52 protein-coding genes are annotated in these 54578 nt (G+C 68.9%); 30 read left to right on the top strand and 22 right to left on the bottom strand.

Going from position 1 to position 54578, the window contains the following annotated elements:
* Positions 1 to 158: 158 nt before the first annotated feature.
* Positions 159 to 1637 carry a sensor histidine kinase gene (locus tag AB0E69_RS40025; RefSeq protein WP_360159335.1) on the top strand — a complete coding sequence of 493 codons (1479 nt, stop codon included), beginning with the start codon at positions 159 to 161 and terminating at the stop codon, positions 1635 to 1637.
* 923 nt (positions 1638 to 2560) lie between these two features.
* Here the strand turns inward: AB0E69_RS40025 and AB0E69_RS40030 are convergent.
* Positions 2561 to 2812, bottom strand: coding sequence for a WhiB family transcriptional regulator (locus AB0E69_RS40030; protein WP_130383822.1), 252 nt, complete (start codon positions 2810 to 2812; stop codon positions 2561 to 2563).
* Positions 2813 to 3329: 517 nt separating this feature from the next.
* On the opposite strand from AB0E69_RS40030, the gene AB0E69_RS40035 reads away from it, so the two are divergent.
* Positions 3330 to 3665 carry a hypothetical protein gene (locus AB0E69_RS40035; protein WP_360159338.1) on the top strand — a complete coding sequence of 112 codons (336 nt, stop codon included), beginning with the start codon at positions 3330 to 3332 and terminating at the stop codon, positions 3663 to 3665.
* A 3-nt stretch (positions 3666 to 3668) separates the two neighbouring features.
* On the opposite strand, the gene AB0E69_RS40040 is transcribed toward AB0E69_RS40035, so the two are convergent.
* From AB0E69_RS40040 to AB0E69_RS40075, 8 genes are all read right to left on the bottom strand, one after another.
* Positions 3669 to 4466 carry an RNA polymerase sigma factor SigF gene (locus AB0E69_RS40040; protein WP_360159341.1) on the bottom strand — a complete coding sequence of 266 codons (798 nt, stop codon included), beginning with the start codon at positions 4464 to 4466 and terminating at the stop codon, positions 3669 to 3671.
* Positions 4463 to 4855, bottom strand: a complete 393-nt coding sequence (locus tag AB0E69_RS40045; RefSeq protein WP_360159343.1) for an anti-sigma regulatory factor — start codon at positions 4853 to 4855, stop codon at positions 4463 to 4465. Before AB0E69_RS40045 ends, AB0E69_RS40040 begins: the two co-directional genes overlap by 4 nt.
* A gap of 165 nt (positions 4856 to 5020) precedes the next feature.
* Positions 5021 to 5797 carry an amino acid ABC transporter ATP-binding protein gene (locus AB0E69_RS40050; RefSeq protein ID WP_360159346.1) on the bottom strand — a complete coding sequence of 259 codons (777 nt, stop codon included), beginning with the start codon at positions 5795 to 5797 and terminating at the stop codon, positions 5021 to 5023.
* Complete coding sequence (locus AB0E69_RS40055) at positions 5798 to 6766, bottom strand: amino acid ABC transporter permease (RefSeq protein WP_360159349.1); 969 nt, start codon at positions 6764 to 6766, stop codon at positions 5798 to 5800.
* Between the two features lie 7 nt (positions 6767 to 6773).
* Positions 6774 to 7685 (bottom strand): ABC transporter substrate-binding protein, encoded by a 912-nt coding sequence (locus AB0E69_RS40060; RefSeq protein WP_360159352.1) that lies wholly within the window; start codon positions 7683 to 7685, stop codon positions 6774 to 6776.
* Between the two features lie 168 nt (positions 7686 to 7853).
* Entirely contained in the window at positions 7854 to 8606 is a 753-nt protein-coding gene (locus tag AB0E69_RS40065) for an amino acid ABC transporter ATP-binding protein (protein ID WP_360159355.1), read from the bottom strand.
* Positions 8606 to 9433 carry an amino acid ABC transporter permease gene (locus AB0E69_RS40070; RefSeq protein WP_360159358.1) on the bottom strand — a complete coding sequence of 276 codons (828 nt, stop codon included), beginning with the start codon at positions 9431 to 9433 and terminating at the stop codon, positions 8606 to 8608. The genes AB0E69_RS40065 and AB0E69_RS40070 overlap by 1 nt, the downstream gene beginning before the upstream one ends.
* A complete protein-coding gene (locus AB0E69_RS40075; RefSeq protein ID WP_360159361.1) occupies positions 9430 to 10272 on the bottom strand; it encodes an ABC transporter substrate-binding protein in 843 nt (280 codons plus the stop codon). The genes AB0E69_RS40070 and AB0E69_RS40075 overlap by 4 nt, the downstream gene beginning before the upstream one ends.
* Before the next feature lie 163 nt (positions 10273 to 10435).
* Between AB0E69_RS40075 and AB0E69_RS40080 the strand changes: the two genes are divergently transcribed.
* From AB0E69_RS40080 to AB0E69_RS40095, 4 genes are all read left to right on the top strand, one after another.
* The gene (locus tag AB0E69_RS40080; protein WP_360159364.1) at positions 10436 to 11647 is read left to right on the top strand and encodes an NADP-dependent malic enzyme; all 1212 of its coding nucleotides are present in this window, start codon (positions 10436 to 10438) and stop codon (positions 11645 to 11647) included.
* A 254-nt stretch (positions 11648 to 11901) separates the two neighbouring features.
* A complete protein-coding gene (locus AB0E69_RS40085) occupies positions 11902 to 12870 on the top strand; it encodes a zinc-binding dehydrogenase (protein ID WP_360159367.1) in 969 nt (322 codons plus the stop codon).
* Positions 12871 to 13392, top strand: a complete 522-nt coding sequence (locus tag AB0E69_RS40090; protein ID WP_360159370.1) for a GNAT family N-acetyltransferase — start codon at positions 12871 to 12873, stop codon at positions 13390 to 13392.
* 47 nt (positions 13393 to 13439) lie between these two features.
* Positions 13440 to 13733 carry a WhiB family transcriptional regulator gene (locus tag AB0E69_RS40095; protein ID WP_360159374.1) on the top strand — a complete coding sequence of 98 codons (294 nt, stop codon included), beginning with the start codon at positions 13440 to 13442 and terminating at the stop codon, positions 13731 to 13733.
* A gap of 21 nt (positions 13734 to 13754) precedes the next feature.
* Here the strand turns inward: AB0E69_RS40095 and AB0E69_RS40100 are convergent, their stop codons facing one another.
* Entirely contained in the window at positions 13755 to 14984 is a 1230-nt protein-coding gene (locus AB0E69_RS40100) for a sodium:proton exchanger (protein WP_360159377.1), read from the bottom strand.
* Between the two features lie 114 nt (positions 14985 to 15098).
* Between AB0E69_RS40100 and AB0E69_RS40105 the strand changes: the two genes are divergently transcribed.
* Both AB0E69_RS40105 and AB0E69_RS40110 read left to right on the top strand, forming a co-directional pair.
* Positions 15099 to 15449 carry a metalloregulator ArsR/SmtB family transcription factor gene (locus AB0E69_RS40105; protein WP_360159380.1) on the top strand — a complete coding sequence of 117 codons (351 nt, stop codon included), beginning with the start codon at positions 15099 to 15101 and terminating at the stop codon, positions 15447 to 15449.
* Positions 15450 to 15541: 92 nt separating this feature from the next.
* The gene (locus tag AB0E69_RS40110; RefSeq protein WP_360159383.1) at positions 15542 to 16333 is read left to right on the top strand and encodes an alpha/beta hydrolase; all 792 of its coding nucleotides are present in this window, start codon (positions 15542 to 15544) and stop codon (positions 16331 to 16333) included.
* Here AB0E69_RS40110 and AB0E69_RS40115 read toward each other — a convergent pair.
* The 4 genes from AB0E69_RS40115 to AB0E69_RS40130 form a co-directional block, all read right to left on the bottom strand.
* Complete coding sequence (locus tag AB0E69_RS40115; protein WP_360159386.1) at positions 16317 to 17045, bottom strand: AAA family ATPase; 729 nt, start codon at positions 17043 to 17045, stop codon at positions 16317 to 16319. The genes AB0E69_RS40110 and AB0E69_RS40115 overlap by 17 nt on opposite strands.
* A 9-nt stretch (positions 17046 to 17054) precedes the next feature.
* A complete protein-coding gene (locus tag AB0E69_RS40120; protein ID WP_360159389.1) occupies positions 17055 to 17231 on the bottom strand; it encodes a DUF6104 family protein in 177 nt (58 codons plus the stop codon).
* 1 nt (position 17232) lies between these two features.
* Positions 17233 to 21060: a multifunctional oxoglutarate decarboxylase/oxoglutarate dehydrogenase thiamine pyrophosphate-binding subunit/dihydrolipoyllysine-residue succinyltransferase subunit gene (locus AB0E69_RS40125; protein WP_360159392.1), complete on the bottom strand. Its 3828-nt coding sequence runs from the start codon at positions 21058 to 21060 to the stop codon at positions 17233 to 17235.
* Between the two features lie 399 nt (positions 21061 to 21459).
* Entirely contained in the window at positions 21460 to 24105 is a 2646-nt protein-coding gene (locus tag AB0E69_RS40130) for an NEW3 domain-containing protein (RefSeq protein WP_360159395.1), read from the bottom strand.
* Positions 24106 to 24361: 256 nt separating this feature from the next.
* Here AB0E69_RS40130 and AB0E69_RS40135 point away from each other — a divergent pair, with 256 nt between their 5' ends.
* From AB0E69_RS40135 to AB0E69_RS40165, 7 genes are all read left to right on the top strand, one after another.
* Positions 24362 to 25033 (top strand): FadR/GntR family transcriptional regulator, encoded by a 672-nt coding sequence (locus AB0E69_RS40135; RefSeq protein WP_360159398.1) that lies wholly within the window; start codon positions 24362 to 24364, stop codon positions 25031 to 25033.
* A 12-nt stretch (positions 25034 to 25045) separates the two neighbouring features.
* Positions 25046 to 25255, top strand: coding sequence for a DUF6343 family protein (locus AB0E69_RS40140; protein ID WP_360159401.1), 210 nt, complete (start codon positions 25046 to 25048; stop codon positions 25253 to 25255).
* 150 nt (positions 25256 to 25405) lie between these two features.
* On the top strand, positions 25406 to 26986 hold the full coding sequence (locus AB0E69_RS40145; RefSeq protein ID WP_360159404.1) for an ATP-binding cassette domain-containing protein: 1581 nt from the start codon (positions 25406 to 25408) through the stop codon (positions 26984 to 26986).
* 73 nt (positions 26987 to 27059) lie between these two features.
* Positions 27060 to 27902 (top strand): type II CAAX endopeptidase family protein, encoded by an 843-nt coding sequence (locus tag AB0E69_RS40150; protein ID WP_360159407.1) that lies wholly within the window; start codon positions 27060 to 27062, stop codon positions 27900 to 27902.
* Positions 27903 to 27911: 9 nt separating this feature from the next.
* On the top strand, positions 27912 to 29072 hold the full coding sequence (locus AB0E69_RS40155; RefSeq protein WP_360159410.1) for a sensor histidine kinase: 1161 nt from the start codon (positions 27912 to 27914) through the stop codon (positions 29070 to 29072).
* Positions 29069 to 29725: a response regulator transcription factor gene (locus AB0E69_RS40160; protein WP_360159413.1), complete on the top strand. Its 657-nt coding sequence runs from the start codon at positions 29069 to 29071 to the stop codon at positions 29723 to 29725. The genes AB0E69_RS40155 and AB0E69_RS40160 overlap by 4 nt, the downstream gene beginning before the upstream one ends.
* A gap of 47 nt (positions 29726 to 29772) precedes the next feature.
* Positions 29773 to 31920: a heavy metal translocating P-type ATPase gene (locus AB0E69_RS40165; RefSeq protein WP_360159416.1), complete on the top strand. Its 2148-nt coding sequence runs from the start codon at positions 29773 to 29775 to the stop codon at positions 31918 to 31920.
* Here AB0E69_RS40165 and AB0E69_RS40170 read toward each other — a convergent pair.
* Positions 31859 to 32428: a helix-turn-helix domain-containing protein gene (locus AB0E69_RS40170; RefSeq protein WP_360159419.1), complete on the bottom strand. Its 570-nt coding sequence runs from the start codon at positions 32426 to 32428 to the stop codon at positions 31859 to 31861. The genes AB0E69_RS40165 and AB0E69_RS40170 overlap by 62 nt on opposite strands.
* Before the next feature lie 70 nt (positions 32429 to 32498).
* Between AB0E69_RS40170 and AB0E69_RS40175 the strand changes: the two genes are divergently transcribed.
* Positions 32499 to 32798, top strand: coding sequence for a DUF2218 domain-containing protein (locus AB0E69_RS40175; protein ID WP_360159422.1), 300 nt, complete (start codon positions 32499 to 32501; stop codon positions 32796 to 32798).
* Here the strand turns inward: AB0E69_RS40175 and AB0E69_RS40180 are convergent.
* From AB0E69_RS40180 to AB0E69_RS40200, 5 genes are read right to left on the bottom strand one after another with little or no spacing between them, the layout of a single operon-like run.
* On the bottom strand, positions 32784 to 33551 hold the full coding sequence (locus AB0E69_RS40180; protein ID WP_360159425.1) for an MBL fold metallo-hydrolase: 768 nt from the start codon (positions 33549 to 33551) through the stop codon (positions 32784 to 32786). The two genes, AB0E69_RS40175 and AB0E69_RS40180, sit on opposite strands and share 15 nt — an antisense overlap.
* The gene (locus tag AB0E69_RS40185) at positions 33548 to 33817 is read right to left on the bottom strand and encodes a hypothetical protein (RefSeq protein WP_360159428.1); all 270 of its coding nucleotides are present in this window, start codon (positions 33815 to 33817) and stop codon (positions 33548 to 33550) included. Before AB0E69_RS40185 ends, AB0E69_RS40180 begins: the two co-directional genes overlap by 4 nt.
* A 30-nt stretch (positions 33818 to 33847) precedes the next feature.
* Positions 33848 to 34810, bottom strand: a complete 963-nt coding sequence (locus tag AB0E69_RS40190; RefSeq protein ID WP_360159431.1) for an aldo/keto reductase — start codon at positions 34808 to 34810, stop codon at positions 33848 to 33850.
* Positions 34810 to 35559, bottom strand: coding sequence for an SDR family oxidoreductase (locus AB0E69_RS40195; protein ID WP_360159434.1), 750 nt, complete (start codon positions 35557 to 35559; stop codon positions 34810 to 34812). The genes AB0E69_RS40190 and AB0E69_RS40195 overlap by 1 nt, the downstream gene beginning before the upstream one ends.
* A complete protein-coding gene (locus tag AB0E69_RS40200; protein WP_360159438.1) occupies positions 35556 to 36872 on the bottom strand; it encodes an enolase C-terminal domain-like protein in 1317 nt (438 codons plus the stop codon). The genes AB0E69_RS40195 and AB0E69_RS40200 overlap by 4 nt, the downstream gene beginning before the upstream one ends.
* Positions 36873 to 36980: 108 nt before the next feature.
* On the opposite strand from AB0E69_RS40200, the gene folP reads away from it, so the two are divergent.
* The 5 genes from folP to AB0E69_RS40225 all read left to right on the top strand — a co-directional run bounded on the left by folP (position 36981) and on the right by AB0E69_RS40225 (position 40977).
* Entirely contained in the window at positions 36981 to 37856 is an 876-nt protein-coding gene (folP, locus tag AB0E69_RS40205; protein WP_360159441.1) for a dihydropteroate synthase, read from the top strand.
* A complete protein-coding gene (locus AB0E69_RS40210) occupies positions 37853 to 38593 on the top strand; it encodes a pyrimidine reductase family protein (protein WP_360159444.1) in 741 nt (246 codons plus the stop codon). Before folP ends, AB0E69_RS40210 begins: the two co-directional genes overlap by 4 nt.
* A 431-nt stretch (positions 38594 to 39024) precedes the next feature.
* On the top strand, positions 39025 to 39390 hold the full coding sequence (locus AB0E69_RS40215) for a hypothetical protein (RefSeq protein ID WP_360159447.1): 366 nt from the start codon (positions 39025 to 39027) through the stop codon (positions 39388 to 39390).
* A gap of 19 nt (positions 39391 to 39409) precedes the next feature.
* Positions 39410 to 40018 (top strand): hypothetical protein, encoded by a 609-nt coding sequence (locus tag AB0E69_RS40220; RefSeq protein WP_360159450.1) that lies wholly within the window; start codon positions 39410 to 39412, stop codon positions 40016 to 40018.
* A 65-nt stretch (positions 40019 to 40083) separates the two neighbouring features.
* The gene (locus AB0E69_RS40225) at positions 40084 to 40977 is read left to right on the top strand and encodes an alpha/beta hydrolase (RefSeq protein WP_360159453.1); all 894 of its coding nucleotides are present in this window, start codon (positions 40084 to 40086) and stop codon (positions 40975 to 40977) included.
* On the opposite strand, the gene AB0E69_RS40230 is transcribed toward AB0E69_RS40225, so the two are convergent.
* Positions 40952 to 41575 (bottom strand): hypothetical protein, encoded by a 624-nt coding sequence (locus AB0E69_RS40230; RefSeq protein WP_360159455.1) that lies wholly within the window; start codon positions 41573 to 41575, stop codon positions 40952 to 40954. The genes AB0E69_RS40225 and AB0E69_RS40230 overlap by 26 nt on opposite strands.
* An 18-nt stretch (positions 41576 to 41593) precedes the next feature.
* Positions 41594 to 42562: an iron-siderophore ABC transporter substrate-binding protein gene (locus AB0E69_RS40235; RefSeq protein WP_360159458.1), complete on the bottom strand. Its 969-nt coding sequence runs from the start codon at positions 42560 to 42562 to the stop codon at positions 41594 to 41596.
* A gap of 64 nt (positions 42563 to 42626) precedes the next feature.
* Here AB0E69_RS40235 and AB0E69_RS40240 point away from each other — a divergent pair, with 64 nt between their 5' ends.
* The 9 genes from AB0E69_RS40240 to egtD all read left to right on the top strand — a co-directional run bounded on the left by AB0E69_RS40240 (position 42627) and on the right by egtD (position 54217).
* The gene (locus AB0E69_RS40240; protein WP_360159461.1) at positions 42627 to 43655 is read left to right on the top strand and encodes an iron ABC transporter permease; all 1029 of its coding nucleotides are present in this window, start codon (positions 42627 to 42629) and stop codon (positions 43653 to 43655) included.
* Entirely contained in the window at positions 43652 to 44680 is a 1029-nt protein-coding gene (locus tag AB0E69_RS40245) for an iron chelate uptake ABC transporter family permease subunit (protein ID WP_360159464.1), read from the top strand. Before AB0E69_RS40240 ends, AB0E69_RS40245 begins: the two co-directional genes overlap by 4 nt.
* A gap of 3 nt (positions 44681 to 44683) precedes the next feature.
* Positions 44684 to 45457 carry an ABC transporter ATP-binding protein gene (locus tag AB0E69_RS40250; RefSeq protein WP_360159467.1) on the top strand — a complete coding sequence of 258 codons (774 nt, stop codon included), beginning with the start codon at positions 44684 to 44686 and terminating at the stop codon, positions 45455 to 45457.
* The gene (locus AB0E69_RS40255; protein WP_360159470.1) at positions 45454 to 46113 is read left to right on the top strand and encodes a (2Fe-2S)-binding protein; all 660 of its coding nucleotides are present in this window, start codon (positions 45454 to 45456) and stop codon (positions 46111 to 46113) included. The genes AB0E69_RS40250 and AB0E69_RS40255 overlap by 4 nt, the downstream gene beginning before the upstream one ends.
* A 103-nt stretch (positions 46114 to 46216) precedes the next feature.
* The gene (locus tag AB0E69_RS40260; protein WP_360159473.1) at positions 46217 to 49813 is read left to right on the top strand and encodes a glycoside hydrolase domain-containing protein; all 3597 of its coding nucleotides are present in this window, start codon (positions 46217 to 46219) and stop codon (positions 49811 to 49813) included.
* Positions 49814 to 49954: 141 nt separating this feature from the next.
* The gene (locus AB0E69_RS40265; protein WP_360159475.1) at positions 49955 to 51181 is read left to right on the top strand and encodes a glutamate-cysteine ligase family protein; all 1227 of its coding nucleotides are present in this window, start codon (positions 49955 to 49957) and stop codon (positions 51179 to 51181) included.
* Positions 51178 to 52515 carry an ergothioneine biosynthesis protein EgtB gene (gene egtB, locus AB0E69_RS40270; protein WP_360159478.1) on the top strand — a complete coding sequence of 446 codons (1338 nt, stop codon included), beginning with the start codon at positions 51178 to 51180 and terminating at the stop codon, positions 52513 to 52515. Before AB0E69_RS40265 ends, egtB begins: the two co-directional genes overlap by 4 nt.
* Positions 52515 to 53255: an ergothioneine biosynthesis protein EgtC gene (gene egtC, locus AB0E69_RS40275; protein WP_360159481.1), complete on the top strand. Its 741-nt coding sequence runs from the start codon at positions 52515 to 52517 to the stop codon at positions 53253 to 53255. The genes egtB and egtC overlap by 1 nt, the downstream gene beginning before the upstream one ends.
* On the top strand, positions 53252 to 54217 hold the full coding sequence (gene egtD / locus AB0E69_RS40280; RefSeq protein WP_360159484.1) for an L-histidine N(alpha)-methyltransferase: 966 nt from the start codon (positions 53252 to 53254) through the stop codon (positions 54215 to 54217). The genes egtC and egtD overlap by 4 nt, the downstream gene beginning before the upstream one ends.
* Positions 54218 to 54578 lie beyond the last annotated feature (361 nt).

The raw sequence follows: 54578 nt of genomic DNA on the forward strand, positions 1-54578 counted from the left end.
TTCTTTGGCGCTTGCGGCGCCCAGGCACGCACCTCGCGGCAGCGGAGGAACGGCCACGATGGAAAAGCATCGAGGCCGCTCCTCCGCCACCGCGAGGTGCGTGCCTGGGCGCCGCAATCACTCAAACAACCTCCGACGCGGGGCACTAGCATCGGAGCGTGCCGTCTCTGAGCGATGTGGCCCGGAACCACACGACCCTCGACCAGGCTGACCTGGACCGGCTGCAGCTGCTCGTCTCTGACTGGCAGATGCTGGCCGACCTGTCCTTCGCCGACCTGGTCCTCTGGCTGCCCGACACCGAGGGGCTCGGGTTCTGGGCCGGTGCGCAGATGCGGCCGACCACCGGGCCGACGGCGTACCTCGACGACATCGTCGGGAGCTTCATCCCGCGCGGCCGGCGGCACCTGCTCGACCAGGCGTACGACGGCGGCCGGATCTGCCGCGAGGGCGACCCGGAGTGGCGCGACGACGTACCTGTGCGGGTGGAGACGATTCCGGTCCGGCGCGGATCGCGGGTGATCGCGGTGATCGCCCGGAACACCAACCTGCTCGGTGTCCGGACGCCGTCGCGGCTGGAGATCGCCTACCTGCAGAGCGCGACCGACCTCGCCCGGATGATCACCGACGGCGTCTTCCCGTACGGCGGCGAGCGGCTGCTGTCGACCACTCCGCGGGTCGGGGACGGCTGCATCCGGGTCGATCGGCACGGGATGGTGACGTTCGCGAGCCCGAACGCGTTGTCGGCGTACCGGCGGATGGGGCTTGTGACCGATCTGGTCGGTTCGCGGCTGAAGGACGTGACCGCGGACCTGCTGCACAACGGCCTGAAGGTCGACGACGTGCTGGCGTCGGTGGTGACCGGCCGCGCGGCCAAGGAGATCGAGATCGAGAACCCGCAGGCCACGCTCTTCCTGCGGGCGATCCCGCTGCGTGCGGACGGCGCCCACACGGGTGCGCTGATCCTGCTCCGCGACGTCACGGAGCTGCGCAGCCGGGAACGGGAACTGGTCACCAAGGAGGCGACCATCCGGGAGATTCATCATCGCGTCAAGAACAACTTGCAGACAGTCGCCGCGTTACTCCGGATGCAGGCCCGGCGGATCACAGTCCCCGAAGGCCAGGCGGCGCTGGCCGAAGCCGTACGGCGGGTCGGCTCGATCGCGATCGTCCACGAGACCTTGTCGGAGTCCTTCGACGAGCACGTGGACTTCGATGACGTGGCGGACCGGGTGGCGGCGATGGTCGCGGACGTCTCCACGGTCGCGACGTCGGTGGAGACCCGCCGCTCCGGCTCCTTCGGCGTACTGGACTCCGAAGTCGCGACTCCGCTGGCGATGGTCCTGACCGAACTCATGCAAAACTCGGTCGAACACGCCTTCGCCACCCGCGACGGAGGTGAGGCCCACGGGACTATCGACTTGATCGCGGAGCGCTCGGTCGGCCGCCTCCACATCACCGTCATCGACGACGGCAAAGGCCTACCACCCAACTTCGACTCCGAACTGTCGGGCAATCTCGGCCTGTCCATCGTCCGCACGCTGGTCATCGGCGAACTGGACGGCACCCTGACCTTCGGCCCCCGCCACGACACCCACCCCGGCACCCAGGTAACCCTCGACATCCCGGTAAAAGACTGACGGATACCCCCTCGCGGTGCTGCGCGGTCGCACGTCGTCGCTGCGCTCCTCCTCCGCGCCCGCTACGCGCCGCCCCACCCCACCCGTCTTCTTCCGGGCTGCCGCCCGGGGGTTTCCGGCTGGCGCCGGGGGTGGCTCGCTACGCTCGCGGGTTGCGGGCTGCCGCCCGCGGGTGAGGGCCCCGGGCTGGCGTCTGCTCGTAATCAGACGAGTGGTGACGGGTGAGGTGGTTCGCCACGCGGGGTGCTGCTCTGGCGCTCGGGGCCTGTCGCCAGCCGAGGGGTTAACCCTTCAGATGAGCCGTTCACCCTTCGTGTACCAGGGGTGAACCGACCACTCGAGAGGTTAACCGTACGAGTGACCACGCCGGCTGCAGCTGTGGAGTTGTAGGCGGCCGACTCGGCTGGAGGTGCATCACAGCACCACGCACCACCGTGCGCTCACTCACGGACGCCAGCCCGGAGCACTCACCCGCGGGCGGCAGCCGGCAACCCGCGGCGACAGCCGCGAGCAAGCGAGCGCCAGCGAGCCACCCCGGCGTCAGCCGGAACCCGCGGCGTCAGCCGCAACCCGCGAGCGCCAGCGAGCCACCCCGGGCGCTAGCCCGGAAGAGGAGGGGTGGGTGGGGCGGCGCGTAGTGGGTGCTGTGAGGAGCGCAGCGACGAATGGCGCCTGCGGAGCACCGCGAGGGGTGTACTCACCCGCGGGCGGCAGCCCGCAAACCCCCGGCGCTAGCCGGAAACCCCCGGGCGGCAGCCCGGAAGAAGACGGGTGGGTGGGGCGGCGCGCAGCGGGCGCTGTGAGGAGCGGAGCGACGAATGGCGCCTGCGGAGCACCGCGAGGGTCCGCCGTACCAGCTGCACCCGCGAATGTAGAAACAGAAAGGCCCCGCGGGAGCCCGCGGGGCCTCGGAGAGGACTTGTTCAGGCGGTGCGGATGCGTTGGCGGGCGTTGCGGCGCTTGAGGGCGCGGCGCTCGTCCTCGCTCAGGCCACCCCAGACACCGTGGTCCTGGCCGGCTTCCAGCGCCCACGCGAGGCACTGTTCACGCACGTCGCAGCGGCGGCACACCTGCTTGGCTTCCTCGATCTGCATGATCGCGGGGCCGGTGTTGCCGATGGGGAAGAACAGTTCCGGGTCCTCGTCGAGGCATACGGCCCGGTGGCGCCAATCCATGGCGGATCCCATCTCTCTCAGTAGTTGTCGTACGCTGTCGGTCAGTTCTGTGCCCGATCAGCGGGTGCTGTACTCGTGTGGTTCGTTGTCGCACTGGGGGGTCTTGAAGTGCGGCGCGTTGTGAACGCTTTCACGAACGTCACCATGTTCCCAATCTCAGCTGAGTGAAACAAGGGTTCTGGAGTTGTCGATCAGATCACAACACTTCCTTAACACTACGGACCGACGCAGAGCGGTTCTCCCCGTCCGGTAACCGGACAGAGGGTCCCATCTGCAATCGCCCGTTCACTGCAGGTAACCGTTCCAACCACCTTTTGGTTACGCACAACCTCGATTCCCTGTTGGGCCGAGGTCCCACGCGCCCGTCCGGAAACACGGCCGGCGCAGGTGACCACCCGTGTACCCAAAAGACCCCGGACTAGAGCACTAAGCTGGCGAAGTGCCGACCGACACCCCAGCTGCCGCCGTTCCGAGACCGCTCAAGTTAGCCGCGGCCGTGGTCGCTGCGGAAGGCCTTGTGCTCGTCGTTCTTGGAATTGCCGAAGCATTTACGATTCACGGCGACCGGCTCGTGCTCGGACTGACCACAACTGCGTTCTTCGTGGTGTACGGCGCAGCTCTGGTCCTGGTCGCGTTCCGCGGGTTGTGGCATGCCGCTCGCTGGAGCCGTGGGCCGACAGTCTTCACCCAGCTGATCCAGCTGCTGGTTGCCTACAGCTTCTGGGGCGGGTCGACCAAGGTCGTTGCCGTCGCCCTCGCAATCGCGTCCCTCGCGGTGCTGATCTGCGTGTTCCAGAAGGCTTCCACCGAGGCTCTCGCCGGCGATCGGGCCGACGACCACCCGGTGCTGTAGCTCCTACTCCTTCAGGAGTCCGGCGCGCAGCTCGGTCAGGGTGCGGGCCAGCAGGCGGGACACGTGCATCTGCGAGATGCCGATCTCCTCGGCGATCTGGGACTGCGTCATGCCGCGGAAGAAGCGCAGGGTGAGGATCCGCTTCTCGCGCGTGTCCAGCTGTGCCAGCAGGGGTTTCAGCGACTCCCGGTACTCGACGCTCTCCAGCGCCTCGTCCTCGCCCCCGAGCCCGTCCAGCACTGTCGTGGCGTCGGTCTCGTTCTGGTCCGGTGCGTCCAGCGACAACGTGTTGTAGGCGTTCGCGGACTCCAGGCCTTCGATCACGAGGTCCGGCGACAGGCCGAGCCGCTCGGACAGCTCGGCGACGGTCGGTGCCCGGCCGAGCTCCTGAGTCAGCTCCGCGGTCGCCGCGGTCAGCGACAACCGCAGCTCCTGCAGGCGTCTGGGCACCCGGATCGCCCAGCCCTTGTCCCGGAAGTACCGCTTGATCTCGCCCAGGATCGTCGGGGTGGCGTACGTCGAGAACTCGACGCCGCGATCCGAGTCGAAACGGTCGATCGCTTTGATCAAACCGATGGTTGCCACCTGCACCAAGTCGTCGTACGGCTCGCCGCGGTTACGGAACCGGCGGGCCAGGTGCTCGACGAGCGGCATGTGCAGGGCCACGAGCCCGTCGCGGGCCAGGGTGTGTGCGGGGTCGCGCGGCCCCGGGGCGGCCGCCATCGCCCGGAACAGCGTGGCCGTCCGGGTCCGTAGATCTGGAGACTCCTGAGCTGCGCCCAGGACCTGTTCGTCAGTCACGCGGTCTCCGTGGCGGTGGCGGTCGCCGTCACGGTGATGGTGAGTCGGCCGTCGAGGGTCTCGGCGGCCGCCGACTCGACCAGCGCGGTCAGGACGGTCCAGCCGAACGAGTCGGTGTCCGGGGTCCAGCCGTTCGCGACGACAGCGCTGGTACGCACGGTCAGCTGCGGCGGGGCGATCTCGAACACGCACTCCAGGACGCCGTCCTCGGCCTCCGGCAGCAGCAGTGCGCAGGCCTCGTCGACCGCGATCCGCAGGTCGTCGATCGCGTCCAGGGTGAAGTCGTTCCGGGCAGCGAGGTTGCCGACCACGGACCGCGGTACGGCGATGTAGGCACTGTCCGCCGGGATGCTCAAGCGGACCTCGGCAGATCGTCCGGTGCTGCTCACATCGTCTCCTCGCAAATAGGCCCGTACGCCGTAAACATCATCCAACAGTGCTTTCGGCCGGGCCTTCGGCACCGGCGTGGTCATGGGGCCGCGACTCCCGGCCTTCCCTCGTCGCTCCGGTCGCTGCGCTCCCTCCGCTCCTCAGTCCAGGCCCCTATCGCGTCATCAGGCGTGTTCGTGTTCCGAACGGAGCCTGGTGAGGAACGTCTTGGTGCGCTGGTGCTGGGGGTTGCCGAGCACCTGCCTGGGTGGGCCGGCCTCGACGACGACGCCGCCGTCCATGAAGACCACGGTGTCGGCGACGTCCCGGGCGAACGACATCTCGTGGGTGACGACGATCATCGTCATCCCGTCATCGGCCAGCTCCCGCATCACCGCGAGCACCTCGCCGACCAGCTCCGGGTCCAGCGCGGACGTCGGCTCGTCGAACAGCATCAGCTTCGGCTGCATGGCCAGCGCACGCGCGATGGCGACACGTTGCTGCTGCCCGCCGGACAGTTGCGCGGGGTACGCCGCACACCGCTCGCCGAGCCCGACCCGGTCGAGCAGCTCCTGCGCCCGCCCCCTCGCGGTCTTCCTGCTCTCGCCCTTGACCTGGATCGGCGCTTCCATCACGTTCTCGATCGCGGTCTTGTGCGGGAACAGGTTGAACCGCTGGAACACCATCCCGATCTCGCGCCGCTGGGCCGCGATCTCCTTGTTCTTCAGGCGGTACAGCTTGCCGTCGCGTTCGGCGTACCCCATCAGCTCGCCGTCGACCCAGATCCGGCCGCCGTCGATCGTCTCCAGCTGGTTGATGCAGCGCAGGAACGTGGTCTTGCCCGAACCCGACGGCCCGAGCAGGCAGACCACCTGCCCGCGCTCGACGTCGAGGTCGATGCCCTTGAGCACCTCGTTGTGGTGGAACGACTTCGTCACGTTGACCGCATGGACGAGGTTCATCTACGCACCTCCCGCCCCGGCCGGGCGGGTGGCCCGCGGTGCCTTGGTCGTCCCGAAGCCGCGGCCGAAGTGCCGCTCGAGGAAGTACTGGCCGACCATCAGCACGCTGGTCGCGGCCAGGTAGTACAACGTCGCCGCGACCGCGATCGGGAACGTCTTGTAGTACGTGCTCCCGATCGACTGCAGCTGGTAGAACAGCTCGCCGATCACCGGTACGGCGAGCAGCAGCGAGGTGTCCTTCAGCATCGCGATCGTCTCGTTGCCGGTCGGCGGCACGATCACCCGCATCGCCTGCGGCAGCACCACGCGGCGCATCACCTTGCCCCGGCTCATCCCGAGCGCCTCGGCCGCCTCGGCCTGGCCGCGGTCCACGCTCATGATGCCGGCGCGGGCGATCTCTGCCATGTACGCCGCCTCGGACAGCCCGAGCCCGATCACACCGGCGGTCAGGCCGGTGAACACCTGGTTGGCGTCCAGGTTCAGGAACCGCCAGTCACCGGACAGCCCCAGCCAGTCGATCAGCTTCCAGTCGAACGGGACGCCGAACGAGACACCCTGCGGGAACAGCACCCCCAGCGTGCCCATCGTGAACAGCAGCAGGTACCGCGGGACGCTCCGGAAGAACCAGGTGAAGACCCACGAGGCCCCCGACAGGATCGGGTTGTCCGACAGCCGCATCACCGCGAGCAGCACACCGCCCGCGACGCCGACGATCATCGACAGCACGGTGACCAGCAGGGTCCCCTTGAGGAACCCCTTGATCACCGGCTGCTGGTTCATCGCCTGGAAGACGAAGCTCCAGTCGAAGGCCTTGTTGGTCACCAGCAGGTGGACCAGCATCCCGACCAGGACGACGATGATCGCGATCGCCACCCACCGCCCGGGGTGCCGGACCGGGACGGCGTTGATCGCCCCCGGCCGATCGGGTACTGCGTCCGTCGACCGGGCCTCGGTGGTATCCGTACTCATCCAAACCTCACGGGTTCACGGCGAAATCGGTGATCGCACCCGAGTCGTTGTTCCACTTCTGCAGCGTGCTCTTGTACGTGCCCTCGGTGTTCAGGGCCTGCAGCGCGTGCACGATCGCCTGCGCGAACGCGGTCTCCGCCTTCGGTACGACGTACCCGTACGGCGCGGCGTCGTAGATGTCACCGAGCTGCTCGAGCTGGCCGTTGGTCTGCTTGATCGCGTACAGCACGACCGGGGAGTCGGCCAGCATCGCGTCGGCCTTGCCGCCGACGAGGTCCGCGGTCGCCTGGTCCTGCTTCTCGCGGACGACGAGCTTGATCTCCGGCTTGCCGGCGGCCTTGCACGCGGCCTGCCGCTTCGGCATGTCGTCCTCGAGCTGCGTCGTACCCTTCTGGACCGCGACGGTCTTGCCGCACGCGTCGTCGGCCTTGATGCCCTTCGGGTTGCCCTTCGCGGTCGCCCACAGGGTGCCGGCGTTGAAGTAGCTGACCATGTTGACCTGCTGCTTGCGCTTGGCGTTGATCGTGAACGACGAGATGCCCAGGTCGTACTTGCCGCCCTGGACACCGGTGATGATGGTGTCGAAGCCGGCCGGCTGCCAGTCCACCGTGACGCCGAACTTCTGCGCGACGGCGTTGAACAGGTCCACGTCCATGCCGACGACGGTCTTGCCGCCCTGCAGGAACTCGTTCGGCGGGTAGCTGGCGTCGACACCGACGGTGATCTTCTTGGCCGCCTTGACCTTGGCCGGGAGCGCGCCGCTCAGGTCCGGTCCGCCGGTCGACGGGGTCCCCGACGATGACGACGAACTGTTCGTGGGTGCGCTGGTCGACCCGCCCTCGAGCGAGTTCGAGCCACAGCCGGCGGCGGCCAGAACCAGGACGCCGGACAACACGAGCGTCCTCCGCAGGACAGCCATCTAGTCCTCCAAAACCGGGCGCCGAACGGTCCCGGCGCCGTGTGCCCGCATCTTGACACAGGCCACCCTCGATGACTGACGCACCGACCCCGAATGGAGACCTTTTCGTTGTGGTAACAGCGTGTCACGCTGCGGCCCGTCGATCACCCGGGCACGCAGCGTGACGACTCAGGTCGGCTCGACGTGGGTGGGGTCGAGGACCCGGCGGAGGAAGGTGCGAGTGCGCTCCTCCTTGGGGTTGCCGATGACGTCGGCGGGTGGGCCCTGCTCGACGATCACGCCGGCGTCCATGAAGACGACGCGGTCGGCGACCTCGCGGGCGAAGGCCATCTCGTGGGTGACGACGAGCATCGTCATCCCGTCGAGCGCCAGTTTGCGCATCACCGTGAGGACGTCGCCGACGAGCTCCGGGTCGAGTGCCGAGGTGGGCTCGTCGAACAGCATCAGCGCCGGGTCCATCGACAGCGCCCGGGCGATCGCGACGCGTTGCTGCTGACCGCCCGACAGCTGGGCGGGGTACGCCGTGACCTTGTCGCTCAGGCCGACCCGCTCCAGGTTCGCGCGGGCGGTCCGGTCCGCCTCCTGCTGGCCGCGCTTGAGGACCGTGCGCTGGGCGACCGTGCAGTTCGCCAGCGCGGTCAGGTGCGGGAACAGGTTGAACTGCTGGAACACCATCCCGATCTGCTGCCGCGCCGCGTCCAGGTGGCAGTCCGGGTCGGTGATGTCCTCACCGCGGACGAACACCTGTCCCTGCTGGGGTTTCTCCAGCAGGTTGACGCACCGCAGCAGCGTCGACTTGCCCGAGCCGGACGGTCCGATCACGCAGACCACCTCGCCCTGCTCGACCGTGAAGTCGATCCCGCGCAGGACGTGGTTGTCGCCGAAGGACTTGTGCAGGTTCTTGATCTCTACCAGTGCCATCAGCGCGTCCTCGCCGTTCTCGCCTCGAGCCGCCGTACCAGAATGCCCAGCGGGAGCGTGATGATCAGGTAGCAGAAGCCGGCCGTGATCAGCGGCGTCAGGTTCGACTCGCTGTTGGCCAGCTCCCGGCCGAAGCCGGTCAGCTCGTTGCCGCTGGTGGAGACGCCGATGATGAAGACCAGCGAGGAGTCCTTCACCAGCAGGATCAGGTCGTTGGTCAACGGCGGCAGCACGATCCGGAACGCCTGCGGAAGCACGATCTTCCGCATCGCCACCCCGGCCGGCATCCCGAGCGAGCGGGCCGCCTCGATCTGCCCCCGCGGTACCGCCTGGATCCCGGCCCGGATCACCTCGGCCATGTACGCCGCCGCGACGATCCCGAGCGCCAGCCAGACCACGCCGTACGGGTCGAGCGGAACCGTCATCCCCTCGAACGCCAACGGCAGCAGGCTGAACGCGATGAACACCACGATCGCCGGCAGCCCGCGGAAGAACTCGATGTACGCCGTCGCCAGCCACCGGTACGGCCCGACCGAGCTCAGCCGCATCAGCGCCAGCACGGTCCCCGCGACCAGGCCGAGGACGAACGCCCCGGCCGTGTACTCCAGCGTCTTCAGCAACGCCTGCGGGAGACCCTCGGTCAGCGCGGTCTTGATCAGCTCGGGCCGGAAGAAGACGTCGCCGATCTGTTTCCAGTTCGCCGCGAACACCGCGAGCAGGACCAGGACGACGAGTACGCCGTACTGGACGATGCGCCACCGCTGGGCCCGTTGCCGGGGGCTGAGCCCCGGCCGGGAGGCAACGGTGGTCCGGTCGGTCGCGCTCACTTCTTCGGCTCGGTCTTGAACCACTTCTTGTAGATCTCGTTGTAGCTGCCGTCGGACTTCGCCTTGGTCAGCAGCTGGTTGAACTTCTCGACCAGCTTGGTGCCGCTCGGGTCGTCCTTCTTCGCGGCGAAGCCGTACTGCTCACCGGTGTTGAACTCGGCCGCCACGGTGGTGTCCGGGTTCTCCGAGACGAACGGGTAGAGCACGCCGTTGTCGTTGATGCCGGCGTCGACGCGGCCCGACTTCACGTTGTTGGTCTGCAGCGTCAGGTCGTCGAACGTCACCACGTCGTACCCGAACTCGGCCTTGTGCGCGTTCGCGTAGTCCTTGCCGGTGGTGTCGGCCTGGACGCCGATCTTCTTGCCCTTCAGGTCGGCGAGCGACTTGTACGGCGAGTCCTTCTTCACCAGCAGCACTTGGGTGGCGTCCATGTACGGGTCGGTGATCGCGAGCGCCTTCTGCCGGTCCGCCCGGATCGTCATCGCGCCCATGCCCATGTCGCACTTCTTCGCGGCGAACGCGGCACCGGAGGTGATCTGCGACCACTCGATGTTCACCACCTCCTGCTCGATGCCCAGGTCCTTGGCGACCAGGTCGAGCAGGTCCACGTCGAAGCCGACGACCTTGCCGCCGTCCTTGTACTGGAAGGGCTTGTACGGCAGGTGGGTGCAGACGGTCAGCTTGCCCGGCTTGACCAGCGTGATGCCGGCCGCCTTCGCCTTGTCTTCGGACCCGCCGCTCTTGCTGTCGCCGCTGCCGCAGGCGGACAGGCCAAGGGCGAGCACGACGGCCAGGGCAATGGCCGCGCGCGTCGTGCGGGGAGTGGGGACGATATTCATCGCGAGTTCTCCTCGGCAGGGGTTGTGAATCCCCGAATCCTGGCACATGCCGGTGCCGTGTGGGCCCCCTCACAGCAGACCAGTTGGCCCTGTGGTTTACTCGTCCGCACGGGCGATCCCCTGCTACTCGAACATTTTCCGCTGACATTTCGAAAGGGCACTGATGGTCGCCCAGCCTGCTGAGTCCCCCGTTTCCGGCCCCACTGCGCTTGATCCATTTGGCGGCGATGCAGTCTTCGAGCTGCACCGAGGTGGGAAGATCGAGGTCACGTCCTCGGTCCCCGTCCGCGATGCGGACGATCTGTCCAAGGCCTACACGCCGGGCGTCGCGCGCGTCTGTACGGCGATCGCCGAGGACCCGTCGCTGGTCCGCCGGTACACCTGGAAGTCCAACGTGGTCGCGGTCGTCACCGACGGCACCGCGGTGCTCGGACTCGGTGACATCGGCCCGGCCGCGTCGCTGCCGGTGATGGAGGGCAAGGCCCTGCTGTTCAAGGAGTTCGGCGGCGTCGACTCGGTGCCGATCGCGCTGGACTGCACCGACGTGGACGAGTTCGTCGAGACGGTCGCGCGGATGGCGCCGACGTTCGGCGGGATCAACCTCGAGGACATCTCCGCGCCGCGCTGCTTCGAGATCGAGCGCCGGCTGAAGGAACGGCTGGACATCCCGGTCTTCCACGACGACCAGCACGGTACGGCGGTCGTCGTACTGGCCGCGCTCCGCAACGCGCTGCGGGTCACCGGGAAGTCGATCTCCGACATCCGAGTGGTCATCTCCGGCGCCGGCGCGGCCGGTGTGGCGTGCGCGCGGATCCTGTTGCAGGCGGGGGTCGGTGACCTCGCGGTGGTCGACAGCAAGGGGGTCCTGCACGAGGACCGCGGCGACCTGAACCCGGTCAAGCTCTCCCTGGCCCGCGACACCAACACCGGCGGTCTGTCCGGCCGCCTGGTCGACGCTCTCGAGGGTGCCGATCTCTTCCTGGGCGTCTCCGGCGGCACCGTCCCCGAGGAAGCCATCGCCCGGATGGCCGACGACGCGATGATCTTCGCGCTGGCCAACCCGAACCCCGAGGTCCACCCCGACATCGCCCACCGGCACGCCGCGGTGGTCGCCACCGGCCGCTCCGACTTCCCCAACCAGATCAACAACGTCCTGGCCTTCCCCGGCATCTTCCGAGGCGCCTTCGACGCCAACGCCAGCCGCATCACCGAAGGCATGAAACTCGCCGCCGCCGAAGCCCTGGCCGACCTCATCCCCCCAACGGACCTCCGCCCCGACTACATCATCCCGTCCCCCTTCAACACCCGCGTCGCCCCAGCCGTCGCCGCCGCAGTAGCAGTCGCCGCCCAATCCGACGGCGTAGCCCGCCCCTGACCCACCACCCGGCCCGCCCTCGCCGCCGCCCGCCGCCCGCCGCCACACGAGGGGATATCCCCTCCCGTTGAGCCTTCTCCCCTGGTATGCGAGGGGAGAAGGCTCAACTCAAGGGGTTCTCCCCTCGTGTGGCGGCGGGCGGTGGCGAGGGCGGGCGCGGGCGCGGGCGGGCGGTGGCGAGGGCGGGCGAGGGCGGGCGGGTGGCGTGAAGTCGGTAACTGACGGGCGCGGGGTCACGGCCTAGGGTGGGTCGCATGCTTGCTGCTTATGCCGCCAAGTTTGACGCCGACGATCCGGTAGCTGCGTTGGAGGTGGGGGAGCGGCCGGACCCGGAGGTGCCCGAGGGGTGGGTGACCATCGATGTGAAGGCGACCGCGCTCAATCATCACGATCTTTGGTCGTTGAAGGGGGTTGGGCTGGCTGAGCAGAACCTGCCGATGATCTTGGGGTGTGACGCCGCCGGCGTGGACCCCGACGGCAACGAGGTGGTCGTGCATGCGGTGGTGTCGGATCCGGCGTGGAAGGGTGACGAGACGCTGGATCCGAAGCGGTCGTTGCTGAGTGAGCGGTACCAGGGCACGCTGGCGCAGAAGGTCGCGGTGCCGGCGCGGAACGTCGTACCGAAGCCGGCTGGGATGAGCTTCGAGCAGGCGGCGTGTCTGCCGACCGCGTGGTTGACGGCGTACCGAATGCTGTTCACGCAGTCCGGCCTGAAGCCCGGCGACACCGTGCTCGTGCAGGGTGCCGGTGGTGGCGTAGCGACGGCGCTGATCACGCTGGCCCGGGCCGCGGGGATCCGCGTGTGGGCCACGAGCCGGGACGAGGGCAAGCGCGCCAAGGCTGTGGAGATCGGCGCGCACGAGGCGTTCGAGTCCGGCGCGCGGATGCCGGAGCGGGTCGACGCGGTGATGGAGACGGTCGGGCAGGCGACCTGGTCGCACTCGCTCAAGTCGCTCAAGCAGGGCGGCACGCTGGTGATCTCCGGCGCGACCAGCGGCCAGGCGCCGAAGTCCGCCGAGCTGAACCGGATCTTCTTCCTCCAGCTCCGCGTCCAGGGCTCCACCATGGGCACCCGGACCGAGCTCGCCGAGCTCGTCCAGTTCATGGCGAACGCCGGCATCTCGCCGCACATCGACTCCGTCCTCCCGCTCGCCGAAGCCCGCGACGGCTTCGCGAAGATGAACGCGGGCGACGTCTTCGGCAAGATCGTCTTTACTGTCTGAGTGCAGCAGCCCGAGATCAGACTGGCCGGGGTCGAGGACGCCGAAGCCGGCGCATGGTGCCACCTGCAGTGCTGGCAGGAGGCGTACGCCGACCTCGTCGAGCCGGCCAAGCTGGCGGAGCGTACGGCGGACATCCCGACCCGCATCTCGCGCTGGTCGCAGGCCGCGCGCGAGGGTCGTCAGCGCTGGATCGCGCTGAACCCTGACCCCGCGGCCGAGGTCCGGGACCGGGTCGTGGGGTTCGTCGCGATCCGGCCGAACGATGACGAGGACGCCGTCGTACCGCTCGAGGTGCAGGCGATCTACGTCCGGAAGGCGTGGTGGAGCACCGGGCTCGGGAGCCGGCTGATGGAGGTTGCTACCGGCAACCAGCCGGCCAGTCTGTGGGTGCTGGAGGGGAACGAGCGGGCGATCCGGTTCTACCGCCGGCAGGGGTTCAGCGCCGACGGCGTGGTGTCCGGAGATCCGTTCTTCGGGGTGAACGAGCTGCGGATGGTCCGGACCCGGATGTTTCACGCCTGAAACAAAGGTGTCTCACCCAGGCAACGCACAGGGTTCACGCTGGTGCCATGAGGCCGACGTTGACGGTGATTGTGGATCCGGCAGACCAGTGGATGGCGCGGGCTGCGTGCGTTGGGCAGGGACCGGCGTACGACGACGACGCGTCGCAGTGGGAGCAGCGGAAGGCGCAGGCGATCTGCCTGACGTCCTGCCCGGTGCTGGAGGACTGCCGCGAGTGGGCCCGGCGGACGAAGTTCACCGGCACTGCCGCGGGTGAGAAGTTCCTCTCCGGCCGCCGCCGCGGCCGCCCCGGCCCGCACGAACGCCGCGCCCGCCCAGACCTGACCCAAGAAGCCAGCTAGCCACCAAGCCCCAGCCTGAGGCTATGCGTTGACCAGTTCGCGCTCTGGTTCGGCGGGGGTGGGAGTGCGGCGGAAGGGCGAGGCGAGGGTGGGGACGAGCTGCTTGCGGTTGTGGATGGCCGCGGCGGCTGCGAGGACCAGGTAGATCGCGCTGATGATGTAGCGGCCGGTCTGACCGGGTACGGCGAACTGGACGGCGAAGAGACCCAACAGGGTCCACGCCGCCCAGCGGGGGAAGCGCAGGTTGAGGAGGATGGCCAGGCCGAGCAGCGTCTGCGTTGCGGTCAGGAGGAACTCCTCGATCTGACGACCGTCGAGGTGCAGGGCCGGACCGCCGCCGCCGATCCCGTACGCGATGGGAAGGCTGCCGATCAGCAGGGTCCACTGGTTGACCTTGGCAGAGATGAGCAGGCCCAGCGCCGCCGCGCCCTTGCCACGCCAGGCGAACAGCAGCGCGACGATGAACTCGGGCGCCTCGGACGCCAGCGGAGCCAGCCACTGCACCAGCAGGAACTGGTCGATCCCCAGCGCCTGACCGCCCTCGACCAGCGAGTCCGCGAACGGCTCCGCCGCCGCCAGGATCACCACCGCCGAGACCACGAACATCCCGGTCACCGCGATCCGCCGCTGCACCTTCGGCAGCCCGCCGATCGTGGCCGCCGGCCCGATCAGGTCCGGCTCCTCGCCGTGCTCCGACGTCGCCGCGCGGTAGAGGTAGTAGGCGAAGAACGCCAGCAGCAAGAGCCCGAGCACCAGGTGGATCTCGCCGGTCACCGGGATCACGAACGCAACCACCCCGGCCACGGCCAGGAAGCCGAGCTCGCGGCGGTAGCCGGACTCGAGCACGAGCGCCTTGACGGACTGCCCGCTCCGGCGCGAGGCGACGTACAGGCTGATCAGGACGACGCTGGACCAGCCGAGCCCGAGCAGCAGCCGGTTCGAGCCGGTCATGTTGGCCGCGGCGTACTGCACGTAGTCCGGGTTCGACCCCGCGGTGTGCGCGAAGTACAGGTCGACGGCGTACTCCGGGAGTACGGCGATGACCGCCAGCAGTGCGATCGCCAGACCGCCCGAGATGTCCATCTCCGCCGCCTCGGCCGCCCAGGCGAGCACGAACGACGCCGCGACGACGGCGAGGCCGAAGATCGCGATCGAGGCCAGCGCCGGGAGGTGGGTGCCGGAGAGCCGGAGGGCGACCGCGGGGGTCGCCACCACGAGCAGCAGGAGCACAGGGCGGAGGGCTCGGAACATGGTTCCAGCCTGCCACCGTTTTGATACTTTCGCAATTGCGCAAGTGTGAGACCGTACACACCTCGGCCCGGCGCGCTGTCCGGACCGGGGTCCACCGGTCACAATGACTGCGCGATGACCAACCGTGAACCGACGAAGGCGCAGCTCGATTCCGCCGCGGGCACCTTCGCCATGCTCTCCGCCCCCGTCCGGCTGCACCTGGTGTCGCTGGCCGCGCAGGGCGAGTACGACGTCGGCACCCTGGCGGAGCGGGTCGGCGTGAGTATCGCCACCGCGAGCCAGCACCTCGGCAAACTCCGCCTGGCCGGCATCATCACCGCCCGCCGCGAAGGCCGCCGCCACATCTACACCGTCGACGACCCGCACGTCCTCAACCTCGTCGACCAGATCTTCGAACACATCGCCCCCGACGGTTCCCTGGCCCCGGACCCACCCCGCCGTACCCGGCCGCCACACACGGGCTGATCATCCCCGCGGACTGCGTCACGGGCCCGTAAGGGTGCCGGGGGTTTCGCCCGGGTCAGCCGCGTCCTACCTTCAGGGCAGGGGTGGTAGCGATGAGGGAAGCCTGGGAGTTGTTGACCGCGGGTCCTGACGATGCCGAGCGTGCGGTCCTGTTGTTACCCGGCGGAGCCAACGCGGCCCGCTCGTTCGACCTGGTGATGGCTGAGCCGGCGCTGGCCGGTGTACGTCTGGTGGCCACGACGCTGCCGGGCATGGCGGGTGCTCCGCTCGTAGGTGACGTGTCCGTTCCGGGTCTGGCACGTCGGGCCGGCGAGTTGGCCAAGCTGCACCGGTGCGACGTGGTCGTCGGCTTCTCGCATGGCGCCACGGTTGCCGTGGAGATGCTGCTGGGCGGTCATTTCCACGGCCCGGTCGTGCTCCTGGGCATCAGCCTGACGACCGAGGACGAAGCCGGATTCTTCCGCGCCGTCGTGTCGGCGTCGCAGAAGGTGGGCAGCTGGCCGATGGCCGTCCTGTTCAAGCTGCTTCCGCTGATGGCCAGGTCTGCCAAGACACCGGACCCGCACAAGCGGGAGCTGATCGAGGACCTCAAGCAGAACAGGGCCGGCGATGCGCTCCAGCTCCTCGGCCCGTACTTGGAGTACCTGGCCGCCGACCGTGACTATGCCGCCGAACTGGCCGCGTCCGGCGTCCCGGTGTGGGTGGTCCACGCCGAGAAGGGGGACGGCAGCCTCAGCGCCACTGAGCGGGCCACCCTCGAGGCGGCCTCCAACGTGACCGTGGTGACGCTCCCCGGCGCAGTGTTCTTCCTCCCGGACGAGGCACCACAGCAGACCGCCGCAGTTGTCGCCGATGCCCTCAAACAGGTCAAGTGGACTGGATGACGTGCCGCAGGTACCGCTCTGGCTCCTCCAGGTAGGCGCGCCAGTTCTGCACCAGCTTGAGGTCCTCCCACGTGGTGGCCCGGATGCCCCAGTCGCCGACCTCGAGGATGGTGGCGTCGGGGAGGGCCGCGATGACGGGGGAGTGGGTGGCGCAGAGGACCTGGGAGCCGGACTTGGCGAGGCGGTCGAGTACGCCGACGACGGCGAGGCTGCTGGAGAACGAGAGAGCCGACTCGGGTTCGTCCAGGCAGTAGAAGCCCTGGCGGGTGAAGCGGTCGCTGATGAGGGTCAGGAAGCTCTCGCCGTGGCTCATCTCGTGGAAGACCGGCTCGTTGCGGGCGCCGGGGTTCTGCTCGAGGTAGGTGTAGAAGCCATGCATCGTCTCGGCGCGGAGGAAGAAGCCGGCGCGTTTGCCGCCGACGCCTCGGGTCAGCTGGAGGTCGTCGGCCAGGGAGGACTCGGTGGCCCGGGTCGTCAGCCGGGCGCCGGTGGAGCCGCCCTCCGGTGACATCCCGTAGGCCACGGCGATCGCCTCGACCAGCGTCGACTTCCCGGCCCCGTTCTCGCCGACCAGGAACGTGACACCGGGCGAGAGGTCCAGGCCGTCGGTCAGCAGTTGGTGTACGGCGGGGACGGTGTGCGGCCAGCGCCCGGACACACGAATGCCCTCCGCCGCAGCGACCCGGCGTACCGGCTGCGAGGCGAAGGGCATTCGGACAGACTAATCGTCCTCGTCGTCCAACCGGGCGAGCCAGGTGGCGAAGCGCTCGGTCGGGGTCTCGAACTCGGGGTTCAGGTCGACGAACTCGCGGAGCCGCTCGGCGACCCAGGCCAGCGTGACCTCCTCCTCGCCACGCCGGCGCTCGAGTTCCTCGATCCCTCGGTCGGTGAAGTACACGTCAGCTGAAGGCCTGCTTGAGCAGCGTCGCCTGCTCGGCCCCGTGCACGCCGTGCGACCCGACCGCCGGCGCGGACATGGCCGGCCGGGACACCCGGTAGAACGGCTTGCCGCCCAGGTGCTCGGTCAGGTTCAGCGCCATGAACGGCCACGGGCCCTGGTTCGCCGGCTCGTCCTGCACCCAGCGGATCTCGGTCGCGTTCGGGAACTTCGCCAGCTCGGCGACGACCTCCTCGTGGGCGAGCGGGTAGAGCTGCTCGACCCGGAGGATCGCGGTGCTGATCTTGTCCGGCTCGACCTTCTTCCGCTCGGCGAGCAGGTCGTACACGATCCGGCCCGAGGCCAGGATGACCCGCTCGACGGCGGCCGGGTTGGCCTCCGCCTCGGGATCGTTGATCACCGGCCGGAACGTGCCGTGGGTCAGCTCGTCCGGCTGCGACACCGCCTCCTTGCGCCGGAGCAGCTGCTTCGGCGTGAAGACGATCATCGGGACGTGCTCCTCGCCGAGCGTGTGCCGGCGGAGCAGGTGGAAGTACGACGCCGGCGTCGACGGCTGCGCGACCGTCATCGCGTTCTCGGCGCAGAGCTGCAGGAACCGCTCGATCCGGGCCGACGTGTGGTCCGGGCCCTGGCCCTCGTACCCGTGCGGCAGCAGCAGCACGACACCCGACTTCTGGCCCCACTTCGCCTCACCGGACGAGATGTACTCGTCGATGACCGACTGGGCACCGTTGACGAAGTCGCCGAACTGCGCCTCCCACAGCACCAGCGCCTCGGGCCGCGCGACGGAGTACCCGTACTCGAAGCCGAGGGCGGCGTACTCGCTGAGCAGCGAGTCGTAGACGAAGAACTGCGCCTGGCTCTCGTCGAGGTGCTGCAGCGGGACGTGGTCCTGGCCGTTGACCCGGTCGATGACCGCGGCGAACCGCTGGACGAACGTGCCGCGGCGGCTGTCCTGGCCGGCGAGGCGGACCGGCCGCCCGTCGAGCAGCAGCGAGCCGAAGGCGGTGATCTCCGCGCTGGCCCAGTCCAGCGGGCCCTCGGTGATCGCGTGCGCCCTGCGCTGCAGCTGCGGCTGCACCTTCGGGTGCACGGTGAAGCCCTCCGGCAGCGTGGTGTACGCGTCGGCGATCTTCTTCAGCACCTCGCGGGTGATCGCGGTCGCGTCCGGGCCCTCCGGCTTGTCCGGGTAGACCGGGACGGTGACGTACGGCGCCGGGGTGTCGGGCTCGTTCTTCGCGTCCCGGACCTCGGCGAACACCCGCTCGAGCCGCTGCTGGAAGTCCTGCATGGCCTGCTCGGCCTCTTCGATCGTGATGTCGCCACGACCGATCAGGGCCTCGGTGTAGAGCTTGCGGACCGACCGCTTCTGCTCGATCAGGTCGTACATCAGCGGCTGGGTGAAGCTCGGGTCGTCGCCCTCGTTGTGACCGCGGCGGCGGTAGCAGACCAGGTCGATGACGACGTCCTTGTTGAACGCCTGCCGGTACTCGAAGGCCAGGTCGGCGACCCGGATGCACGCCTCGGGGTCGTCGCCGTTCACGTGGAAGATCGGCGCCTGCACCATCCGGGCGACGTCGGTGGAGTACATCGACGAGCGGGACGAGGCCGGCGAGGTGGTGAAGCCGACCTGGTTGTTCACGATCACGTGGATCGTGCCGCCGGTCCGGTACCCGCGCAGCTGGGACAGGTTCAGTGTCTCCGCCACCACGCCCTGGCCGGCGAAGGCCGCGTCACCGTGCACCAGCACCGGCAGCACCGGGAACGCGGCACCGCGGTCGAGGATGTCCTGCTTGGCCCGGACGATGCCCTCGAGCACCGGGTCGACGGTCTCCAGGTGCGACGGGTTCGCCGCCACCGAGACCTTGATCTTGTCGCCGAACTCGGAGACGAACTCGCCCTCGGCGCCCAGGTGGTACTTGACGTCACCGGAGCCCTGCACGGTCCGCGGGTCGATGTTGCCCTCGAACTCGCGGAAGATCTGGCCGTACGACTTGCCGACGATGTTCGCCAGCACGTTCAGCCGGCCGCGGTGCGCCATCCCGATCGCGACCTCGTCCAGGCCGGCGCCGGCCGCCTCCTCGCACAGCTCGTCGAGCAGCGGGATGGTGGTCTCCGCGCCTTCCAGCGAGAACCGCCGCTGGCCGACGTACTTGGTCTGCAGGAAGGTCTCGAACGCCTCGGCCTCGTTCAGCTTGGCCAGGATCCGGAGCTGCTCCTCGCGCGGCGGCTTGGTGTGCGGCCGCTCGACCCGCTCCTGGATCCACTTGCGCTGCTCGGGGTCCTGGATGTGCATGTACTCGATACCGGTGGTCCGGCAGTACGAGTCGCGCAGGATGCCGAGGATCTCGCGGAGCTTCATGAACCGCCGGTCCGCGCCGCCGAACGAGCCGGTGGCGAACTCGCGGTCCAGGTCCCACAGCGTCAGGCCGTGGGTGGCCACGTCCAGGTCGGGGTGGCTGCGCTGCTTGTACTCCAGCGGGTCGGTGTCGGCCATGATGTGGCCGCGCACCCGGAAGGCGTGCACCAGCTCCAGGATCCGGGCCTGCTTGCTGATGTCCTCCTCGTGGCTGTGCGGGAGGTCGGCGGCCCAGCGGATCGGCTCGTAGGGGATCCGCAGCGACTGGAAGATCTCGTCGTAGAAGCGCTCGGCGCCGAGCAGCAGCTGGTGGATCCGGCGCAGGAACTCACCCGACTGGGCGCCCTGGATGATCCGGTGGTCGTACGTCGAGGTCAGCGTCATCACCTTGCTGACCGCGAGCTTGGCCATCGTCTCGTCGGCCGCACCCTGGTACTCCGGCGGGTACTCCATCGCGCCGACGCCGATGATGCAGCCCTGGCCGGTCATCAGCCGCGGTACCGAGTGCTGGGTGCCGATCGTGCCGGGGTTGGTCAGGCTGATCGTGGTGCCCTGGAAGTCGGGTAGCGCGAGCTTGTTGTCCCGGGCCCGGCGGACGATGTCCTCGTACGCCATCCAGAAGTCGGCGAACGACATCGACTCGGCGGCCTTGATCGACGGCACCAGCAGCTGCCGGGTGCCGTCCGGCTTCTGCATGTCGATGGCGAGGCCGAGGTTGATGTGCGCCGGGTGGACCAGGGTCGGTTTGCCCTCGGTCTCGTCGTACGAAGCGTTCATGTCCGGCAGCGTCTTCAGAGCCTTCACCAGCGCCCAGCCGATCAGGTGGGTGAAGGAGACCTTGCCACCACGGGCGCGCTTGAGGTGGTTGTTGATGACGATGCGGTTGTCGATCAGCAGCTTGACCGGGACCTGGCGGACGCTGGTCGCGGTCGGCACGGAGAGGCTGGTCTCCATGTTCTGCGCGGTCCGCGCGGGGGCGCCGCGGAGGATCAGCCGCTCGCCTTCCGTGGCGGACGCGGGCGCGGCGGCCGGCTTGGGCTGAGCGGTCTTCGGCTGGTTCGCCGTACCGCCGGTCGGCGTGGCGCTCTTCGCGGCCGGAGCCGGAGCGGCCTTGGCCGGAGCGGCCTGCGCCGGGGCAGCCTGAGCCGGGACCGGGGCCGGCTGCTGCGTGGCGGGGGACTGAGGTGCCGCAGCGGCGGCCGGAGCGTTGGAGGCGGGCACGGACGGTGCGGAACCGCGGCTCGGCGCCTCAGGCGTCTTGTTGTCGGACACCGCATCCGGCCTGGGAGCATCGGCCGGGGCGGTCTTCACCGGCGCACTTTCACCTGGCTTATAGGTCTTGAAGAAGTCCAACCACGCCGGATCCACCGAGTTAGGGTCCTGCAGGTACTTCTCGTACAGCTCGTCGACCAGCCATTCGTTCGCACCGAAGGCTGCTAGGGGATTCGTGTCTGATGGCTCGGTGGCCACTGGGCAGTTCGCCTCTTCCGATTTCGGGTCCGGTAGCACGGGTAATGCCGATGTTATGGGTGGTGTCCCATGCAAAGGCTAATAGCACGCGGACCACTTCCACAGCCCGGGACCACCGGACCAGTGTGTCGGGTGGTCAGGCCCCGGGGACCCGATCGGTCAAGCCCTGAAACACTGCTCACAAAGGTGTTTCAGCTCACTCCCGGGGCGCTCACGACCGATGGGTGCGGTGCGCAACCTCCGCACCTCCCGGACGCCTTACAGGGGTGGAGTTCCCAGCCCTTCCCCGAGGTCCCGTACGCCGCCCGCTGAGCGTGGCTGCGCACTGTATGCAACTGCGCACTCGCGGCACGTGACGCTCACCACTACGCAAAAGTGTGGCAAACGTCACGTGCGCGATCAGTCCAGTTGGGGATGATTGGCTAGCTGGTCCGGATCAGGAACGAGCTGACCCGAGCCGTCACGTCGCCGGTGCTGTACGTCCAGCCGGCGCTGGTGACGGTCGCCGTGAAGTGGCCGGCCGTCTTCGGTTTGGCTTGCACGGTCGCCCGCAGGGTTGCGGGCTGGGGTGCCCACGCGGCCGGTGATCTCGAAGGCCGCCGCCGTACCAGAGACGGCGAGCCAGCGGAGCGTCGTACCGGTGAAGACGTGGCTGCCCGCGGTGAGCGTCACTGCACCGGATGGCGTCCGGTTCAGGTACCGGGCCGACGCCGTCAGGACTGCCTGCGTGCCGGTGCTGTCCGGGCCTAGCGCCGCACCAGTGATCTGGCCGTCAGGGTCGAAGACGATCAGCTCGGTCTGAACCGCTGGTCCGGTGAAGTAGCCGCCGCTGAGCGAGGCAGTGGCTGCCCAGGTGCCGGAGGGTACGTCGACCGGCAGCGTGGCGACACCGTCTGCCCCTGCGTTGGCACTGTAGCTACGGGTCTCACCGGTGAGGGTGTTCCGCACCTGTAGCTGGACCACGGCCTTGCTGAGGTCCGCGGGTTCGCCGTCGGCCTCGTCGGTGACCTTCACCGTCATCGGTGTCGGCTGGTCGTCGGCGTACGTCGTCGGACTCGTGACGGCCAGCGTCGCCTTCTCCGGTCCCACCACGAGAGTGAAGCTGGTGGTGCTGCCCAGGTAGTCGCCGTTCGGCTTGGCGATCACCGTGTAGTCGTACGAGCCCGGTGCCAGGCCCGGCGGCAGGGTCGCGGTGGCGACGCCGTCGGCTCCGGTCACTGCGGTGGCCACCGTGTCGTGGCCGCTGCTGATCCGGACTCGGTTGTTGGCCAGCGGAGCGCCGCTGAGCTTGTCGGTGACCTTCACCGACAGGTGTGCGGTGTCGGACTGCTCGACCGTGGTGTCACCGGTGTACGCGACCGCGGACTCCCGGTTGATGTCGACCAGCATCGAGTAGTCGGTCTGCACCGCGGAGTCCGTCGTACTGCGACCCCGTGCGATCAGCGTGTGCCGCGCACCGGCGGCTTCGTCCGTCCCAACGGTGACCGTGATCTTCGCCGTGGCGCGCTGACCCGCTGTCAACGTCATGCGCTGCGTAGTGGCGGTCCAGCCGGTCGGAACCAGTTCGGTGAAGTCGAACGTGTCAGTGGCCTCACCTGTGTTCATCACCGCGAACGACAGGTCCACGGTGCTGCCCGCGGTCAGCTGCGGCTGCGGTGCGTGGCCGTTGATGTCTCCCGCGTCCACGAGGATCCCAGGGCCGGGTACGTCGACGTACGCCTGCCGCTGGTCGGCGAAGTTCTCACCGATGGCCCGGACCGCTACACCGGCGGGCGTGCCGTCGGCCCACGGCTGGGTCATCTCGCGCTGGCGGGTCCGGGAGTCGGTCGGGTCCCAGGCGTCGGTGTCGTTGCCACCGTTGCACCCGTCGTGCGGCCCGTCCTCGTCCACCTTGCCGTCGCCGTCGTTGTCCACGCCGTCGGCCGGGTCCTCGTCGACCTTGCCGTCCACGTCGTCGTCCAGGCATCCCGGCGAACGCACGCCGTCGGGTCGCATCAGCTCCACGCCGCGCAGGTGCTCCGGGCTGTTCCGGACGTGCCGCTCGTCGATCCGCCAGATCACCATGCCGTTGTCGGGGATGTTCTGGTCGTAGGTTCCGGTCTTGGCGGCGCGCTCCTCGAGCATGAAGTAGTCGTCGGTGCCGCGGGCCGGGTCGTAGAGCAGGTACGACTGGTACGGCGCGACCGTGTCCGGCAGCAGCGTGATGTACCGGTCCTTGGTGATGATGTTCGGCTGGCTGCCGGTGAGGTGCAGCCGGTGCCAGGCGTTCGGCTCCTGCCAGATCTGGGTGCTGCCGGCGCAGGTCGGGCCGGCGATGTCCCAGTCGCCGACACCGAAGCCGTAGAAGTCCTCCATCTGGAACTGCTGGTGGGTCAGCTCGTGGGCGAAGGTGAGGTTGTTGGTCAGGGAGCCGCCGTCCGCGGTCCGGAAGCCGATGTTCTTACCGTCGAGCTTGCCGCCGGCGCCGACGTTGGCGGTCTGGCCGCACGAGTAGTCCGCGGTAGGCGAGGTCACCAGCGTGACCACGGCGAGCTCGGAGTCGTCGACGGTGCCGTCGTTGTTGGCGTCGTACCGGGCGAAGTCGACGTACGGGTCGGCGAGCTCCATCATCTTGCGCCGGCGGACCGTCACGTCCTGCCCGTTCAGGCTGGACGACTGGCCGAGGTTGACCATCACGATCCCGTTGTCGTGGTCGCCGTACGTCTCCTGGACCGGGGTGAGGACGCCGAGGCCGTTCTGCAGGTAGTAGTCGGCGACGTTGCCGAAGGTGAAGATCGGAAAGAACTTGTCCCGGGCCGCCGACTCGCTGAGGTTGGTCAGGTCGTCGAAGGTCCCGTAGACGACCAGCATCGGCGGCAGCTGATGCTTCTTGAACAACGGCGCATGCGGACTCCCAGGATGACTGAAATCAGGCAGCGGATTCGGGTAGGCGGTGGCTGTAGCGGCCGCGGTGGATGCGGCGGTGGCTGGGGTCGGTAGGCCGAGTGCGGTGCAGACCATCGCTGCGACGACCGCAAGACCTACCGGCCAACGGGTTTTCCTCATGACTTCCCCCCAAAGGTGTCGTGGTGTCCCGAGTCTCCGAGGCTGCCTTCAGGAATCCTTCAGATTTGGTGCCCGGTAAGCACTGTGGCTTGGCGCTACCGGCGTCCAGGCACGCACCTCGCGGCACTTGGCCAGCGCCCACGATGCTCCGCATCGAGGCCACTGACCAAGCACCGCGATGCACGCACCTGGACGCCGCTATCACTCAAGCCACAGCGCTTACCGGGCACCAGGTCCGCGGGGGCATACTGACGGGATGGCGCTGACGGACGAGGCGATCGTCAAGATCAAGGGCATGATCACCTCGGGGGAACTGGGCCCGGGGGACCGGCTGCCCAAAGAGGCAGACCTGGCGGCCCGGCTGGGGCTGTCGCGGAACTCGCTGCGGGAGGCGGTCAAGGCGCTCACGCTGGTGAACGTGCTGGACGTCCGGCACGGCGACGGGACGTACGTGACGAGCCTCGACTCGGCGCACCTGCTCGACGCGCTCAACTTCATGGTCGACCTGCACCGGGACGACTCGGTCCTGCAGTTCTTCGAGGTACGGCGGTTGCTCGAGCCCGGAGTCGCCGCGCTGGCCGCGACGCGGATCACGCGCGACCAGGTGACCGAGCTCCGGCTGCTGACCAGCGACCTCGCGCCGGACGCGGACGTCGAGGACCTGGTCGCGAACGACCTGAAGTTCCACCGCGGGATCGCCGAGGCGACGGGTAACCAGGTCGTCTGCTCGCTGCTCGACGGGATCTCCGGGGCGACGCAGCGGGCGCGGATCTGGCGCGGCGTGACGCAGGCCGGCGCGGTCGAGCGCACCCTCGCCGAGCACGCCGCGATCCTCGACGCGATCGAGGTCGGCGACGCCGAGGCCGCCCGGGCCTGGATGACCGCCCACATCGCCGGCGTCGAAACCTGGCTCCGCAAGGCTCCCTAGAGGCAAGGCGCCATGGCCTTCGAACCGCCACCACCTAGAAGCGCACTCACCCTGCGGATCGTGCTGTCGGTGTTCGGGGTCCTGCTGTTCGCCGCCTCCACCCTGCTGTCCGTCGTGTTCGAGCTCCCGGCCGGCTGGATCATCACCTTCGCCGCGCTCGGACTGGTCGCCGTCGTCGACCTGATAGTCGTTGCCTGGCGCAAGCACTCGGAAAATGGTTGATCAACCCAACCGGGATCCGTAAGCTTGTCGTGTCCCACTCCCGACGTCTGGGGTTCGAGTTGTCGAACTGAGGTTCTCTTCGTAGCCGATCGATCGCCGCCGTTCCGGCGTGCGATCTCGTTTCGAGACCTCAGCAGGAGTCGACACCTCATGAGCTATTCCCTGTCCTGTACGGACCTCTTCTTCGCCTGGCCGGACGGCGACGTGCTGTTCGACGGGCTCACCTTCGTCGCGGGCCCGGTGCGGTCCGGCCTGGTCGGCCGCAACGGCGCCGGCAAGTCGACGCTGCTCCGGCTGATTGCGGGCCGGCTCACGCCGCAGCGCGGCACGATCCGGGTCAGCGGCGAGCTCGGGTACCTTCCGCAGGACCTTACCCTCGACACCTCGTTGCGCGTCGACCAGGCGCTCGGGATCGAGGCCGTCCGCCGGGCGATCACCGCGATCGAGTCCGGTGACGCCTCGGAGGAGAACTTCGCGGTCATCGGTGACGACTGGGACGTCGACGAGCGCGCCGAGGCGTTGCTCGGCAAGCTCGGTCTCGGCGCGATCGGCCTCGATCGCAGCGTCGGCGAGCTGTCCGGCGGCGAGACGATCCTGCTCGGGCTGGCGGCCGAGTTGCTGCGGCGTCCCGACGTACTGCTGCTCGACGAGCCGACGAACAACCTGGACCTGCGGGCGCGACGGCACCTGTACGACGCGGTCGACCAGTTCCGGGGTGCGCTCGTGATCGTGTCGCACGACCGGGAGCTGCTGGACCGGGTCGACCAGATCGGGGACCTGCGCAAGGGCGAGGTCACCTGGTACGGCGGGAACCTGACGGCGTACGAGGAGGCGGTCGCGATCGAGCAGGAGGCGGCCGAGCGGATGGTGCGCGCGGCCGAGGCCGACGTACGGAAGCAGAAGCGCGATCTGGTCGAGGCGCGGATGAAGATGGACCAGCGCCGGGCCCGGGGGCAACGTGCCTTCGAGCAAGGCGGGATCCCGAAGATCATCGCCGGTGGGCTGAAGCGTTCGGCGCAGGTGTCGGCCGGGAAGCACCTTGGGATGCAGTCGGAGCGGCTCGACTCGGCGCAGGAGGCGCTGGCCGATGCCGAGGACAAGGTGCACGACGACGAGACGATCCGGGTCGACCTGCCGCAGACCGCCGTACCGGCCGGCCGGGTCGTGCTACGGCTGGTCGAGCATGAGCTGCGGACCGGGGCGCGCGTGGATCTGGAGATCCGCGGGCCGGAGCGGATCGCGCTGACCGGGCCGAATGGCGCCGGGAAGACGACGCTGCTGCAGTCGATCGTGGACGGGTCGTTGCCCGCGGTGCCGTTCCGGTACCTGCCGCAGCGGCTGGATCTGCTGCGCGACTCGTTGTCGATCGTGGACAACCTGGCGTTGCTCGCTCCGGGGAGGGAGAACCAGGAGCGACGGTCGCGGTTGGCCCGGTTCCTCTTCCGGGGGCGCGCTGCTGATCAGTTGGTGAGCACGCTGTCGGGTGGCGAACGCTTCCGGGCGACGCTGGCCGCGCTGCTGCTGGCCGAGCCGCCACCGCAGCTGCTGATGTTGGACGAGCCAACGAACAACCTGGATCTGTCCAGCGTGGCGCAGCTCAAGGACGCGCTGGCGTCGTACAGCGGGGCGTTGGTGATCGCGAGCCACGACGTCCCGTTCCTGCGAGAGATCGGGATCACTCGCTGGGTAGAGCTGACGCCGGAAACGCTGACCGACATCGAGCCGCTCTAGGGGTCTGCAGACAGAGACGAGTCAGGTCTCCAGGCAGACGCGGGAGGGATGGCTCCACCGGCACCGTGGAGCCATGAACAAACCCCTTCGCAGCATCGTTGCCTATCTGGCGATCGCGTACTCGCTCGCCTTGCTGATCGCGGTCGGTCTGCCGCATGCCCACCTCAACCTGCTGCTCAGCGTGATGGTGCCGACCGTCACCGTCGGCATCCTGACCTTCACCATCACGCCGCGCGGCCGGCGCCGGGAGTTGTGGCGCGGGGTCGGGCTGGCCCGGGCCGGTTTCCGGTCCTGGCCGGCCGCGATCGTCGTACCGCTGCTGCTGTGCGGCGGGGCCTACGGCACCGCGCTGCTGATCGGCGCCGGACGGCTCCACTTCGGCGCGATCACGGCGTCGAACGTGATCGATCTCGGGATTGCGCTGGTGGTCCCGACCGTGCTGATCCTGGGTGAGGAGATCGGCTGGCGTGGTTACCTGTTGCCGCGCTTCCAGCAGCTGACCGGTCGCCGGCGGGCGGCCGTGGCCACCGGGTTCGCGCACGGCCTGTTCCACCTGCCGCTGATCCTGCTCGCGACGACGTACGACACCGGCGGCGCGCGCTGGATCGTCGCACCGTCCGCGGTGCTCACGATCACTGCGGCGGGCGTGCTCTACGCATGGCTCTGGGACCGGTCGAAGACGGTCTGGCCAGTCGCGATCGCCCACAACCTCGCCAACACCGTCTTCGATCTCGGGGCCTCGGCCGTGGTCGCGACCTCCGGGTCGAGCCTTGCGTACGTCGCCGGCGAGACCGGGTTCGCCACCCTCGGCGCCTGCGCCGTGGCGGCCGTGGTGCTGCTGCGCTGGGCAAAGGTGTGGCGGACGTCGGCAACTGCGGCGCACGAGCAGGAGCCGGTAGCGGCTCTGCACGCGTAGTCTCCGGCTATGAGGGGGCAGCTTGGGCCGGCCTCGGGTCGGCAGAGTTGGTGGATCGTGGCGTCCCAGCGCCTGTCGCCGTACCTCGACCCCGCGATCGGGATCGTGGCTGCGGCGGCAGCGCTGACCTCGTTGTTCACGACCGATCCGGCGTCGATCGACCCGCGGCTGGAGACTCCGGACGTCGTCGCGACCGTCGCCACGCTGGTCGCTGCCGGCGGCCTGGCCTGGCGGCGTCGGCGGCCGGTGGCGTCGTACGCCGTGATGGTGGTCGGCAGCCTCGTGGTGAGCCTGTCCGGTCACTACATCGGGCTGTTGTCGATCCTGATGCTGTTCAGCCTGTACTCGCTGTCTGCCCACGGTCGGCGCCGGGACGGGCTGGTCGGGCTGGGCGTCGGTCTGGCGTGTTTCGCGGGGCTGGCGCTGCTCGACGTACCAGACCTCGGTACGTCGGACCTGCTGCAGGCGGTCGCGCTTCTGGTGGCGGTCTGGGCAGTCGGTGACGCGGTCCGGTCGCGGCGACGGCAGCAGCAAGACCAGTTGCTGGCCGCGGTCACGGAAGAGCGGCTGCGGATCGCCCGTGAGTTGCACGACGTGGTCGCGCACAGCATGTCGCTCATTGCCGTGCAGGCCGGCGTCGGCGCTCACCTGGTCCGCAGCGACGCGCTTGCCGCCGAGCACTCGCTCGAGGTGATCGCTGAGACCAGCCGGCGGGCACTGGAACAGACTCGGTCGATGCTGGGCATGCTGCGCTCCGAGGACGAGGAGGGGACGCGGCCGCCGACGCGCGGGCTCGACGACCTCGCCTCGCTGGTCGAGGACATCAGGGCCGCCGCCCTCGACGTCACGCTGACGCGAAATGGTGTGGTGGCTCGTGAGCTTGACGCCGCAGTGTCGCTGACCGCTTATCGGGTGGTGCAGGAGTCGCTGACCAACGTCATCAAGCACTCGGCGGCGAAGACGGCGGCGGTGGTGGTGACGGCCAGTGGTTCGACTCTCGAGCTGGAGGTCACCGATCCGGGGCCGACGCGGCCAGGGTCGTCGACGGCGGGGCACGGGTTGGTCGGGCTCGAGGAGCGGGTCCGGCTTGTTGGTGGGACCGCGTCGTACGGTCCGGAGGGCGACGGCTTCCGGGTGTACGCAGTACTGCCGGTGGGAGCCCGGCGGTGATCCGGGTCGCGGTCGTCGACGACCAGGATCTGGTGCGGGCCGGGTTCGTGTTGCTGCTGCGTTCATCCGAGGGGATCGAGGTGATCGGCGAGGCGCGGGACGGGCTGGAGGCGATCGCACTGTGCCGGCGTACGGCGCCTGACATCGTCCTGATGGACGTACGGATGCCGCACCTCGACGGGCTGTCCGCGAGTCGCACGATCCTGGCAGATCCGGCGTGTCAGGGGACTCGGGTCGTGGTGCTGACGACCTTTGACGACGACGAGCTCGTGCTGGAGGCGCTGCGGGCGGGGGCGAGCGGGTTCCTGCTGAAGGAGACGCGTCCCGCGCAGCTGCTCGAGGCCATCGAGGTGGTCGCGGCAGGGGAGGCGCTGCTGCATCCGCGGATCACCCGGCGGCTGATCGAGCGGTTCGCGGCGCTGCCTGCCGCGCGGCCGTCGTCAGGCGACGGGTTGACCGACCGGGAGCGCGATGTCCTGCTCGCGGTGGCGCAAGGGTTGTCGAACCAGGAGATCGCCGGGCGGCTGCATCTGGGATACGGCACGGTGAAGACGCACGTGAGCCATCTGCTCACCAAGCTCGGCTGCCGCGACCGGGCGCAGCTGGTGATGTACGCGTATGAGTCCGGGATCGCCGTCCCTGGGCGTGGGTGAGCTTCGTCTCCCTTGCTTCTGATACCCCCTATGGGTATGTTCCAGGCATGGACGAGCACGGCGGACAGATGGCGCACGCGGACCACGACCCCGGCGAGCAGGCGGGGCATGACGAGCACGGGCATTCGGGGCATTCCGGGCACAGCGGGCATTCCGGGCACGGGGATCATGCGGCGCAGTTCAAGGACCGGTTCTGGATCAGCTTGGTGCTGGCGGTGCCGGTGGTGTTCTTCAGCGAGATGTTCGCGGACCTGCTCGGGTACACCCGGCCGGACTTCCGGGGCGCGGGACTGATCGCCCCGGTCGTCGGGACCGTGCTGTTCGTGTACGGCGGGCGGCCGTTCCTGACCGGCGGTTGGAGCGAGCTCAAGTCGCGGCAGCCGGGGATGATGCTGCTGATCTCGATGGCGATCACCGTCGCGTTCGTGGCGTCGTGGGTGACGACGCTCGGCATCGGCGGCTTCGACCTGGACTTCTGGTGGGAGCTCGCGCTGCTGATCGTGATCATGCTGCTCGGTCACTGGCTGGAGATGCGAGCTCTCGGCGCGGCCTCGGGTGCTTTGGACGCGTTGGCGGCTCTGCTGCCGGACTCTGCGGAGAAGGTCACGGACGACGAGGTGGTGTCCGTTGCGCTGCATGAGCTGCAGGCGGGGGACGTCGTACTGGTCCGCTCGGGTGGTCGCGTGCCGGCGGACGGGACCGTGGTTGACGGGCAGGCTGAGGTCGACGAGTCGATGATCACGGGCGAGTCGCGTCCGGTGTCGCGCGGCGTCGGCTCCTCGGTGGTCGCTGGGACTGTTGCTATCGACAACGCTCTGCGCGTGGAGATCACGGCGGTCGGGGACGACACTGCGCTGGCCGGCATCCAGCGATTGGTCGCCGAGGCCCAGGCGTCGTCGTCGCGAGCCCAGGCGCTGGCCGACCGCGCCGCGGCCTTCCTCTTCTACTTCGCCTCCGCCGCCGGACTCATCACCTTCATCGTGTGGACGCTGCTGGGCAAGCTCGACGAGGCGGTCACCCGGACGGTCACCGTCCTCGTCATCGCCTGCCCGCATGCGCTGGGCCTGGCCATCCCGCTGGTCATCGCCATCTCCACCGAACGAGCCGCCAAGGCCGGCGTACTGGTGAAGAGCCGCCTGGCTCTGGAACGCATGCGCACCGTCAACGCGGTCCTGTTCGACAAGACCGGCACGCTGACCAAGGGCGAACCAGCCGTCCTTGGCGTATCCACCGTCGACCCGGTCACGCAGGAAGAGCTGCTGGAGCTGGCCGCGGCGGTAGAGGCGGACAGCGAACACCCACTGGCCAAAGCAATCGTCCGCGCACACGAGTCGCACACCACACACGCACCTCGCGGTGTGACTGCTGCTGTTCGGGGCGGTGCTGGGAGTGCGGGGCATCCTGTCGCGAAGGACTTTCGTTCACTGACTGGCCGGGGCGTGATGGCTGTGGTGGACGGTGTGGAGGTCGCCGTGGGTGGGCCGGCGTACCTGCGGGAGAGCGGGTTGGCCGAGCCGACCGAGCTGGAGCAGGACGTGGCTGCTTGGAAGGACCAGGGCGCCGCGGTGCTGCATGTCGTTCGCGAGGGTCAGGTGATCGGGGCGATCGGGCTGGCGGACGAGGTACGCGAGGAGTCTCGGCAAGCTGTGGAGGCGTTGCACCAGCGCGGTGTGAAGGTCGCGATGATCACCGGGGACGCGCATCAGGTGGCGGATGCGGTGGCGAAGGAGCTGGGGATCGACGAGGTGTTCGCGGAGGTCCTGCCACAGGACAAGGACGCCAAGGTGGCCGAGCTACAGGCCCGTGGGTTGAAGGTGGCGATGGTCGGGGACGGCGTGAACGACGCGCCGGCGCTGGCCCGGGCCGAGGTTGGGATCGCGATCGGCGCGGGTACGGACGTGGCGATCGAGTCCGCGGGCGTCGTACTCGCGGGCAACGACCCGCGGACCGTGGTGTCGGTGATCACGCTCTCGAAGGCCAGCTACCGCAAGATGTGGCAGAACCTCGTCTGGGCGACCGGCTACAACGTCATCACGGTGCCGCTGGCCGCCGGCGTACTCGCCTTCGCGGGCATCGTCGTCTCGCCGGCGGTCGGCGCCCTGCTGATGTCGATCTCCACCATCGTCGTCGCCCTCAACGCCCAACTCCTCCGCCGCCTCGACCTCCGCCCGACGGCTCCAGACCAGCGAGGGTGACCGCGACCAGGCGCCGTACCGCCGCTCTCGACGGTACGGCGCGGGCCGCGGCCAGCGCGTGCACGCAGTACGCCGCCAACTCCTTCGGCGGTACGTCGTGGCGGACATCGGTCAGCAGGCTCGCCAGGAACTCGACGAGGTGATCATGTGCCTGGGCGACGTGGTGAGACCGGTGTAGTGAGACGGCCGGCTCACCGGTCGGATGGTCGTGGCAGATGAACGCGTAGGCCTCCAGGACCGCTTCCAGGCTGCCGGTCCGCTCGTGGATCTCAGCGAGCTGCCGGAGATGGTCTCCGACCTGCCGTTCGTGCCAGGCGTGCAGCACCGCCTCGACGTCGGGGAAGTACTTGTACAGCGTCGCCCGCCCGACACCTGCCCGCTGCGCGACCTCCGCCATCGTCACGCCGGTCAGCCCGCGCTCAGCCACCAGCGCGGCGGCAGCGTCGAGCATTGCTTCCCGTACGGCGTGGCGGTGCGAGCTGATGCTGTCCTCCCACAACTTCGGCACGGCGTCATTCTAGCTGGACAATCTGTCGCTATCGGAGACACACTGTCTTGAAAAGAAGTGTGAGGATGACATGCCGGTCTTGGAAGCGCACGTGAGCACCGGGCGGGCCGATCGCTACCTCGGGCAGCTGAGCAGCCACCTGGGTCACGGGCCCGGTGGGCTGACGGTCGTCAGTTCCGCGGCGGACAACCTGGTGGTCGACCTCGGACAGGCGACCTGGACGATTCGCGCCACGCCGGCCGAGCTTGTACTCCGGCTGGAGGCCGGCGACTCGGACACGCTCGCCGAACAGGCCGCTCGGGTAGCCCAGCGGATCGAAACCCTCGGCCGCCGCGACGCGCTGAAGGTGGACTGGCTACCCGGCGACTGACTCGAACTGCGCCGGGTCGTGGGCACAGAAGATCCGGACACCTGCATCGGGGTCGCGATGCAGCTCGGCCAGGCGGGCTTGGTTCGCCTTCATCTTCCGAGGGACGACAGCGACTACCTGCTCGTGGATCCGCAGCGCGCGCGGCACCGGAGTCCCGTCGATTCGGCCGTGATGGAAGAACGCGTCGCCGGCGTGCAGCAACCATCCGTCGTCAGCCTCGACCGCCACCGCCGCGTGCCCGCGGGTGTGCCCAGGCATCGCGACGTACACCAACCCCGGCGTGACGATCTCCCGAGCCGCTGGGAACCCGTGCCACAACTCACCATCCGTCGCATGCTCCACCACCCGCGGCTCATGCGCCCACTGCACCGGCCGGTACCGCACCCGATCCTGAAACGTCGGTGCGTGCATCGCCGCGCCCTCCGCCGCACTCACATGCACCTCTGCCCAAGGAAAATCGGCCAACCCCCCGATGTGATCCAGATCCAGATGCGTCAGCACCACATGCCGTACGTCGTCCGCCGCGAACCCGAGCCGTTCCACCTGCCGAATCGCGGTCTCCGCCGGATCAAGAACCGGCCGCACCACCCGCCGAACAAACCCCAACCGCTCCGCCGGTGCGGCGATATCCGCCAGCCCATACCCCGAGTCAACCAGAACCAGCCCCACCGGCGACTCCACCAGCAACACATGACAAACCCACCGCGCCACCGGCGAATTCATCGTCCCGCAGTTGAGATGATGAACCTTCATCGCACCGCTGCCAGCAGCTCGGGCCGCCCGACCTGGCTGAGCAGCGACGCGGCATCGAAGTACACCCGCTCGAGCGTGATCCGGTCGCCACTGAAGAAGAACATCGCGCCGTCGAACACCTGCCCGGTCGGCACGATCTCGTACTTCGGGTGGCCGTCGAACGTCTCCAAGGTGAGCTCGAACTCCTGCGTCACCTCGGTGTCCATGTGCTCCCGGATCACGTCGACCCGCCGCTGAGCCAGGTCGTGGTCCACGGTGAAATCCATGTCGCGCAACCTAGCGGCGCACGGGGTCCTTCATCCTGTCGGTGCGTCCTCCCGCAGGAGGCCGGCGGACTTCAGGTCGGACCAGAGGGCGGCGGGTACGGCGGTGCGTGACAGGGTGGCGTTGGTTCGGACCTCGTCGGGGGTGCGGCAGCCGACTGCGACGCCTGCGACCGCCGGGTGGAAGAGGGGGAAGGCCAGCGCCGCCGTTGGCAGTGTCACGCCGTGGGACTCGCAGATGTCGGCGACCTTGTTTGCCTTGTCCACCAAGGCCTGCTCGGCCGGGGCGTAGTTGAAGGTGGTGCCGGCCGCCGGGCGGGGCTGCGACATCAGGCCGGAGTTGAAGATGCCCACGGCAACCACCTGGACGTCGTGCTCGACACAGGCCGGGAGTACGTCGTCCAGCGCGTCCGGGTCGATCAACGTGTAGCGGCCGGCCAGCATGATCACGTCGATGTCGATCTCCTGGACGAACCGGGTCAGCATCGCGGACTGGTTCATGCCGGAACCGATCGCCTTGATCACGCCCTGGTCGCGCAGCTCGATCAGCGTCGGGAACGCGGCCGCGACCGCTTCCTCGTAGTGGTCGTCCGGGTCGTGCACGAACACGATGTCCAGCCGGTCGGTCCCGATCCGCCGCAGCGAGTCCTCGATCGACCGCAGGACGCCGTCCCGCGAGAAGTCCCAGCGCCGGCGTCGCGTCGTACTGATCTCGAAGCCCTCGTCGTCCGGCGCGGCCGAGTCGGCCGAGTAGATGATCCGCCCGACCTTGGACGACAGCACGTACGCGTCCCGCGGCTTGTCCTGGAGCGCGGCACCGAGCCGCTCCTCGGCCAGTCCGAGCCCGTAGTGCGGCGCGGTGTCGAAGAACCGCCAGCCCTCGTCCCAGGCGGCGTTCACAGTCGCGACGGCGTCGGCGTCGGTGACCTCACCGAGCATGTTGCCCAGCGGCGCACCGCCGAGGCCGACCCGCTGGCCCTCCGGGAAGATACGCATCAGCGCACCGCCGGGAGGCGCAGGTTCTGCATGCCGCCGTCGACGGCGAGCGCAGTACCGGTCGTCGAACCGGAGAGCGGGCTGGCGAGGTACACGATCGCCTGCGCGACCTCGTCCGCCGTCACCAGCCGGCCCATCGGTTGCCGGGCCTCGAGTGCGGCTCGCTCGGCCGCTGGATCGTCCGCGACGTCGAGCAAGCGGCCGACCCATGGCGTGTCCGCGGTACCGGGGTTCACGCAGTTGACCCGGATGCCTTCGCGCACATGATCCGCGGCCATCGCCATCGTCAGGGCCAGCACCGCACCCTTGCTCGCGGAGTACAGCGCGCGGTTCGGCAGGCCGGCGGTCGCGGCGATCGAGCAGGTGTTGACGATCGCGGCGTTCTCGGACTTGCGCAGGTAGGGGAGCGCGGCGCGGGTCACGCGGGCGATGCCGACCACGTTCACGTCGAGCACCCGGTGCCACTCGTCGTCGTCGTTCGCGGCGACGGTGCCCTGGGCGCCGATCCCGGCGTTGTTCACCACGACGTCGATCCCGCCGAGCTGGAGGGCCGCGGCGGCGACCGCGTCCCGGACCGAGCCGTCGTCGGTGACGTCGGCGGCGATCCCGGTCAGCGGCTCGGCGACCTCCGGCTTCAGGTCGAACACGACCACCTGGGCCCCGCGCGCGGCCAGCAACTGGGCGGCGGCCAGCCCGATACCCGAGGCGCCTCCGGTGACTACGGCGCGGAGGCCGGCGAAATCGGTCACTTCTGCTCCTTCTTGAGGTCGCTCCAGATCTTGCCACCCGGGTACCGGAAGCCGGTCAGCGTCTCGGCGTCCAGTTCGGCGCTGAACCCCGGCTTCACCGGTGCCACGTAGTGCCCGTCCCGGATCAGCACCGGGTCGAGGAAGTGCTCGTGCAGGTGGTCGACGTACTCGATCACCTGGTCGTCCACCGCTCCACTCACCGCGACGTAGTCGAACATCGACAGGTGCTGGACCAGCTCACACAGTCCTACCCCGCCCGCGTGCGGGCACACCGGTACGCCGAACTTCGCCGCGAGCAGCAGGATCGCGATGTTCTCGTTCACGCCGGCCACCCGGGCCGAGTCGAGCTGCAGCACCGACAGCGAACCGGCCTGCAGCATCTGCTTGAACACCACCCGGTTCTGCACATGCTCGCCGGTCGCGACCCGGATCGGGGCGATCGCGCGGGCGATCGCGGCGTGGCCGAGGATGTCGTCCGGGCTGGTCGGCTCCTCGACCCACCAGACGCCGTACGGCGCGAGCTCCTCGACCCAGCGGATCGCGTCCGGCACGTCCCAGCGCTGGTTGGCGTCGATCGCGATCCGGATGTCCGGTCCGACCGCCGCGCGGGCCAGCTGCATCCGGCGTACGTCGTCGTCGAGGTTCGCGCCGACCTTGAGCTTGATCTGGGTGAAGCCCTCGGCGACCGCCTCGTGGCAGAGCCGGACCAGCTTGTCGTCGTCGTACCCGAGCCAGCCGGGCGTCGTCGTGTACGCCGGGTAACCGCGCTCGCGGAGCAGCGCTTCCCGTTCGGCGCGCCCGGGCTTGGCCGCGCGCAGGATCTCCAGCGCCTCGTCCGGCGTCAGCGCGTCGGTCAGGTACCGGAAGTCGACCAGGTCGACGATCTGCTCTGGCGTCAGGCCGGACAGCAGCTTCCACAGCGGTACGCCGGCGCGCTTGGCCGCCAGGTCCCAGACCGCGTTGACGACCGCACCGATCGCCATGTGCATGACGCCCTTCTCCGGGCCCAGCCAGCGCAGCTGCGAGTCGTGCACGAGCGACTTCCAGAAGCCACCGAGGTCGTCGAGCGTCGCGTCCAGGTCGAGCCCGATGACGTGGTCCCGGAGCGCCTCGATCGCCGCGGTCTGGACGTCGTTGCCGCGACCGATCGTGAACGCGAACCCGTGCCCCTCCAGCCCGTCACCCGCGTCGGTGCGCAGGATCAGGTACGCCGCGGAGTAGTCCGGGTCGGTGTTCATCGCGTCGGAGCCGTCCAGGTCCAGCGACGTGGGGAAGCGGACGTCGTACGTCTCCAACTCAGTGAATCGTGGCATCGAGGACCCGATCTGGTGCGGTGGGCGGTCTGTCGCCGGGAATCCTATAGGATATGGGGGTCGGAGGGTACTGCTCGGCCCGCCGGCCGTCCCCGTAGAGTCGGCCAGGTGACTCCCAGTGGTGTGCTGCGCCTCGGCGAGCGGTCGTTCGGGCCGGGGGAGTTCGCAGTGATGGCGATCGTGAACCGGACCCCGGACTCGTTCTTCGACGGCGGCGCGACGTACGCGACCGAGGCGGCACTGGCCGCGATCGACCAGGCGGTCGCCGACGGGGCCGATCTGGTCGACATCGGCGGCGTCAAGGCCGGGTACGGCGAGCCCGTCGACGAGGCGGAGGAGCTGCGCCGGACGGTCGACTTCGTCGCCACCGTCCGCGAGCGTCACCCTTCGTTGCTGATCAGCGTCGACACGTATCGGGCCGGGGTCGCGCGGCGCGTCGGCGAGGCCGGCGCAAACCTGATCAACGACACGTGGTCGGGGCACGATCCTTCGCTGGCTGAGGCGGCTGCTGCGGTGGGGGCCGGGTTGGTGTGCAGTCACGTCGGCGGGTTGAAGCCGCGGACGGATCCGCACCGGATGGCGTACGAGGATGTCGTTGCCGACGTGATCCGGACGACGGTCGCGCTGGCCGAGCGGGCGATCGCGGCCGGGGTGCACCCGGACGGGATCGTGATCGACCCGACCCACGATTTCGGGAAGAACACGTTGCACTCGCTGGAGATCACGCGCCGGATCGACGAGCTGGCGGCGACCGGGTGGCCGGTGCTGGTGGCGATGTCGAACAAGGACTTCCTGGGGGAGACGCTCGACCTGCCGTCCGCGCGGCGCGGTCCGGCGACGCTGGCGGCGGTCAGTGTCGCGGCGTGGCTCGGGGCGCGGGTGTTCCGGGTGCACGACGTGGCCGGCGTACGGCAAGCTCTTGACCTGATCGCGGTACTGCGGAAGACCGCGACCCCGGCGTACACGCGAAGGAGTCTGGTGTGATCTACGACCGCACGATCGGTACGGAGCTGACCGAGGACGAGCTGATCGCCGCCTACACGGTGCCGGATCGCTCGACGACGTGGCTCCGGGCCAACTTCGTCACGAGTCTGGACGGGGCGGTCACGCTCGAGGGCCTGTCCGGCGGTCTCTCCAGCAAGGACGACCAGAACATGCTCGGCCGGCTGCGGATGCTGGCCGACGTCGTGCTCGTCGGCGCCGGGACGTTGCGGGCCGAGGGGTACGGCGGGCTGCGGCTCGGCGCGAAACGGCGTACCTGGCGGGCCGACCAGGGCTGGCCGGAAAACCCGACCCTCGCTGTCGTCTCCGCGCGCCTGGAATTGGCCGCCGACAGCCCCGTCTTCACCAATGCGCCGGTCCGCGCCGTGGTTATCACCTGCGAGGCGGCCCCCGCGGACCAACGCAAAGCCCTCTCCGAGGTAGCCGATGTCCTGATCTGCGGCGACGATGCGGTAGACCTACCCGCCGCCGTGGCCGCGCTGACTGCCCGCGGCCTCCCCCAGATCCTCTGCGAAGGCGGCCCCCACCTCCTCGGCTCCCTGACCACAGCCAACCTGGTAGACGAACTCTGCCTCACCGTCTCCCCGCTCCTGGCCGGCCCCGGAGCCCGAAGAATCACCGACGGCCTGTCATCCCCCGAGGCCCGCCCCCTCGCCCTCCACCACATCCTCTCCACAGACGAAGGCTTCCTCTTCCTCCGCCACACCCGGACCCCGTAATGCCGGTAACAGCCGCAGCCGTCTGCCCCCACCCACCCCTACTAATCCCCGAGCTAGCCGCCGGCGCCGCCCCCGAACTAGCCACCCTCCGCACCGCCTGCCGAACAGCAATCAACCGACTCACCCACTCCGACCTACTGGTAGTGGTAGGCACCACCGGCCCCACCGCTTCTGAGGCCGTAGGCCTCGCCCAGCCTGGTGACGCGACGGGGTCCGGCCCAGCCTTCGCCCGGGCGGCGGGCCTCGGAAGCAGCGTGTTCGAGGTCTTGGGTCTTGCTGGGGTGAGTGTTTTTGAGGGGGATGCGGGTGGGTCGTTCGCGGCCTATGGGGCGCCGGGGGTGCGGGTGGGGGATGGGGATGCGGTGCTTCCGTTGGCTTTGGCGGTGGGAGGGTGGTTGCTGGAGCGGTCCGAAGCTGTGAGGGTCCCGCGGATGTATGTGGCGGTGCCGGACGACCTGTCTCCGGTGGACTGCCTGGCGTTGGGGGAAGAGATTGCTTCGGGCAACGAGCGGGTCGGGTTGCTGGTGATGGGGGACGGGTCGGCGCGGAGGAGCGATCACTCGCCGGTGCACCTGCATCCCCGCGCCGAGGTTTTCGACTCGACAGTCGCCAGGGCCTTGCAGGACGGGGATGTAGAGGTGCTGGCGGCGCTGGATCCGGAGCTCGCGAGGGTGCTGCAGGCGGCAGGCCGGGCGCCGTGGCAGGTGCTGGCGGGAGCGCTCGGACCACTCGAGAGCGAACTGCTGTACGACGCAGCGCCGTACGGCGTCGGCTACTTCGTGGCGAGTTTCGGATAGCGACCGGGATACTTACTGAGTGACAGCGGAGCAGGCGGGTTATCGGCGGTCGGCCAAGTCGCCGCGCGGTGAGGCGCGGCGGCTGGAGCTGCTCGAGAAGGTGACCGACGAGCTCGGCACGAACGGCCTCGTCGACTTCTCCCTGCGCCGCGCCGCCCGCGCAGCCGGTACGACGCACAAAGTGCTCCTCTACCACTTCGACGGCCCCGAGGACCTCCTCACCCAGGCCGTCCTCCAGCTCCGCGAGCGTCGCATCACCCGCGCCCTCGAAGCCGCCACCGGAGACCCGGACGACCGCTCGCTCGCCGACCGCGTCCAGTCGATGTGGCCGACCCTGATCGGCAAGGAGTCCTGGGTCCTCGACCAGGCGATCGGCCTCGCCATGTACGACGCCGCCCGGTACGCCGACCTCGCCCGCTCAGCCTCCCAGCAGTACATGCCGGCGCTGCTGTCCATCTGCCCGCCGACCTGGCCCGAGCAACGCAAGCGCGAGGTCTCCGAACTCATCCTCGCCACCCTCCGCGGATTCCTGATCGAGTGGCGCACCAGCGGCGACGAGGCCGGCATCCACGCCGGCTTCGCCGCCCTCCTCAGAGCCCTCGAACGCGAAGAGCAAGCCTCCGAGTAACCCGCCCACCACCCGCTCGCAGCACAGCCATGGACAGTTTGCGAACCGCGTGGTTCACTTTTGAGATGCGCGAAAAGGTGAGCTTTGCGAGTGGCGGGGTCGCGTGTGCGGCCTGGCACTACCCGGGGTCGAACGGTGGTTGTGTGGTCATGGCCGGCGGGTTCGGCGTGACGAAGGAACCGGGCACGGACCGGTTCGCGGAGCGGTTCAACGCCGCGGGGTTCGACGTACTGGCGTTCGACTTCCGGCGGCTGGGGGAGAGCGAGGGGGAGCCGCGTCAGGTCGCCAACATTCCCGACCAGCTGGACGACTGGCGGGCTGCGATCGCCTTCGCTGCAGCGCTTCCTGGGGTTGAACGAGTCGCCCTTTGGTCCTTCTCGCTCACTGCCGGTCAGGTTGTGCAGTTGGCCGCCGAGGACCTGCCGTTGTCGGCCGCGATCGCCCAGTCCGCGAACCTCGACGGCCCCGCCGCCCTCCGCAACGCCTCCCGCTACCAAACCCCAGGATCGGCCATCCGGCTACTGGGCCGCGCTCTCATGGACTACATCTCCGGGCTGACAGGCGGGTCTCCTCGACTAGTAGCTCTCGCCGCCCCACAAGGTCAGGTCGCTCTGCTCAACACCCCAGACGCCCAAGACACCAACGCAGCCCTCGGCGACTACCCCGAATGGCATCAGGCCATAGCTGCCCGCTCCGTTCTCCCAGCAGCGTTGTACAAGCCGGGGCGGTTCGCAGCCGACGTACGTTGTCCGGTCCTCTACGTGGCCTGCACCGACGACCGCTCCGCTCTAGCCGCGCCTGCCCGTGCTGCGGCGTCCCAGTCCTCGGCTGCACAGCTCCTAGAGGTCCCGGGCGGGCACTACGCTCCGTTCCTCGACGCACATGAGGTGGTCGTTGACGCCGAGATCGCCTTCCTCAGCCGTCACCTGGTGACTACACCGGCTCCACAGGCACAGTAGGCCACCGGTCCGCGGTCTCCGCGAGGTCGGAGCGCCCAGCGGCCCGCAGCTCCTCGACCAGCTCCGCACGGGCCCGCCGTACGGCGTCAACCGCGTCGTCAGCCGTCGCGTGCGGACCGGACCAGTTGCACACCGCGTCCCCGGCGTACCAGTCGCCCGCGGCGGACCGCCGTACATGAGCTGCCGCGACCCGCCCCACCGGCAGCCCGAGCGACACAGACTCCACTGGGACGACGCTGCTCGACGGGTCCGGCTCCAGCTCCACCGCGTCCGTCAGCACGAACCGGTACCCAGCCGGCGCCCGCTCCGCGATCCACGCGAACGCCAACGAAGCCAACGCCGCCAGCTCACCCGCCAGCTCGGCGGGCAGCGTCTCCACCCCGCACGGCCGCGGATCCGTCGGCCGCAGCGCACCCTGGCAGCGCCGCATCAACATCTCTTCCGGCAACGACTGCCGACGTCCCAGGATCCGCGACAGGCCGACGACGTCGAAGTTCAGCTCGTCCGGCGTCCGCTTGACCGCCGGCTCGAACGGCTCGCCCGCCAAGCTCCCCCGCGCCGTCCACGGCCCCACATGCCACCGCCCCAAACCCGTCATGCCCGCCACGCTAACCCGTCAGTCGGTTATGACCGGGGCGGGGACGGCGAAGGTTTTTGCGAGGTCGGTGAGGATTACGCGCGCGCCTTGGAGGCCGACGGCGGTCATCCAGGTTAGGTCGGGGACCTCGTGGACCTTTGGTGCGAGGGGCTTCCAGAGGGGGTTGGTCTTGAACTGGGCGGCGGTCTTGGCGCTCAGTCCCTTCTCGTCGGCGTACTCGGTGACGAAGATCGCGTCGGCGTCCGCGTCCTTGATCCGTTCCGGGCTGATCTCGAGTGCGAACCCGTTCACGTCCTGCGACTTCGGCCGCTTCAGCCCGGCGTCCTTCAGGACGATCCCGGAGAAGCTCGCGTTCTGGTACAGCCGGGTCGGCCCGTCGACGAACCGGACCACCGAGATCGTCGGGTTGTGCGCCTTCGCGTTGATCGCGTCCCCGACGGTCCGGGCCGCCTGCTCGTACGCCGAGATCTCCTTCTCGGCGCGGTCCTCCTCGCCGAGCGCCTTCGCCTCGAGCCGGATGTTGTCCTTCCAGGTCGGCCCGGTGGTCTCCGACATCACCGTCGGCGCGATCGCGGACAGCTGGTCGTACAGCTTCTCGTGCCGGACCTTCGCGGTGATGATCAGGTCGGGCTGGAGCTCGGCGATCTTCTCCAGGTTCGGCTCGGCCAGCGTGCCGACCGCCTGCGCCTCGGACCCGAACTTGGTCCGGTCGTCCCCGAGGTAGTCCGGCAGTTTCCCGTTGATGCTCCGGTAGTCGGTGTATCCGACCACCGGCGTGTCCAGGATCATCGTCGCGTCCACGAAGCTGGCGTCGAGCGCGACCACCCGCTTCGGCTTGGCCTTGATCTCGGTCGTGCCCATCGCGTGCTCGACGGTCCGCGGGAAGCCGGTGCCCGACGACGCGGCCGGTGTGCCGGCGTCGGACGATCCGCAGGCGGTCAGTGCCAGCGCGGCAGCGAGCAGGGCGGTGAGGCGTGGCAGGCGCACAGATGTCTCCAAGACAGGGATAGGGTGACTCACATCAACAGCAAAGTAAGGTAACCCTAACCATATGTCCTCCGCCGTCTCGTCGGCGCCGCGCACAGCGAGTCGTGCGGTACGGCGTTCCGCCGCCCTGCTGGCCCTTGCCGTCGTCCTAGTGCTCGCGTTCGCGGCCAGCCTCGCGCTCGGTTCGCGCTGGCTCGGCCCGGGCGCGCTGTGGCACGCGTTCACTGCCGCCAACGGATCCGACCCGGACGTGATCATCCGCAGCCTGCGCTTCCCGCGGACCGTCGTCGCTGCCCTGATCGGCCTGTGCATCGGCATCGCCGGCACGCTGATGCAGGGTCACACCCGCAATGCGCTCGCAGAACCCGGCATCTTCGGCGTCAGCTCGGGCGCAGCCTTCGCGGTAGTCCTCGGCCTCCAGATCGGCCTGGTCTCATCGGTCGCTTCCACGGTCTGGGTCGCCCTGATCGGCGCTCTGATCGCGACCTTCGCTGTCCAGCAGCTGGCCGCGCGCGGCACCGGCGCGACCCCAGTTGGCCTCGCGCTCACCGGCGCCGCGGTCGCCGCTCTCCTCGGTGCGTTGACCTCCTCGATCGTCCTGCTCGACGCCGACACCTTGGACAGTTACCGCTTCTGGGCGGTCGGTTCGGTCGCCGGCCGCGGCGTGGATGTCGCCGGCCAGGTCTTGCCATTCGCCGTCGTCGGTTTGTTGCTGGCCGCCGTCAACGCGCGCGACCTGGATCTGCTTGCCTTGGGCGACGACGTTGCCGCCGGGCTGGGACTGTCGATCCGCCGCGCCCGTCTGGTCGGTCTAGGGTCGATCGGTCTGTTGACCGCAGCCGGTGTTGCGGCCTGCGGCCCGATCGGTTTCCTCGGCCTGTTGTCCGGTCACGTCGCGCGGCGGATCTTCGGCGCCCGCAACACCTGGCTGATCCCGGCCGCAGGCGTGATCGGCGCGACCGCGCTCGTGCTGGCCGACCTGGTCGGCCGGCTGGTCGGCGGTGCCGGTGAGGTCCAGGCCGGCGTTGTCCTGGGGATCGTCGGCGCCCCACTCTTCGTGCTCGTCGTACGCCGTCGGGCGGTGGCGCTGTGAAGCCCCGCACTATTGCCCTCGGCATCTTGTTCGCGGTCCTCGCGCTCGTGCTCGCGCTGGTCTCGCTGAGCGTCGGTACGACGAAGCTCCCGCCCGCCGACGTGATCGAAGTACTGCTCGGCGGCGGCCGGCGTGGTACCCGGCTCGTCGTGCTCGAGTTGCGCTTGCCCAGGGTCGCGACCGGTCTGCTCGTCGGCATCGCCTTCGCGGTGTCGGGCGCGTTGTTGCAGACGTTGTCCCGGAACCCGCTGGCCAGCCCGGACATCGTCGGGGTCAACTCGGGCGCGTCCGCCGGGGCCGTCGCGGTGATCGTGCTGGCCGGGACCGGTGGCGGCAACATCTCCGGCGCCGCCGCGAAGGTCGGGATCCCGTTGGCTGCCATGCTCGGCGGTCTGCTCGCGACGTTGATGGTCGGCGCACTGTCTGTCCGGCGTGGCGTTGTGGATGCCGGACGAGTCGTGCTGATCGGTGTCGGTATCGCCGCCGCCGCGAACTCGCTGGTCGCCTGGCTCCTGGTGATCGGAGACGTCAACGACGCCGGTCGAGCGGCGGCCTGGCTGGCCGGGTCGCTCAATGCCCGCGCCTGGAGTGACGCGGTCCCGGTGCTCATCGCAGTGATCTCGTTGTTGCCGGTGGCAATGATGTTCAATCGGGACCTGTCCGCGCTGGTGCTCGGGGACGACGTGGCGTCGTCGCTCGGTGTCCGGGTGGCGCGGATCCGCGTTGCCCTGCTGGTCATCGCGACCGTGCTGGCCGCGATGGCGACCGCCGGCGCGGGTCCGATCGCCTTCGTTGCGTTGGTCGCACCGCAGGTCGCGCAGCGGCTCACCCGCATGGAGCGGCCGCCGCTGCTCACCACCGCGATGCTCGGTGCGCTCTTCGTGGTGCTGGCCGACCTGCTGGCGCGCAACGGTCTGCACTGGCTGCACGTCGGCCCGTACGAACTACCGGTAGGTGTGGTGACAGCCGCGTGCGGAGCGCCGTACCTGCTGTATCTCATCGGCCGTCAGCAGAAGGGACGCTGAAGCGTGCACGTGGAGAACCTGACCCTCGCGTACGGCGCGGACGCGCCGGTGGTCAACGGGCTGACGCTGGAGGTGCCGTCCGGTCAGCTGACCGCGGTCGTCGGACCGAACGGCTCCGGCAAGTCCACTCTGCTGCGCGGGATGAGCAGACTGCTGACGCCACAGGCCGGACGGGTGTTGCTGGACGGCAAGGACATCCATCAGCTCCCAGCCCGTGAGCTGGCGCGCAAGCTCGGTGTACTTCCACAAGGCCCGGTGACTCCGGAAGGCATCACCGCTGCTGAGCTCGTGTCGCGTGGACGACACCCGCACCGCGGTCTGTTCGGTCGCCTGACCGCAGAGGACGACGCAGCCATCGATGAAGCGTTACAGGCGGTCGAGCTGACCGACCTCCGCGACCGCCCGGTCGACCAGCTGTCCGGTGGGCAGCGCCAGCGGGTGTGGATCGCGATGGTGCTTGCGCAGGGCACGCAGCACCTTCTGCTCGACGAGCCAACGACGTACCTCGATCTCGCGCATGCCGTAGACGTGATGAACGTCGTGCATGCTGCGGCAGTCACTGGCAGGACGGTTGTCGCGGTGCTGCACGACCTGACGCTGGCAGCGCAGTACGCCGACCACCTGGTGGTGATGGGGGAGGGACGGATCGCGGCCGAGGGTCGTCCGGTGGAGGTGCTCACAGAAGCCTTGCTGGACGAGGTGTTCGGGCTGAAGGCGACCGTGGTCGAGGTCGGCGGGGCACCGGTCGTCGTACCGGACCGTAGGCTGGCTGGGTGACGTACACCGTGGGCCGCCTGGCGGACGTGCTGGCTGACTCGGTCAGCTGGCTCTCCGTGCGTACAGCGGACGCGGTGCCCGGACCGGACTGGGTGTCGTGCGCCTCGCTGATCGCCGCACAGGAGGCCGGTGAGGACCCGACCGCCGAATGGCGTGCTGCGGCAGCAGCCGACTACGCGCGCGACTACGCGATCGAGCCGCCGGTGCAGGTCGCGGCCATGTTCACGCTCATGTGGTACCTCCAGGTGCCTTCGCTGGTTGCTGGAGTCACCACTGCGGTCACCGGCTTCGCTCCTGCAGTCACACCGGATGCTCTTGCTTTCCGGAGGCATCCGACGGCGCACTACCCGGCTGAGGTCGCCTTGCTGTCGGAGGAGGTCGTGCCGCTCGAGGTGGCGAGCCGACAGCTCAAGGCACATACCAGCGCTTTCCTCGACTCGTATGAGCCAGGAGTGAAGCTCGGTTCCCTGCAGCGGTTCGGGGCAGCGGACGACGAGGTGCGGTCCGCGCTGCGGCTGCCGGAGGAGGCGCCGTACGCCGACCAGGCCGCCGCGGCCTTCGGAGTATCGCTGGAGCAGAAGTTGCGGACGTCGTGCTGCTACTTCTACGTGCTGCCGAACGTGGCGGCCTGCACCACCTGCCCGCGTTTCCGCTGATTGGTCTACGCGGGCTGCATCGAAAGGATTGCCGGGGTCTCCGCTCGCGCGAAGGCTGTTGGGCATGCGCTGGACACGGGTAGTGGTAGCGAGTGGACTCCTGGTGACGACCGCAGGGCTTACGCCGGTGGCTGGGTTGCCCCAGGCACACGCGGCCGGTGCGGCACCGGGCATGTGGACCGAGACGTCGTACAACTCGGTCTTCAAGGACAGCGGGCGTTCGGCGGAGGCACGCGACTACATCCGGCTCGACACGGCCAAGAACGACTACGAGGCAGCACAGATCGTGCTGCGCGGACCTGCGGCGTTCACCGTGAACGGTGTGGACTTCACCGCGCTCACCGGTCCCTCGGACGCAATTCCGGCGAGCGAGCTGAGCTACAACCCGGTCGGCTACGAGTACCTCGACCACAACTCGTACAACGGCTGGGAGCCGGACAACTTCGTCGTACCGACGGTCCGGACGGCGCCCGGCGACTTCCCGGACCGGCTGCTCAACGAGACGAGCATCGCCGTACCGGCGAACCAGACCCAGTCGTTGTGGGTGCGCGTGCACGTCCCGGCTACTGCCGCCGGCGGCACGTACTACGGCCGCGCCACGGTGCGTACGACGAACGGCGACCTGAGTGTGCCGATCGCTGTGAACGCACGCAACGTGGTGATCCCGCCGGCGAACCAGAGTGAGTTCACCAACGTGATGTGGACGAACTTCCTCGGCCTGACCTCATGGGACCCGGGCAAGGGCGACACGATCAAGCTGTTCTACAACTACGACCGGTACTCGGCTGACTGGTGGCAGCTGATCGACCGGTGGATCGACCTGATGAAGCAGAACCGGCAGAACAACCTGCAGTTGCCGCTGCTCAACCTCCTGACCGACGGTGGCAGCAAGGTCGATGCCAGTGGCCACTACACGTTCAACTTCAGCCGCTTCGACGAGGTGGTGCAGCGCTTCCTGGACCGCGGCGCGGTGAACAGGCTGGAAGGCTTCACCGGCGCCGGCCCGAAGGACAGCCTCGCCCACAACCCGTACTTCCCGAACTGGGAGATCGAGGTGACACCGAAGCAGACCGGTGCCCAGATCCCCGACTACCTGCTGTGGAACTCGCCGGAGGCGATGAGCTGGTACTCGCAGTTCTACCCCGCGCTCAAGGCGCACCTGGATGCCAAGGGCTGGACGAGCATGTACTGGATGCACATCGGTGACGAGGCGAACGGCAAGGAGGGCGAGGCGGGCTGGACCGGCATCGAGACCCAGCTGCGCAAGTACTTCCCCGGCGTGAAGGTCGCTGACACGTCGGTGAACGGCTCCGGGCCGCTGATCGCGCAGCACTCCGACATCGCCATCCCCAACCTGTTCACGTACACGATGGACCCGGGGACGTACGACAACCAGCGCAAGACCAACGGCAAGCCGCTCTGGTTCTACAACTGCAACATCCCGGCCGGCAACCACCTCAACAGGTTCATCGACCAGCCGGAGTGGAGCCAGCGGCAGACCATGTGGCTCGCCTACAACAAGGGCGCGACCGGCTACCTGCACTGGGCCTACAACAACTGGCAGTTCGCCATGGCGGACCAGAGGGTGAAGGGGGACGGCTATATCGTCCGCCCGGACACAGTGCACCGGAAGCTCGAGTCCTCTCCGCGCTACGAGTCGCTACGGGACGGCATGGAGGACTGGGAGGTCCTGAACAAGCTGGGCAAGACCAACCCCGGCCTGGCGCACGACCTGGCCAACAGCGTGGTCCAACGCAGCGACATGTACTCACCGGACGTCAACTACATGCAGCGGGTCCGCGCCATCGCGCTGGACGCCGCAGCCGGTCTGCCGGTGGCCAAGGACCTTGCGCGGCTGAAGAAGGCGACTGCCTCCAGTGGTGACGCTACGAAGGCGGTAGACGGTGACAGCACGACCGCGTGGCAGCCGACGTCCGGCACCGGCACCAACTGGGTGCAGGTCGACCTGGGCCGGCAGGCGCAGGTGGACGGGCTCCGGCTGAAGTGGGGTACGACGTGGGCGAGCCAGTACCGCGTACTGATCTCGTTCGACGGCACCAAGTGGGCCGAGACCGCGCGCCGCGCCGACAACGCCGCCGACGACCTGGCCAAACCCGGCGGTGACGACTTCGTCGGCATCAACGCGAAGGCGCGGTACATCCGGCTCGAGACGACCGCGTCCAGCGGCGGCGCGACGCCGTACCAGCTGCTCGATCTGCAGGTGGCGGGCAACCTGTTGCTGCAGCAGAACATCCTTGGCGGGAAGCCGTACGAGCGGACCGAGCCGTCCGGGCGGTTCCCGGACGCTGCCAAGACCGAGGCGACCGACGGCGTGCTCGGTGACAACTGGGGTGACGGTAAGCAGTTCGGGTACGAGCTGGCGAACATCGGCGACAGCGTGCACCCGTCGGTGACCGTCGACCTCGGCTACCGGCAGGACGTCGGGACGGTCCGGGTGCATGCGTACGAGGAGTACCAGGACTACCGGCCCGACATGATCACGGTCTCTACCAGCGACGACAACGTGAACTTCACCGAGACGGCCAGGCTCAGCTTCATCAACGGCGCCTCGCGGATCTGGTACGACCTGGGCTTCGCGCCGATCAAGGCCCGCTGGGTGCGGGTGACGTTCGACAAGACGATGCACACGAAGTACCAGACGGGGCTGTTCGTCGACGAGATCGAGGCGTACGGCGCCGGCCAGCCGGGTGACGTCGTACCGGGTGCGACGGCGTACCAGTGGAACGACAGCGGTGGGATTGGCCATGAGGTGATCTACGCGCCCACCGCGACCGGGTCGATGGGTCGGTGGGACTGGAGCCCGGCGAAGCTGGATCGGAACGACCTGGGAGGCGGGCCGATCGCAGGCAAGACCACGGGGTACGCCTGGAACAACCAGCAGCACGCACTGGCCCGCAGTACCGCGGGAACGCTTCTGCACTGGTGGTGGATCGAGGGCGAGACGTCGGCGCACTCCGCGGACTGGGCTGGTGACGCGGCCGGCGACCCGGCAGCCGTCGTGTGGTCCGGGCAGCAGCACGTGTTCGCGCGGTCCTCGACCGGGGACCTGACGCACTGGTGGTGGGACCCGGTCGACAGCCAGCTACGGATCGACACCTGGGCCGGCGCACCCGGACCGATCGTCGGTACGCCGTCGACGTTCGTCTGGGGCAACCAGCTGCATGTCGTGGCGCGTGGGGCCGACAACCACCTCTACCACTGGTGGTGGGTGCTCGGTGAGTTCGAGTCACACTTCGCGGACTGGGGTGGCGAGGCGTACTCCGACCCGACCACGTTCGTCTGGAACGGCCAGCAACACGTGTACGCGCAGGCCGCGGACGGGCAGCTCTTCCACTGGTACTGGGACGCCGGCGACGGGTTGCACCTGGTCAAGTGGACCGGTGCGCCCGGGAAGTTCGTCGGTGCGCCATCCGCGTTCAAGTCCGGGACACAACAGCACGTGGTCGCCCGCGGGCCCGACAACACGCTCTACCACTGGTGGTGGGACCAGGGCACCGGCAAGGTGACCTGGGAGGACCGCGGCGGGCAGGTCTACGCCGATCCGGTGGCGTTCGCGTTCGCCGACCAGCACCAGTATTTCGCTCAGAGCAGAACCAACACCCTCTTCCACTGGTGGTGGACGCCGCAGGACGGGTGGCACCAGAACGACTGGGGCGGGTCGGTGAAATATCCGGCCTGACCTGCGGGTCCGGACTCCAGCAGAAACTGTCGGTGGCGTCGGGAAGCATGGCGGGCATGACTCGACACGCTTCCCAGACGTCACCGGCAGGTAATTTCTGGCCGGTTGTCCAGACCTGGGTCCGGAGCTAGGTTCGCTGACGTGACCTCGCCCGGTGAGTTCCCGGCGACGACCCCGATCGGCTCCCGGGCCGAGGCCGAGGGCTACGTCGCGATGGTCTGTTTCAAGCACGGTCCACCGCGCCTGTACGGCGTCGAGCTCGAATGGACCGTGCACCATGCGGAAGATCCGCACCGTCCCCTCGATGCCGCACAACTGAGCAAGGCCCTGGGCGCGCACGCGCCCGCGACCCTGGTGAGAGGCAGTCCGCAACTGCCGCTCGGCCGGGGCGCTCTGGTCACCGTGGAGCCCGGTGGCCAGGTGGAGATCTCCGGCCCCGCGACCGCCTCGATCCCCCGGCTGATCGACGACACCGCCGCGGACGCCGCGCAACTGACGGCTCTCCTTCGCGATGCGGACCTGGTCCCCGGCGAGTTCGGACTGGATCCCTTCCGCACTCCCCGCCGCATCCTCACGGTCCCGCGCTACGCGGCGATGGAGCACGCGTTCCAGCGCCTCGGGCCGCACGGGCCGCGGATGATGTGCAGCTCGGCCGGCCTGCAGATCTGCCTCGACGCCGGTGAGGCACACGAGACCGCCCTGCGCTGGCGCGCGCTGCACGACCTCGGTCCCGCCCTGGTCGGCCTGTTCGCCAACTCGCGGCGGCGGGCGGGCTCGGACACCGGCTGGGCCTCGGCCCGGACCGAGGCGACCTTCGGCACCTGCGCACCCTTCACCGAGCCACCACCGCTCGACGGCGACCCTGCTGCGGCCTGGGCCCGGACCGCGATGGAGGCGCCGGTGCTTTGCTTGCGCCGCGGTGACAGCTGGGACGCACCGGCCGGACTGACCTTCGGAGCCTGGGCGGACGGACAGCTGCCCGGCGACAGACCGACGTACGACGACCTGGAGTACCACCTGTCCACGCTGTTCCCACCCGTGCGCCCGCGCGGGTACCTCGAGGTCCGGTACCTCGACGCGCAGCCGGGGGACGGGTGGATCGCCCCGACCCTGATGCTCACCGCACTGCTGTCCGACAGCGCACTGATCGATGACGTGCTGGCCGCGGCGGAGCCTGCGGCGGGCCGCTGGTTCCCGGCGGCCCGTGACGGGCTGGAGGACAAGTTGGTCCTTCAGGCCGCCCGCGACGTGGTCGAGCTGGGCGCAGGTCTGCTGGACCGGACCGGTGCGGACCCTGAACTTCTCGCTGCCGTCGAGACCCGACTGCAGCACATCGTCGACGACACCCACGGAAGGCGAGCCTCGTGAACCACCAACTATCAGATCTGTCGCCTGAGGGCCTGCGGGCGTTCGCTGCCGAGCAGCTCGAGCGGTCCCGGGCGCGGACGGTGCAGCTGACCGATGCGGTCGACACCGACGACCTGGTCCGGCAGCACTCGCGGCTGATGTCACCGCTGCTCTGGGACTACGCGCACATCGGCAACCAGGAGGAGCTCTGGCTCGTCCGCGACGTCGGCGGCCGGGAGCCGCTGCGCCAGGACATCGACGAAATGTACGACGCGTTCCAGCACCCGCGTGCGGACCGGCCGTCGCTGCCGCTGCTCGGTCCGGTGGAGACCCGGGCGTACGTGACCGAGGTGCGGGACAAGGTGCTCGACGTCCTCGACCACGTGAAGTTCGACGGCGGCCGTGAGCTGGTCGACAACGCGTTCGCGTTCGGCATGATCACGCAGCACGAGCAGCAGCACGACGAGACCATGCTGGCGACCCACCAGCTCCGGACCGGTGCTCCGGTGCTCGACGCGCCGGCGCCGCCGCGTGGCCGCGTGCTGCCGGCACCAGAGGTGTTCGTGCCGGGCGGTGTGTTCGAGATGGGTACGTCGATCGAGCCGTGGGCGCTGGACAACGAGCGGCCGGCGCATGCGGTGCGCGTGGCGCCGTACGTGATCGACACGGTGCCGGTGAGCAACGGCGACTACCTGCGGTTCGTGCTCGGTGGTGGGTACGAGGACCCGCAGTGGTGGTCCGAGGACGGGTGGGCGCACGTACGGAAGGCGTCGCTGGTCGGGCCGCGGTTCTGGTCGCAGGTGGACGGCGAGTGGTGGCGGCTGCGGTTCGGCCACCAGGAGCGGCTGCCGCTGGACGAGCCGGTCATGCACGTCTGCTTCTACGAGGCCGAGGCGTACGCGAAGTGGGCCGGTAAGCGGCTGCCGACCGAGGAGGAGTGGGAGTTCGCGGCGCGGTTCGACCCGTCGACCGGCCGGACGCGGCGGTTCCCGTGGGGTGACGAGTCGCCGGGGCCGCAGCACGCGAACCTCGGTCAGCGGCACCTGCAGCCGGCGCCGGTCGGGGCGTACCCGGCAGGTGCGTCGCCGCTTGGGGTCGAGCAGCTGATCGGTGACGTGTGGGAGTGGACGTCGAGCGACTTCCACGGGTATCCCGGGTTCCGCGCGTGGCCGTACGACGAGTACTCGCTGGTGTTCTTCGGGCCGGAGTACAAGGTCCTCCGCGGCGGCTCGTTCGGCACCGACGAGGTCGTTGCCCGCAGCACCTTCCGGAACTGGGACTACCCCATCCGCCGCCAGATCTTCGCCGGCTTCCGCTGCGCCCGCGACCCCCACCCCGAGGAGCTGCACCCCTGATGTGCCGCCACCTGGCCTACCTCGGCCCCCCGGTCACCCTGTCAGCTCTCCTGCTGGAGCCCACCCATTCCCTCTACGAACAGAGCTGGTCACCACAGGACATGCGCGGCGGCGGCTCAGTCAACGCCGACGGCTTCGGCGTCGGCTGGTACGTCGACCATCAGCTCGTCCGCTACCGGCGGGATGTGCCGATTTGGACCGATGACAACCTTCCTGGGTTGCTCGGGACGATCCGTTCGGGTGCAGTGCTCGCGGCTGTGCGGAACGGGACTGATCGGATGCCACACACTGAAGCCGCAGTAGCGCCTTTCGTGCACGGGAACTGGTTGTTCAGTCACAACGGGCGGGTGCCGGGGTGGCCGGAGTCGCTCGTGAAGCTCAGCGAGCAGCTGCCGGTGACCGATCTGCTGACGATGGACGCACCGCTTGATTCCACGAATGTCTTCGCGCTGATTCGGAACCGGATGCTCACCCAGTCACCAGAAGAAGCGGTTTCCGCAGTAGTGCGTGAGGTGGAGGCGGTTGCCCCGGGCTCTCGCTTGAACCTGTTGATGACGGATGGCGAGCGGGTGATCGCGACCGCGTGGACGCATTCGCTGCACGTCAAGCAGACCGGCGACTCCACCACCGTGTCCTCCGAGCCGTTCGGGGACGGCGAGTGGACCGCAGTACCGGACAGGTCGTTGCTCGTGGCTACCGCCACCGCAGTGCACATTTCACCGATGGAAGGACGAGAGTGACCCTCATCGACGTACATCTGACTCCGGACTACGCGGCGCGGGCGTTGCGGGACGACGTTCGGGCGGGCTTGACCGCGGATCCGAAGTGGTTGCCGCCGAAGTGGTTCTACGACGCGCGCGGGAGCGAGCTGTTCGAGGAGATCACGCGGCTGCCGGAGTACTACCCGACCCGGGCCGAGCGGGAGATCCTGCAGGCGCGGGCCGGCGAGATCGCGCAGCTCACCAAGGCACACACGCTGGTCGAGCTCGGATCGGGCTCGTCGGAGAAGACCCGGCTGCTCCTCGACGGTCTCCGCGACCACGGCACGCTCACCAGTTTCGTGCCAATGGATGTGTCGGAGTCCGCGCTGCGCGACGCGTCGGACGCGATCAACGCGGACTACCCGACCGTCGACGTCCACGGCGTCGTCGGCGACTTCACCGCACATCTCGACAAGTTGCCGGGCGACTCGCCGCGGATCGTCGCGTTCCTCGGCGGCACGATCGGCAACCTGATCCCGGCCGAGCGGGAGACCTTCTACGCCGGAGTCCGCGAGGTCCTCGAACCGGGGGAGTGGCTGCTGCTCGGCACCGACCTGGTCAAGGATCCCGCCACCCTCGTCGCGGCGTACGACGACGCCGCCGGGGTGACCGCGGAGTTCAACAAGAACGTGCTCCGGGTCATCAACCGGCAGCTCGGCGCCGACTTCGACGTCGAGGCGTTCGAGCACGTCGCGCTCTGGGACGCGGAGAACGAGTGGATCGAGATGCACCTGCGCGCCACCCGCGACCTGCAGGTCCTGATCCCGGAGATCCACCTCGAGGTCAGCTTCGCCGCCGGCGAGGAGCTCAGCACCGAGATCTCGGCCAAGTTCCACCGCCACGGCGTCGAGGCCGAGCTCGACAAAGCGGGCTTCACGCCGGCCGCGTGGTGGACCGACACCGAAGCCCGCTTCGCCCTCTCACTCTGGCAGGCAGTGTGATGAAAGAGATGACGAAGAGTGAGTAAACGGAAGCCTTCGAGGAAAACGCCAAAAGCGAAGAGAAAGAAATAAAGGGCTATTCAGAAGTTCTGGACTGAGCTTTCAGGGAAGTGATTAAGGAAAGAACAGAGAAATAACAGATTGAGTGTGGTGGCCGGCTCCGGTGACCGGCCGTGAGTTTGCTGCGGCCGCCTGGCGTGTCACAGCAGACATTGACGGGGCCGCGCGGCGTGTCTGCCCTCGGTGAGAGGTCGCGTTCCCACATTGTGCGTTGGGCGACTGGGCGGAAGCCGAGGTTGGTGTTGACGGCGATCATCGGGGTGTTTTCGGGCGCGTTCCAGGTGTGGAGTACGGCGGGCCG

The sequence above is a fragment of the Kribbella sp. NPDC026611 genome (genome assembly GCF_040638345.1).
Classification (GTDB): domain Bacteria; phylum Actinomycetota; class Actinomycetes; order Propionibacteriales; family Kribbellaceae; genus Kribbella.

Bases quoted from the DNA above. Each gene is read 5' to 3' on its own strand.
- AB0E69_RS40180 (WP_360159425.1), bottom strand. From the start codon at position 33,551: ATGAAGGTTCATCATCTCAACTGCGGGACGATGAATTCGCCGGTGGCG.
- AB0E69_RS40080 (WP_360159364.1), top strand. From the start codon at position 10,436: ATGGTCGCCCAGCCTGCTGAGTCCCCCGTTTCCGGCCCCACTGCGCTT.
- AB0E69_RS40175 (WP_360159422.1), top strand. From the start codon at position 32,499: ATGCCGGTCTTGGAAGCGCACGTGAGCACCGGGCGGGCCGATCGCTAC.
- AB0E69_RS40065 (WP_360159355.1), bottom strand. From the start codon at position 8,606: ATGGCACTGGTAGAGATCAAGAACCTGCACAAGTCCTTCGGCGACAAC.
- AB0E69_RS40230 (WP_360159455.1), bottom strand. From the start codon at position 41,575: ATGACGGGTTTGGGGCGGTGGCATGTGGGGCCGTGGACGGCGCGGGGG.
- AB0E69_RS40215 (WP_360159447.1), top strand. From the start codon at position 39,025: ATGTATGTGGCGGTGCCGGACGACCTGTCTCCGGTGGACTGCCTGGCG.
- egtC (WP_360159481.1), top strand. From the start codon at position 52,515: ATGTGCCGCCACCTGGCCTACCTCGGCCCCCCGGTCACCCTGTCAGCT.
- AB0E69_RS40105 (WP_360159380.1), top strand. From the start codon at position 15,099: ATGACCAACCGTGAACCGACGAAGGCGCAGCTCGATTCCGCCGCGGGC.
- AB0E69_RS40200 (WP_360159438.1), bottom strand. From the start codon at position 36,872: ATGCCACGATTCACTGAGTTGGAGACGTACGACGTCCGCTTCCCCACG.
- AB0E69_RS40115 (WP_360159386.1), bottom strand. From the start codon at position 17,045: ATGCCCTTCGCCTCGCAGCCGGTACGCCGGGTCGCTGCGGCGGAGGGC.
- AB0E69_RS40030 (WP_130383822.1), bottom strand. From the start codon at position 2,812: ATGGATTGGCGCCACCGGGCCGTATGCCTCGACGAGGACCCGGAACTG.
- AB0E69_RS40185 (WP_360159428.1), bottom strand. From the start codon at position 33,817: ATGGATTTCACCGTGGACCACGACCTGGCTCAGCGGCGGGTCGACGTG.
- AB0E69_RS40240 (WP_360159461.1), top strand. From the start codon at position 42,627: ATGTCCTCCGCCGTCTCGTCGGCGCCGCGCACAGCGAGTCGTGCGGTA.
- AB0E69_RS40100 (WP_360159377.1), bottom strand. From the start codon at position 14,984: ATGTTCCGAGCCCTCCGCCCTGTGCTCCTGCTGCTCGTGGTGGCGACC.
- AB0E69_RS40095 (WP_360159374.1), top strand. From the start codon at position 13,440: ATGAGGCCGACGTTGACGGTGATTGTGGATCCGGCAGACCAGTGGATG.
- AB0E69_RS40225 (WP_360159453.1), top strand. From the start codon at position 40,084: ATGCGCGAAAAGGTGAGCTTTGCGAGTGGCGGGGTCGCGTGTGCGGCC.
- AB0E69_RS40140 (WP_360159401.1), top strand. From the start codon at position 25,046: ATGGCCTTCGAACCGCCACCACCTAGAAGCGCACTCACCCTGCGGATC.
- AB0E69_RS40085 (WP_360159367.1), top strand. From the start codon at position 11,902: ATGCTTGCTGCTTATGCCGCCAAGTTTGACGCCGACGATCCGGTAGCT.
- AB0E69_RS40050 (WP_360159346.1), bottom strand. From the start codon at position 5,797: ATGAACCTCGTCCATGCGGTCAACGTGACGAAGTCGTTCCACCACAAC.
- AB0E69_RS40075 (WP_360159361.1), bottom strand. From the start codon at position 10,272: ATGAATATCGTCCCCACTCCCCGCACGACGCGCGCGGCCATTGCCCTG.
- AB0E69_RS40165 (WP_360159416.1), top strand. From the start codon at position 29,773: ATGGACGAGCACGGCGGACAGATGGCGCACGCGGACCACGACCCCGGC.
- AB0E69_RS40110 (WP_360159383.1), top strand. From the start codon at position 15,542: ATGAGGGAAGCCTGGGAGTTGTTGACCGCGGGTCCTGACGATGCCGAG.
- AB0E69_RS40145 (WP_360159404.1), top strand. From the start codon at position 25,406: ATGAGCTATTCCCTGTCCTGTACGGACCTCTTCTTCGCCTGGCCGGAC.
- AB0E69_RS40155 (WP_360159410.1), top strand. From the start codon at position 27,912: ATGAGGGGGCAGCTTGGGCCGGCCTCGGGTCGGCAGAGTTGGTGGATC.
- AB0E69_RS40130 (WP_360159395.1), bottom strand. From the start codon at position 24,105: ATGAGGAAAACCCGTTGGCCGGTAGGTCTTGCGGTCGTCGCAGCGATG.
- AB0E69_RS40055 (WP_360159349.1), bottom strand. From the start codon at position 6,766: ATGAGTACGGATACCACCGAGGCCCGGTCGACGGACGCAGTACCCGAT.
- AB0E69_RS40060 (WP_360159352.1), bottom strand. From the start codon at position 7,685: ATGGCTGTCCTGCGGAGGACGCTCGTGTTGTCCGGCGTCCTGGTTCTG.
- AB0E69_RS40190 (WP_360159431.1), bottom strand. From the start codon at position 34,810: ATGCGTATCTTCCCGGAGGGCCAGCGGGTCGGCCTCGGCGGTGCGCCG.
- AB0E69_RS40150 (WP_360159407.1), top strand. From the start codon at position 27,060: ATGAACAAACCCCTTCGCAGCATCGTTGCCTATCTGGCGATCGCGTAC.
- AB0E69_RS40135 (WP_360159398.1), top strand. From the start codon at position 24,362: ATGGCGCTGACGGACGAGGCGATCGTCAAGATCAAGGGCATGATCACC.